The 54,799-nt window shown below is 60.8% G+C and carries 57 protein-coding genes (2 of these 57 running past the window's edge); 28 read left to right on the top strand and 29 right to left on the bottom strand.

Annotated elements, in window-relative coordinates:
• Positions 1 to 32, top strand: partial view of a glutathione peroxidase gene (locus J3P96_RS23565; protein WP_434653661.1) — the end only. 451 nt of this gene lie to the left of the window's left edge; the window shows 32 of its 483 coding nt (coding positions 452-483); its start codon lies off the left edge, out of view; it ends in the stop codon at positions 30 to 32.
• Between the two features lie 309 nt (positions 33 to 341).
• Positions 342 to 1,445 (top strand): NADH:flavin oxidoreductase, encoded by a 1,104-nt coding sequence (locus tag J3P96_RS23560; RefSeq protein WP_434653660.1) that lies wholly within the window; start codon positions 342 to 344, stop codon positions 1,443 to 1,445.
• Between the two features lie 128 nt (positions 1,446 to 1,573).
• On the opposite strand, the gene J3P96_RS23555 is transcribed toward J3P96_RS23560, so the two are convergent.
• Both J3P96_RS23555 and cysZ read right to left on the bottom strand, forming a co-directional pair.
• Positions 1,574 to 2,773: a glycosyltransferase family 4 protein gene (locus tag J3P96_RS23555; protein WP_434653659.1), complete on the bottom strand. Its 1,200-nt coding sequence runs from the start codon at positions 2,771 to 2,773 to the stop codon at positions 1,574 to 1,576.
• A gap of 39 nt (positions 2,774 to 2,812) precedes the next feature.
• On the bottom strand, positions 2,813 to 3,571 hold the full coding sequence (cysZ, locus tag J3P96_RS23550) for a sulfate transporter CysZ (protein ID WP_434653658.1): 759 nt from the start codon (positions 3,569 to 3,571) through the stop codon (positions 2,813 to 2,815).
• 311 nt (positions 3,572 to 3,882) lie between these two features.
• Here cysZ and trxB point away from each other — a divergent pair, with 311 nt between their 5' ends.
• On the top strand, positions 3,883 to 4,845 hold the full coding sequence (trxB, locus tag J3P96_RS23545) for a thioredoxin-disulfide reductase (RefSeq protein ID WP_212799028.1): 963 nt from the start codon (positions 3,883 to 3,885) through the stop codon (positions 4,843 to 4,845).
• Between the two features lie 196 nt (positions 4,846 to 5,041).
• Here the strand turns inward: trxB and J3P96_RS23540 are convergent, their stop codons facing one another.
• From J3P96_RS23540 to J3P96_RS23510, 7 genes are all read right to left on the bottom strand, one after another.
• Positions 5,042 to 6,292, bottom strand: a complete 1,251-nt coding sequence (locus J3P96_RS23540) for a 2-aminoadipate transaminase (protein ID WP_434653657.1) — start codon at positions 6,290 to 6,292, stop codon at positions 5,042 to 5,044.
• A 289-nt stretch (positions 6,293 to 6,581) separates the two neighbouring features.
• Positions 6,582 to 6,920 (bottom strand): HopJ type III effector protein, encoded by a 339-nt coding sequence (locus tag J3P96_RS23535; RefSeq protein WP_434653656.1) that lies wholly within the window; start codon positions 6,918 to 6,920, stop codon positions 6,582 to 6,584.
• The gene (locus J3P96_RS23530) at positions 6,913 to 7,209 is read right to left on the bottom strand and encodes a DUF1244 domain-containing protein (RefSeq protein ID WP_434602842.1); all 297 of its coding nucleotides are present in this window, start codon (positions 7,207 to 7,209) and stop codon (positions 6,913 to 6,915) included. Before J3P96_RS23530 ends, J3P96_RS23535 begins: the two co-directional genes overlap by 8 nt.
• A gap of 97 nt (positions 7,210 to 7,306) precedes the next feature.
• Positions 7,307 to 7,687, bottom strand: coding sequence for a dihydroneopterin triphosphate 2'-epimerase (folX, locus tag J3P96_RS23525; RefSeq protein WP_014340149.1), 381 nt, complete (start codon positions 7,685 to 7,687; stop codon positions 7,307 to 7,309).
• Positions 7,688 to 8,245: a GTP cyclohydrolase I FolE gene (gene folE, locus J3P96_RS23520; RefSeq protein WP_434569779.1), complete on the bottom strand. Its 558-nt coding sequence runs from the start codon at positions 8,243 to 8,245 to the stop codon at positions 7,688 to 7,690.
• Between the two features lie 20 nt (positions 8,246 to 8,265).
• A complete protein-coding gene (folM, locus tag J3P96_RS23515) occupies positions 8,266 to 8,970 on the bottom strand; it encodes a dihydromonapterin reductase (RefSeq protein WP_434653655.1) in 705 nt (234 codons plus the stop codon).
• A gap of 201 nt (positions 8,971 to 9,171) precedes the next feature.
• Complete coding sequence (locus J3P96_RS23510) at positions 9,172 to 9,732, bottom strand: antibiotic biosynthesis monooxygenase (RefSeq protein WP_434653654.1); 561 nt, start codon at positions 9,730 to 9,732, stop codon at positions 9,172 to 9,174.
• A 220-nt stretch (positions 9,733 to 9,952) separates the two neighbouring features.
• Here J3P96_RS23510 and J3P96_RS23505 point away from each other — a divergent pair, with 220 nt between their 5' ends.
• The gene (locus J3P96_RS23505) at positions 9,953 to 10,912 is read left to right on the top strand and encodes a MerR family transcriptional regulator (RefSeq protein WP_434653653.1); all 960 of its coding nucleotides are present in this window, start codon (positions 9,953 to 9,955) and stop codon (positions 10,910 to 10,912) included.
• 63 nt (positions 10,913 to 10,975) lie between these two features.
• On the opposite strand, the gene J3P96_RS23500 is transcribed toward J3P96_RS23505, so the two are convergent.
• Entirely contained in the window at positions 10,976 to 11,581 is a 606-nt protein-coding gene (locus J3P96_RS23500) for a hypothetical protein (protein WP_305496748.1), read from the bottom strand.
• A 52-nt stretch (positions 11,582 to 11,633) separates the two neighbouring features.
• Complete coding sequence (locus J3P96_RS23495; RefSeq protein WP_305501358.1) at positions 11,634 to 12,110, bottom strand: PAS domain-containing protein; 477 nt, start codon at positions 12,108 to 12,110, stop codon at positions 11,634 to 11,636.
• Positions 12,111 to 12,265: 155 nt separating this feature from the next.
• On the opposite strand from J3P96_RS23495, the gene J3P96_RS23490 reads away from it, so the two are divergent.
• The 7 genes from J3P96_RS23490 (at position 12,266) to J3P96_RS23460 (ending at position 22,332) form a co-directional block, all read left to right on the top strand.
• Positions 12,266 to 12,721 carry a flavodoxin gene (locus tag J3P96_RS23490; protein WP_434653652.1) on the top strand — a complete coding sequence of 152 codons (456 nt, stop codon included), beginning with the start codon at positions 12,266 to 12,268 and terminating at the stop codon, positions 12,719 to 12,721.
• A gap of 166 nt (positions 12,722 to 12,887) precedes the next feature.
• Positions 12,888 to 13,670 carry a class II aldolase/adducin family protein gene (locus tag J3P96_RS23485; RefSeq protein WP_434569773.1) on the top strand — a complete coding sequence of 261 codons (783 nt, stop codon included), beginning with the start codon at positions 12,888 to 12,890 and terminating at the stop codon, positions 13,668 to 13,670.
• Entirely contained in the window at positions 13,670 to 14,572 is a 903-nt protein-coding gene (locus J3P96_RS23480) for an alpha/beta fold hydrolase (RefSeq protein ID WP_434653651.1), read from the top strand. Before J3P96_RS23485 ends, J3P96_RS23480 begins: the two co-directional genes overlap by 1 nt.
• A gap of 126 nt (positions 14,573 to 14,698) precedes the next feature.
• Positions 14,699 to 15,610 carry an SDR family oxidoreductase gene (locus J3P96_RS23475; RefSeq protein ID WP_434569771.1) on the top strand — a complete coding sequence of 304 codons (912 nt, stop codon included), beginning with the start codon at positions 14,699 to 14,701 and terminating at the stop codon, positions 15,608 to 15,610.
• 772 nt (positions 15,611 to 16,382) lie between these two features.
• Positions 16,383 to 18,176, top strand: a complete 1,794-nt coding sequence (locus J3P96_RS23470; RefSeq protein WP_305496736.1) for a DUF1302 domain-containing protein — start codon at positions 16,383 to 16,385, stop codon at positions 18,174 to 18,176.
• 22 nt (positions 18,177 to 18,198) lie between these two features.
• Positions 18,199 to 19,566, top strand: coding sequence for a DUF1329 domain-containing protein (locus tag J3P96_RS23465; protein ID WP_434653650.1), 1,368 nt, complete (start codon positions 18,199 to 18,201; stop codon positions 19,564 to 19,566).
• 213 nt (positions 19,567 to 19,779) lie between these two features.
• The gene (locus tag J3P96_RS23460) at positions 19,780 to 22,332 is read left to right on the top strand and encodes a LuxR C-terminal-related transcriptional regulator (RefSeq protein WP_434653649.1); all 2,553 of its coding nucleotides are present in this window, start codon (positions 19,780 to 19,782) and stop codon (positions 22,330 to 22,332) included.
• On the opposite strand, the gene J3P96_RS23455 is transcribed toward J3P96_RS23460, so the two are convergent.
• On the bottom strand, positions 22,329 to 23,135 hold the full coding sequence (locus J3P96_RS23455; protein WP_434653648.1) for an IclR family transcriptional regulator: 807 nt from the start codon (positions 23,133 to 23,135) through the stop codon (positions 22,329 to 22,331). The genes J3P96_RS23460 and J3P96_RS23455 overlap by 4 nt on opposite strands.
• 161 nt (positions 23,136 to 23,296) lie before the next feature.
• Here J3P96_RS23455 and hmgA point away from each other — a divergent pair, with 161 nt between their 5' ends.
• Genes hmgA through maiA form a run of 3 tightly spaced genes read left to right on the top strand, consistent with a single transcriptional unit; the run spans position 23,297 to position 26,554 of the window.
• Positions 23,297 to 24,601, top strand: a complete 1,305-nt coding sequence (gene hmgA / locus J3P96_RS23450) for a homogentisate 1,2-dioxygenase (RefSeq protein WP_434653647.1) — start codon at positions 23,297 to 23,299, stop codon at positions 24,599 to 24,601.
• Positions 24,602 to 24,604: 3 nt separating this feature from the next.
• Entirely contained in the window at positions 24,605 to 25,909 is a 1,305-nt protein-coding gene (fahA, locus tag J3P96_RS23445) for a fumarylacetoacetase (protein WP_434653646.1), read from the top strand.
• Between the two features lie 9 nt (positions 25,910 to 25,918).
• Positions 25,919 to 26,554, top strand: a complete 636-nt coding sequence (gene maiA / locus J3P96_RS23440; protein ID WP_434653645.1) for a maleylacetoacetate isomerase — start codon at positions 25,919 to 25,921, stop codon at positions 26,552 to 26,554.
• Between the two features lie 121 nt (positions 26,555 to 26,675).
• Here maiA and J3P96_RS23435 read toward each other — a convergent pair whose 3' ends face one another.
• Positions 26,676 to 27,479, bottom strand: coding sequence for a SirB1 family protein (locus J3P96_RS23435; protein WP_434602853.1), 804 nt, complete (start codon positions 27,477 to 27,479; stop codon positions 26,676 to 26,678).
• Positions 27,480 to 27,666: 187 nt separating this feature from the next.
• Here J3P96_RS23435 and J3P96_RS23430 point away from each other — a divergent pair, with 187 nt between their 5' ends.
• Positions 27,667 to 28,686, top strand: coding sequence for a Glu/Leu/Phe/Val dehydrogenase dimerization domain-containing protein (locus J3P96_RS23430; protein ID WP_434569763.1), 1,020 nt, complete (start codon positions 27,667 to 27,669; stop codon positions 28,684 to 28,686).
• Positions 28,687 to 28,753: 67 nt separating this feature from the next.
• Here the strand turns inward: J3P96_RS23430 and J3P96_RS23425 are convergent, their stop codons facing one another.
• The gene (locus tag J3P96_RS23425) at positions 28,754 to 29,014 is read right to left on the bottom strand and encodes a YebG family protein (protein WP_003205410.1); all 261 of its coding nucleotides are present in this window, start codon (positions 29,012 to 29,014) and stop codon (positions 28,754 to 28,756) included.
• Between the two features lie 293 nt (positions 29,015 to 29,307).
• On the opposite strand from J3P96_RS23425, the gene J3P96_RS23420 reads away from it, so the two are divergent.
• Positions 29,308 to 29,808, top strand: a complete 501-nt coding sequence (locus J3P96_RS23420; protein ID WP_186611035.1) for a phosphate-starvation-inducible protein PsiE — start codon at positions 29,308 to 29,310, stop codon at positions 29,806 to 29,808.
• Here J3P96_RS23420 and J3P96_RS23415 read toward each other — a convergent pair.
• The gene (locus J3P96_RS23415; protein ID WP_434626032.1) at positions 29,805 to 30,122 is read right to left on the bottom strand and encodes a DUF3509 domain-containing protein; all 318 of its coding nucleotides are present in this window, start codon (positions 30,120 to 30,122) and stop codon (positions 29,805 to 29,807) included. The two genes, J3P96_RS23420 and J3P96_RS23415, sit on opposite strands and share 4 nt — an antisense overlap.
• 508 nt (positions 30,123 to 30,630) lie before the next feature.
• Between J3P96_RS23415 and J3P96_RS23410 the strand changes: the two genes are divergently transcribed.
• Entirely contained in the window at positions 30,631 to 31,041 is a 411-nt protein-coding gene (locus J3P96_RS23410; protein WP_434626030.1) for an HPF/RaiA family ribosome-associated protein, read from the top strand.
• A gap of 84 nt (positions 31,042 to 31,125) precedes the next feature.
• On the opposite strand, the gene fecA is transcribed toward J3P96_RS23410, so the two are convergent.
• The 4 genes from fecA to J3P96_RS23390 form a co-directional block, all read right to left on the bottom strand.
• Entirely contained in the window at positions 31,126 to 33,465 is a 2,340-nt protein-coding gene (gene fecA, locus J3P96_RS23405; RefSeq protein WP_434653644.1) for a TonB-dependent Fe(3+) dicitrate receptor FecA, read from the bottom strand.
• A gap of 110 nt (positions 33,466 to 33,575) precedes the next feature.
• The gene (locus J3P96_RS23400) at positions 33,576 to 34,523 is read right to left on the bottom strand and encodes a FecR domain-containing protein (protein WP_434653643.1); all 948 of its coding nucleotides are present in this window, start codon (positions 34,521 to 34,523) and stop codon (positions 33,576 to 33,578) included.
• A gap of 8 nt (positions 34,524 to 34,531) precedes the next feature.
• Positions 34,532 to 35,020, bottom strand: a complete 489-nt coding sequence (locus J3P96_RS23395; RefSeq protein WP_434569758.1) for a sigma-70 family RNA polymerase sigma factor — start codon at positions 35,018 to 35,020, stop codon at positions 34,532 to 34,534.
• 156 nt (positions 35,021 to 35,176) lie between these two features.
• Positions 35,177 to 36,052, bottom strand: a complete 876-nt coding sequence (locus J3P96_RS23390) for a helix-turn-helix domain-containing protein (protein WP_434653642.1) — start codon at positions 36,050 to 36,052, stop codon at positions 35,177 to 35,179.
• Between the two features lie 135 nt (positions 36,053 to 36,187).
• Between J3P96_RS23390 and J3P96_RS23385 the strand changes: the two genes are divergently transcribed.
• Positions 36,188 to 37,087, top strand: a complete 900-nt coding sequence (locus tag J3P96_RS23385) for a DMT family transporter (protein ID WP_434653641.1) — start codon at positions 36,188 to 36,190, stop codon at positions 37,085 to 37,087.
• A 70-nt stretch (positions 37,088 to 37,157) separates the two neighbouring features.
• Here J3P96_RS23385 and J3P96_RS23380 read toward each other — a convergent pair whose 3' ends face one another.
• The 5 genes from J3P96_RS23380 to norR all read right to left on the bottom strand — a co-directional run bounded on the left by J3P96_RS23380 (position 37,158) and on the right by norR (position 42,370).
• Positions 37,158 to 38,129, bottom strand: a complete 972-nt coding sequence (locus tag J3P96_RS23380) for a 2-hydroxyacid dehydrogenase (RefSeq protein ID WP_434653640.1) — start codon at positions 38,127 to 38,129, stop codon at positions 37,158 to 37,160.
• Between the two features lie 236 nt (positions 38,130 to 38,365).
• Entirely contained in the window at positions 38,366 to 39,115 is a 750-nt protein-coding gene (locus J3P96_RS23375) for a YkgJ family cysteine cluster protein (protein WP_434626017.1), read from the bottom strand.
• A gap of 78 nt (positions 39,116 to 39,193) precedes the next feature.
• Positions 39,194 to 39,520 carry a hypothetical protein gene (locus tag J3P96_RS23370; protein WP_434653639.1) on the bottom strand — a complete coding sequence of 109 codons (327 nt, stop codon included), beginning with the start codon at positions 39,518 to 39,520 and terminating at the stop codon, positions 39,194 to 39,196.
• Positions 39,521 to 39,636: 116 nt separating this feature from the next.
• Positions 39,637 to 40,539 carry a chemotaxis protein CheV gene (locus J3P96_RS23365; protein ID WP_030139917.1) on the bottom strand — a complete coding sequence of 301 codons (903 nt, stop codon included), beginning with the start codon at positions 40,537 to 40,539 and terminating at the stop codon, positions 39,637 to 39,639.
• Between the two features lie 277 nt (positions 40,540 to 40,816).
• Entirely contained in the window at positions 40,817 to 42,370 is a 1,554-nt protein-coding gene (norR, locus tag J3P96_RS23360) for a nitric oxide reductase transcriptional regulator NorR (RefSeq protein WP_434653638.1), read from the bottom strand.
• 143 nt (positions 42,371 to 42,513) lie between these two features.
• Here norR and hmpA point away from each other — a divergent pair, with 143 nt between their 5' ends.
• The 10 genes from hmpA (at position 42,514) to J3P96_RS23310 (ending at position 50,965) form a co-directional block, all read left to right on the top strand.
• The gene (hmpA, locus tag J3P96_RS23355) at positions 42,514 to 43,695 is read left to right on the top strand and encodes an NO-inducible flavohemoprotein (RefSeq protein ID WP_434653637.1); all 1,182 of its coding nucleotides are present in this window, start codon (positions 42,514 to 42,516) and stop codon (positions 43,693 to 43,695) included.
• Positions 43,696 to 44,028: 333 nt separating this feature from the next.
• Entirely contained in the window at positions 44,029 to 44,538 is a 510-nt protein-coding gene (locus J3P96_RS23350) for a disulfide bond formation protein B (RefSeq protein WP_434653636.1), read from the top strand.
• Between the two features lie 115 nt (positions 44,539 to 44,653).
• Positions 44,654 to 44,989, top strand: coding sequence for a hypothetical protein (locus J3P96_RS23345; protein ID WP_434653635.1), 336 nt, complete (start codon positions 44,654 to 44,656; stop codon positions 44,987 to 44,989).
• A gap of 332 nt (positions 44,990 to 45,321) precedes the next feature.
• A complete protein-coding gene (gene cyoA / locus J3P96_RS23340) occupies positions 45,322 to 46,269 on the top strand; it encodes a ubiquinol oxidase subunit II (RefSeq protein WP_305496696.1) in 948 nt (315 codons plus the stop codon).
• A 3-nt stretch (positions 46,270 to 46,272) separates the two neighbouring features.
• Positions 46,273 to 48,303, top strand: a complete 2,031-nt coding sequence (gene cyoB / locus J3P96_RS23335; RefSeq protein ID WP_434626009.1) for a cytochrome o ubiquinol oxidase subunit I — start codon at positions 46,273 to 46,275, stop codon at positions 48,301 to 48,303.
• A 3-nt stretch (positions 48,304 to 48,306) separates the two neighbouring features.
• The gene (locus J3P96_RS23330) at positions 48,307 to 48,933 is read left to right on the top strand and encodes a cytochrome o ubiquinol oxidase subunit III (RefSeq protein ID WP_053125033.1); all 627 of its coding nucleotides are present in this window, start codon (positions 48,307 to 48,309) and stop codon (positions 48,931 to 48,933) included.
• Positions 48,934 to 49,269, top strand: a complete 336-nt coding sequence (cyoD, locus tag J3P96_RS23325; protein ID WP_249876093.1) for a cytochrome o ubiquinol oxidase subunit IV — start codon at positions 48,934 to 48,936, stop codon at positions 49,267 to 49,269.
• 11 nt (positions 49,270 to 49,280) lie between these two features.
• The gene (cyoE, locus tag J3P96_RS23320; RefSeq protein WP_039591595.1) at positions 49,281 to 50,168 is read left to right on the top strand and encodes a heme o synthase; all 888 of its coding nucleotides are present in this window, start codon (positions 49,281 to 49,283) and stop codon (positions 50,166 to 50,168) included.
• A gap of 141 nt (positions 50,169 to 50,309) precedes the next feature.
• Positions 50,310 to 50,654 carry a toxin gene (locus J3P96_RS23315; RefSeq protein WP_434658309.1) on the top strand — a complete coding sequence of 115 codons (345 nt, stop codon included), beginning with the start codon at positions 50,310 to 50,312 and terminating at the stop codon, positions 50,652 to 50,654.
• Entirely contained in the window at positions 50,651 to 50,965 is a 315-nt protein-coding gene (locus J3P96_RS23310; protein ID WP_305496690.1) for a helix-turn-helix domain-containing protein, read from the top strand. Before J3P96_RS23315 ends, J3P96_RS23310 begins: the two co-directional genes overlap by 4 nt.
• Before the next feature lie 192 nt (positions 50,966 to 51,157).
• Here J3P96_RS23310 and J3P96_RS23305 read toward each other — a convergent pair whose 3' ends face one another.
• From J3P96_RS23305 to J3P96_RS23285, 5 genes are all read right to left on the bottom strand, one after another.
• Entirely contained in the window at positions 51,158 to 51,862 is a 705-nt protein-coding gene (locus tag J3P96_RS23305; protein ID WP_434626004.1) for a hypothetical protein, read from the bottom strand.
• Between the two features lie 121 nt (positions 51,863 to 51,983).
• Positions 51,984 to 52,727 carry a DUF72 domain-containing protein gene (locus tag J3P96_RS23300; RefSeq protein ID WP_434653634.1) on the bottom strand — a complete coding sequence of 248 codons (744 nt, stop codon included), beginning with the start codon at positions 52,725 to 52,727 and terminating at the stop codon, positions 51,984 to 51,986.
• A gap of 76 nt (positions 52,728 to 52,803) precedes the next feature.
• The gene (locus J3P96_RS23295) at positions 52,804 to 53,817 is read right to left on the bottom strand and encodes a sensor domain-containing diguanylate cyclase (RefSeq protein ID WP_434653633.1); all 1,014 of its coding nucleotides are present in this window, start codon (positions 53,815 to 53,817) and stop codon (positions 52,804 to 52,806) included.
• Between the two features lie 160 nt (positions 53,818 to 53,977).
• The gene (locus tag J3P96_RS23290; RefSeq protein WP_434653632.1) at positions 53,978 to 54,712 is read right to left on the bottom strand and encodes a hypothetical protein; all 735 of its coding nucleotides are present in this window, start codon (positions 54,710 to 54,712) and stop codon (positions 53,978 to 53,980) included.
• Positions 54,705 to 54,799, bottom strand: partial view of a hypothetical protein gene (locus J3P96_RS23285; protein WP_434653631.1) — the 3' end only. 523 nt of this gene lie beyond the right edge of the window; only the last 95 of its 618 coding nucleotides appear in the window; the start codon falls outside the window, past its right edge; it ends in the stop codon at positions 54,705 to 54,707. Before J3P96_RS23285 ends, J3P96_RS23290 begins: the two co-directional genes overlap by 8 nt.

Here is a 54,799-nt window from a genome sequence, read left to right as displayed (position 1 = left end):
TGATCCAGGCGATTGAAAAAGCGCTGAGCTAAACCATCCGCTGAACTTTTGTGGCGAGGGGATTTATCCCCGTTGGGCTGCGGAGCAGCCCTAAAATCTGATGCCTCGGTGTGTCAGCTTATCAAGTCGCTTGCCCTTGGGGCTGCTGCGCAGTCCAGCGGGGATAAATCCCCTCGCCACAGGTTATGCGCTCGGCTTGCATCAGGTTGAGCTCTCCAATGTCGATCTTCGCGGCCTTCTGATCCTTAATCACTCCAATCAATAGTGCTACCCAGCGCTGTGCATGCCCCATATTATCGTCGTCATATCCGATCTGTGACCTCGTTTTCATGGAGTGCCCCATGCCTGTAAAAGCCCTGTTCAAACCCTTTCATCTCGGCGCGCTGGAACTGCCGACCCGGGTCGTGATGGCGCCGATGACGCGCTCCTTTTCGCCAGGCGGAGTGCCGAACTCCAAGGTGATCGAGTATTACCGTCGTCGCGCGGCGGCCGGGGTCGGCCTGATCATCACCGAGGGCACCACGGTTGGCCACCGGGCGTCCAATGGCTATCCGAACGTACCGCACTTCTACGGCGACGCCGCGCTGGCCGGCTGGAAAAAAGTGGTCGATGCCGTGCACGCCGAAGGCGGCAAGATTGTTCCGCAACTGTGGCATGTGGGCAACGTGCGGCGCCTCGGCACCGAGCCGGATGGCGCCGTGCCGGGCTACGGCCCGACTGAAAAACTCAAGGACGGCCAGGTCGTGGTCCATGGCATGACCCAGACGGACATCGACGAGGTCATTGCGGCATTCGCCCAAGCGGCAAAAGACGCCCAGAGCATTGGCATGGACGGGGTGGAAATCCACGGTGCCCACGGCTACCTGGTGGACCAGTTTTTCTGGGAAGGCAGTAACCAGCGCACCGACGGTTATGGCGGCAGCCTGGCCAACCGTTCGCGCTTCGCGATCGAGCTGATTCGCGCGGTGCGGGCTGCGGTAGGTGAGGGCTTCCCGATCATTTTCCGTTTTTCCCAATGGAAACAGCAGGACTACACCGCGCGTCTGGTGCAGACGCCCGAAGCGCTGGGAGAATTCCTCAAGCCCCTGGCGGATGCCGGCGTGGATATCTTCCACTGTTCTACGCGTCGCTTCTGGGAGCCGGAATTCGAAGGCTCGGACCTGAACCTGGCCGGCTGGACCCGCAAGCTCACGGGCAAGCCCACCATTACCGTCGGCAGCGTCGGCCTTGATGGTGAGTTCCTGCAATTTATGGTGAACACCGACAAGGTTGCGCAACCGGCCAGCCTGGAAAATCTGCTCGAGCGCCTGAACAAGGAGGAGTTCGATCTGGTGGCGGTGGGGCGCGCGCTGCTGGTGGATCCGGACTGGGCGCAAAAAGTGCGGGAAGGGCGCGAACAGGAGATTCTGCCGTTCAGCCGCGAGGCGTTGATGACCTTGGTTTGAGTGGCGCCTGCCTTCGCGAGCAGGCTCGCTCCCACATCCGATCCTCAGTGAACATACATCTTATGTTTGCCCGAGATCCAATGTGGGAGCGAGCCTGCTCGCGAAGGCGATTTCAAAATCACCGAAGCTCAACGCACCGTCGGCGCCGCAGGCAGCACCTGCTCACCCACACAAACCCCGCGTAACTGCGCCTCGAACTGCTCGATCACCGATGCCCAGCCCTGGCGACTGGCATGCTGGCGCGCATTGAGCCGCACACAACGCAAGGCCTCGCGCTCTTCCAGCAGCCAGCGGGCCGCGTCGCAAAAAGCCTCTTCATCCCCTGGCATCGCCAGCACGCCGTTATAGCCGTGACGGATGTGCTGCGCCGCCGCAGCTTGATCGTAGGCCACCACGCCCAGCCCCGAGGCAAGTGCTTCGAGCACGACGTTGCCAAAGGTTTCGGTCAGGCTCGGAAAGACAAACACGTCCCCGGACGCATAATGCGCAGCCAGCGCTTCGCCACGCTGTGCGCCGCAAAAGATCGCCTCGGGCAATAGCTGTTCGAGGGCGGGCCGCTGCGGGCCGTCGCCGACTATCACCAGTCTGATTCGCCGTGCCGGGAAGGCGCTACTCAGCGTGTCGAAACTGCGCTTGAGCAGCCCGAGGTTTTTCTCCGGCGCCAGGCGTCCGACATGGATGACTGCAATGTCGTCCTCGCCCAGGCCCCACGTTTCACGAAGGTCTGTGGAGCGTTTGGCTGGATGGAACAATTGGCTGTCCACGCCGCGGGACAGCAACGCCACGCGTTCGAAATGCCGGCGTTCCAGCTCCAGGCGCTGGCTGAGGCTGGGCACCAGCGTCAGGCTGGAGCGGTTGTGGAACCAGCGCAGGTAATGGGTCAGCCCGCGGCTTAGCAAGCCGAGGCCATATTGCTGGGTGTACTGCTGGAAATTGGTATGGAAGCCGCTGACCACCGAAATTCCCAGGCGCCGTGCTGCTCGTAGCGCGGACAAGCCCAGCGGGCCTTCCGTGGCGATATACAGCACGTCCGGGCGATGACGTTTCCAGCGCCTGAGCAACTTGTGCATCGACGCCTGCCCCCATTGCAGCCCCGGATACCCGGGCAAAGGCCAGCCCCGGCATAGCAGCAACTGCTCGTCACTGGCCAGGCCGTGGTCCCCGGCCTGGCGGGGGCGGATCAGTTCCACCCGGTGCCCGCGGGCACGCAAGCCGTCGTAGAGACGACCCAGGGTGTTGGCTACGCCATTGATTTCCGGCGCAAAGGTTTCGGTGACGAGGGTAACGTGCAGGAGTGTGGTCATGACCCCAGTGTCGACCGGGGCCATTTCGTCATTGTGACGCCAGGATGATGGATTTGTGACGGCTCAGCCCTGACGGGCCAAAGCGGTCTCGGCACCTTGTTCGCGCACCCAGAACAGCGTCGCCCCGGCCACCGCCGCCGGCATCATCAAAATGTTCACGAAGGGGATCAGCAACACCAGGTAAACGCTGCCGCCGAAGCCCAGGCTCTGCCAGCGTTTTTCCCGCAGCCAGGCGAGCATCTCTTTCCAACCCAGTTTGTGGTTGTCCGCCGGGTAGTCGATGTACTGGATCGCCATCATCCAGATGCCGAACAGCAGCCACAGCGGTGCGGCGACGATATTGATCACCGGGATGAATGACAGCACGAACAGCCCCAGGGCCCGGGGCAGGAAATAGCCGAGCTTGCGCGCTTCCCGGGCCAGGGTACGCGGGATCATCGCAACCAGCTCGCCCCAACTGAACGCGGGGAAATCATCGGTGCCGCGAACCACTACCTCGACTTTCTCGGCGAGAAAGCCATTGAAGGGCGCCGCAATGATATTGGCGAGCATGGTGAAGCTGAAAAACACCATCAGTACGACAAGGACGACGAACAATGGCCAGAGCACGTAACTGAGAAAGCTCAGCCAATCGGGCAACGACGGCATCAGTGTGTCGACCCACAGGCTGAACTGGTGACCGGCGAGGTAGATCAGCCCGACGAACAACACCAGATTGATCGCCAGCGGCAACAAGACAAACAGGCGCAGGCTTGGGCTCAGGACCAGTTTGAGTCCTTCTCGCAAATATTGCGGGCCGGACAGGACAGGGGCGGCGGGCATAGGTGGCTCCGAGGGTAGGTGGACGCGCCGACCTTACCGGCTTTGCCCGATGCGCGAAAGCCACGACACTGTGTGTAACAAAGGTTTAGCGCAGGATCGCAGCTATCGGGAGCGCTGCCGCGGATAGAGCTCACCTATGAGCTGGATTGTTAAACCGTATTTCCTTAATCTTCGCTCCCTCGATACGCTGCACCCAATCTTTTTCAGGACTGTCGAACCCAAGCCTTCCCCAAGTGCATCCGCAGTCCTTTTTTATTCCCGCCGCATAGCCGGCGTTCCGGGCCGCAGGGTCCGGTCAACAGGAGCAGGTCATGTCTGAAGTCCGTCATTCGCGAGTGATTATCCTCGGTTCCGGCCCTGCCGGTTACAGCGCCGCGGTCTATGCGGCACGTGCCAACCTCAAGCCGTTGCTGATCACCGGCATGCAGGCCGGCGGTCAGTTGACCACCACCACTGAAGTCGACAACTGGCCGGGTGATGTCCATGGCCTGACCGGTCCGGCCTTGATGGAACGCATGAAGGAACACGCCGAGCGCTTCGAGACCGAGATCGTTTTCGACCACATCAACGCCGTGGATTTCGCCGCCAAGCCCTACACCCTGACCGGCGACAGCGCGACCTACACCTGTGACGCCCTGATCATCGCCACCGGCGCCAGCGCCCGCTACCTGGGCCTGCCATCGGAGGAAGCTTTCATGGGCAAAGGCGTGTCCGCCTGCGCCACCTGCGATGGTTTCTTCTACCGCAACAAGCCGGTCGCCGTGGTCGGTGGCGGCAACACCGCAGTCGAGGAAGCGCTGTACCTGGCCAACATCGCCAGCACGGTCACGCTGATCCACCGTCGCGAAACCTTCCGCGCCGAGAAGATCCTGATCGACAAGCTCAACGCCCGCGTCGCCGAAGGCAAGATCATCCTCAAGCTCAACGCGACCCTGGACGAAGTGCTGGGCGACAACATGGGCGTGACCGGTGCCCGCCTGAAGAACAACGACGGCAGCTTTGACGAGATCAAGGTCGACGGCGTCTTCATCGCCATCGGCCACACGCCGAACACCTCGTTGTTCGAAGGCCAGCTGGAGCTCAAGGACGGCTACCTGGTGGTCAAGGGCGGTCGCGACGGCAACGCCACGGCCACCAGCGTCGAAGGTATCTTCGCGGCCGGCGATGTGGCCGACCACGTCTACCGCCAGGCGATCACCTCGGCCGGCGCCGGTTGCATGGCGGCCCTGGACACCGAGCGTTACCTGGATGGCTTGCAGAACGTTTCGTTCTGATCCATCGGGCAATAAAAAACCGGCTTCGGCCGGTTTTTTTATGCCTGTCACATGACCAACGGGTGGATGCCGAGCCCTTGTGGGAGCGAGCTTGCTCGCGATGACGGTGTGTCAGTCAACATAGATGTTGGCTGACCTGACGCTATCGCGAGCAAGCTCGCTCCCACAGGTTTTTTTGTGGTCAGCGCATTGCATTTCAGGCCAGTTTTGCCAGGCACGCCTCGAGAATATCCAATCCCTCTTCCAGCACCGCCGGCTCGGTCGTCAACGGCGCCAGCAGCCGAATGATGTGCCGGGATTTGCCGCTGGGCATCAGTAGCAAGCCCGAGTCCCGTGCCGCCGCCAACAATTGCGTCAATTGAGCCGACGCCGGGGTGCCATCGGCGTGGGCCAGTTCGATGCCGCGCATGGCGCCGACTCCGGTCAACCGCCCCAGATAGGGGGACAACCCGCGACGGCGCCAGGATTCGTAGCGGCTTACTATGGCCTCCTCCTGGCGTGCGCCCCAGGCCCGCAGGTTCGTGTCGGTCATCTCGTCCAGGGTCGCCAGCGCGGCGGCGCAGGCGATAGGGTTGCCCGAGTAGGTGCCGCCGAGGCCGCCCTTGGGCAGGTTGTCCATCAGGGCCTTGCGTCCCATCACCGCCCCCAGCGGGACACCGCCGGCGATGCTCTTGCCCAGCAGGATCAGGTCCGGTTCGATGCCCAGCCGCGAAAACGCAAAACGTTGGCCGGTACGGCCGAAACCGGACTGGATCTCATCGATGACCAACACGATGCCCTTATCGTCACAGAACTGGCGCAGCGCCTGGGCGAAGGTCACGTCCATCGCCAGGAAACCGGCTTCGCCCTGCACCGGCTCGACGATGAAACAGGCTACGTCGTTTACATCGATCTCGACGCTGAACAGCCGGTCCATGGCTTTCAAGGCTTCGGCACAGGTCACGCCGTTGTCCTGGCTGGGATAGGGCAGGTGATAGACCGGTCCGGGCAGGACCCCGACCTTCTGTTTGTAGGGCGCAACCTTGCCGTTGAGGTTGAGGGTGGCCAGGGTCCGGCCGTGGAAGCCGCCATCAAACGCGATCACGGCGGTGCGCCCCGTGGCGCCGCGGACGATTTTCAAGGCGTTCTCCGCTGCCTCGGCGCCGCTGTTGGTAAGCATGCCGCTAACCGGATAGTCCACCGGGATGAATCTTGCCAGGCGCTCCATCAATTCGAGATAAGGCCGGTGCGGCGCGGCGTTGAACGCATAGTGGGTCAACCGGGTGGCTTGCTCGCGAATCGCCTCGACGACACGCGGATGACAGTGGCCGAGATTCAGCACGCCGATGCCGCCGACAAAATCAATGTAGCGCTTGCCATCCGTGTCCCAGACTTCGGCATTTTTTCCATGGTCGAGGCTGATGGGGTGAACGAAGGAAATCGATTGGCTGATGCTTTCGCGGCTCATGGATGACGGCTCGGAGGAAAAAATATTGCCTTTATCTAAGCCGCGGGGAGAGGTGCCCGGCAAACGAAATAAAGTTGCCGGGTCAATCATAAAAGTCGGGATGTGGATAGTGCGAAGCTTGCCAGAACCGCTTTTGTGGCGAGGGAGCTTGCTCCCGCTGGACTGCGAAGCAGTCCCAAATCAGCAAGTGCGGTGTATCAGTTGCAGCGGGGCGGGGCCAGGGGGCTACTTCGTAGCCCAGCGGGAGCAAGCTCCCTCGCCACGAGAGCTGTTTTCCAGAGTCTTTGAATCAGCGCCGTTGCAGCGGCTGCGCCTCGAACTTCACGCCAGCGAGACCATGGACTATCAACGCGCGGATATTGCCGTGATCGCTGCCCTCGGGCGTGGCCAGCACCGAACGGTAATGCTCGCCAAACGCCAGGAGTGCTTCTTCATCGCTCAAGCCTTCAAGCAACGCCAGACCCAGGGTCTTGCACGAACCTTCGTTCTGCCCGGCGGCGTTCTCGACGCCGCCGTTGTTGAAAGCCCGGTGCTGGTAGTCGTAGCCAGCGGCGACAAAGGCCAGGGTATCGGCGAAAACATGTTCGCCACTGTTGAGGCTGGCGCGGAAGGTGTTCAGGTCAGGCATCGGGAGTTCCTTTGGCAAACGCCGCTTGCTGTTCGGCGCTGGCTTCTTTCTGGTATTGAGCTTTCCATTCGGCATAGGGCATGCCGTAGACGACTTCGCGGGCATCGTCGAGGCTGACCTCGATCTGACGCTCATCGGCGGCAGCCTTGTACCACTTCGACAGGCAGTTGCGGCAGAAACCGGCGAGGTTCATCAGGTCGATGTTCTGCACATCCTTGCGGCTGTCCAGATGGGCAACCAGCCGGCGGAAAGCGGCGGCTTCGAGTTCGAGGCGTTGTTGATCGTTCATGAGGATCTCTGCGAGACAGCTTCAAGCGGCGAGCTTCAAGCTGCAAGTGGGTTTGCGGTGTTCAGGCTTGAAGCTTACCGCTTGAAACTTTTGGCTGCTACGAAGCAGCACGGCTTGCCGCGAGGGTAATCGACACTGACTCGGCGAAGCGCAAGGCGTGCGGCTTGTCGACTTCGACTTCAGCGTACAGCACTGATTCGTTGGCCATGACCAGGTCGAGCAGTTCCTGGGTCAGGCGTTCGAGCAAGGCGAAACGGTTGCCCTCCACATGGGCGATGATTGCCTTGGTGATGGTGCGGTAGTTCAGGGCGTGGTCGATGTCGTTATCGCGCACTGCCTCTTGGGCCGCGTAGAGGATGGTCAGGTTGATCAACACATCCTGCTTGTTGAGGATCTCGTCCTCGTTGATGCCAATGAACGTACGCAGGCGCAGGTCCTTGACCTTGATGCGCGCCATGGCGGGCTGAAGTTGTGGCATTTATTGGCTCCGTCGAATCAATTGCAGGAACTCCTGGCGCGTGGTGCTGGACTCGCGAAAGGCGCCGAGCATCACCGAGGTGTTCATCGTCGAGTTCTGTTTTTCGACACCGCGCATCATCATGCACATGTGCTGGGCTTCTATCACCACCGCAACGCCGGCGGCCTGGGTGACCTGCTGCACCGCGTCAGCGATTTGCCGGGTGAGGTTTTCCTGGATCTGCAGGCGACGGGCGAACATATCCACCAGCCGGGCGATCTTCGACAGCCCCAGGACCTTGCCCGTAGGAATATAAGCCACATGGGCCTTGCCGATGAAGGGCAGCAGGTGATGTTCGCACAATGAATAGAGTTCGATGTCGGCAACGATCACCATTTCATCGCTGTCGGAGGCGAACAGGGCGCCGTTGACGATCTGTTCGATGCTCTGTTCATAGCCATGGCAAAGGTACTGCATGGCCTTCGCGGCCCGCACCGGTGTATCAAGCAGGCCTTCGCGTTCCGGGTCTTCGCCCAGGCCGATCAGGATCTCGCGGTAATGCTCGGGCGACAGGGCCATTGCGCTTCCTCGGAACAGGATTATTTGATGTGCCGCCCACCGTTGACGGTCAGGGTCGTGCCGGTGACGTAGGGGTTGTCCAGCAGATAACGCAGGCTCTGGTAGATCACTTCACTGCCCGGCTCGAAACCCAGCGCGGATTTGGCCAGGGCCTTGGCCCGATAGGCTGCATCGTCGTCGGGATTGAACAGTAGCAGGGCCGGGGCGATACCGTTGACCTTGATGGCGGGTGCGTACTTTGCCGCAAACGACAAGGTCAGGCTCTCGAGCCCGGCCTTGGTGGCGCAATAGGCGATGTGCCGGCTGCTGCCCTTGCGGGTCACGTCATCACTGATGTGCACGATATCGGCCGGCACCGAGCGTTGCAGCAGCTCGGCGCACTGCAGGTTGATCAGGTAAGGCGCGAGCATGTGCACGCCAAACATCGCGCCGAAGGCGGCCGCCTCATCGCCTGGGGTTTCGGCCAGCCAGGCCGAGGCGTTATGCACAATGGCGCGTAGCTGGTCGGTGTGCTGCTTGAGTTGTTCGATGAAGGCGAGGATTCCCGCTTCACTGGAAAAGTCGGCAAACAGCATCGTGGCCCCTGAGTCCCGTAGCGTCTGCACGCCCGGGCGTTCGGTGCGATAGGTGGCGATGACCGGTTGCCCGTCTTCCAGCAACCGACGGGCGCAGTGCAGGCCGACACGCTGGGCTGCGCCGGTGATGAGGATCGGAGCGGTAGGCATGGAGCGGCTCGGTTTGCGGCGGAAGCAAAACTATAACAGTGCCGGATGCCGTGTACCTATTGGCGACCAATTCGGTGGAAGCATTGCTGGATTCCACTGTGGGAGCGAGCCTGCTCGCGAAGGCGTTGGTCCAGCTGGATTCAATCTGGCTGGCAGGCCGCTTTCGCGAGCAGGCTCGCTCCCACACGAAGTCCTGCTGCATTAATGGTTCTGCGTCGCCGGCACTGGTCGTTGCGGTGCGCCGGCGAGCCAGTTCGCCAGCAAGTGGGTCGATAACGGGATAAACAGATAAACCATCAGCGGCGTCAGGATGAGCGTGCTGATCAGCACCCGGCTCAACATGCCCAGTTCAACCAGTAATGGCCCCAGCAGGAAATTGAACAACAACGAAACCGGAAAAAACGCCAGCCAGATAGCCACCGCCTGTTTCCAGCGCGGTGGGCGTTGGTTGACGGCGCCGAACCAGCCGTCGATGCCGCGCACACGGTGTTCTGAGGGATGGGCAAACAGCTCGCTGCCGCGTCCCAGCCAAGCCGTACGCGAGGCCGAATGTTCCCATGCATGCAGGGTCTGCTCATCGGCGAAACGGAAGATGATCTGGAATTCGTCGTCTTCGGGCGGCGGCGCAAGTACGCCTGAGCCCAGGTAGCCGGGGAAGTCGGTCGCCAGTTGCTCGCCTTCGCGCAACCAGGCGATCAGGTCCTGATAGCGGCCATTGGCGACGCGGCGGGCAACCATCAACGTGACGGGTGAGGCAGACATTTTGTATCTCCATGTTACGGTTGCGGCACTCCGGGTAGGAGATTCGCTTGAAGAACGGCCCGAGGGTAAGGGGGCGGCGTTCGATGCCTGAAGGCAAGCAAGGATTATTCCTTGTAGGATAAAAAACTACAAATTCGAATATGGTTCGCCATCTCCCTTGTAAAGACATCCCCGGTGAGGAGTAAACTGGGATCCAATTCGAGCCGGGTAAGCCTTCGGAATGAGCGTGATCATCGAAGAGAACCTTGCGTTTCAGGCCTCCGTGGCTTTGAAAAGCGAGGACTTGTTTCCCATCCGCGAAGTGGCGCGGGTGACTGGCGTGAATCCGGTGACCTTGCGCGCGTGGGAGCGGCGCTACGGCCTCATCCAGCCCACACGCACCGAAAGCGGGCACCGCCTGTATTCATTGGGCGATATCGAAAAGGTTCGCAGCATTCTCGCCTGGATCGAACGCGGGGTAGCGGTGAGCAAGGTGGGGAAAATTCTCGCCAGGACCGAGTCGGTCCAGCCAGCCTCCAGGTTCATTTCGCCCGATCTGGTGCGCGCTGATTACGCCCAGTGGCAACAGCTCGTGGCTGAAGCAGTCGGCAACTTTGACGATGTGGAGCTGGATCGGGTCTATGGACAGATTTTTTCCAGCTATACGGCACCGGTCGTCTTCCAGGACATCCTGATGCCGCTCTGGCGAGCATTGCTCCAACGCCAGCATGAGTTCGGGCAGACCAGTGAGTGGCTGTTTTTCGACGGTTTCTTGCGCTCGCGTGTCATGCAACGACTCTTGCTGAAGCGCGAAACTTCGTCGCGCCGGGTCCTGGTCAGCGCCATAGCTGGCCAATGCCGGGAATTGGAGTTGCTGGTCACGACGCTATTCATCTCCAGGGCGGAGGTGGATGTCAGGGTCATGGCTGTCGGCCAACCCTTTGACGAATTGACCCTGATTTGCCAGAAGATCAAGCCATTGGCGCTCGTGCTGGTTTCCAATCATGCGCCGGCCGCGGAGCTGCCCAAGCGGCTGAACAGGCTGGCGATGAGCCTCGATTGCCCGGTCATGCTCGCCGGCGATGCGTCCGACCTGGCGCAGGAAAGCCTGGCGGGCTCTTCCATCGCTTGCCTGGGAAATGAAGGCATGCTGATGCGCCAACGCTTGCGTCAATTTCTGGCGGGTAACCTGGACACTTGAATGGCTTGCTAGGATTTGTACGAAAAGTCGCCGATCGTCGCGCAGGCACTTTTCGTACAAAGCCTAGAGGTGCATCGCCGGATGGGTCAGACGATGTTGCTGGAGGATGTACTGACGCAGGCGCTCGGTTTCGTCCTGGTCATGCTGATTCAGATGGTAGGCGTACAGGCCCTGATCGGTTTCCCGTTCGAACGTACCGCGAAGCGAAATTCTCTCGTAGCCTGAAGGGCTGAACCACAACGCGAACTGTTTTGGCGGTTTGGTGCGGTTGCGAATTTCCAGCAGAACGCCCTTGCAAGATACCTCGTGCACCCATAAAGGACCTGGCTGACCCTTGGCATTTTCCAGCGCAACCGGTGCCTCGAGCGTCAGGCGCCATGGGCGCACCTTTGGTCCATCCTCATAGATGCTCGGCACACCCAGGCGCAGGTGCATGGCATGGAATTCGTCTTCCACCAGATGCAACGGAAAGGTCATCTGCTGGTTTTCGAAATTGGCTTGTAACGTGACCTGCTCGTTTGCCGCCAGGCGCGTCAAAAGGTCACGGATCTGCGACCCACCGTTTACCAGCAAGCTCGACGTGACATCCCGCTCGTTCAACTGCGGGCTATGCTGCATGGTCCGGATGAAATCCAGCTCATCCTGGGTAAGAAGGGCGTCGCGCTGCATACAGTGCTCGAAAAATATGTGCGAGTTCACGGGTGATTGTAGTGACTGACCATTAATTCGCCGTTTTGTTTGCGCCGTTCGTCGCATCCAGGCGCGCAATCGTCTCCCGTGCTTCAGCCAACTCCTTTTCGAGCTGGGCGATTCGCTGTTGAGCTTTCACCTGGATTGTCACGTCCTTCTGCACACCGACGAAATAAGTGTGCCCGTCAGCCTGGTTTTTCACGGTCGACAACGACAGCTCATTCCAGAACGGCGTGCCGTCCTTGCGATAGTTGCGAAGGACCTGTCGGCATGATCCGCCTTGCTTCAAGGCCATGCGGATGTGCTCCAGGGCCGGTTGATCGCGATCGCCGGACTGCAGGAAACGGCAGTCCTGGTAGAGGATCTCGTCGCGGCTGTAGCCGGTCAGCCGTTCAAACGCCGGGTTTACATAAATCAGGATATTGTCTTCGTCGCCTTCCTTTTCGGCGATGACGATCCCGTCGTTCGAAGCGCTGATCACCAACTGCATCAAGTGAGCATTAATCATGAGGCCTCCAGCCATCGTCATCCCTGCGTGCGCTGCATTCTAGAAGAACTCTGGGTGATGTCTACTTGCCATTATCGGTTGTTGAGAATCAATCCCGGCATCACTGTTCAGCCTGCTACCATTGCGGCTCTTTATTCCGCTTCAGGATCAGATTGATGAAAGTCGCCATCCTTTCCGGCTCCGTATACGGCACTGCCGAAGAAGTCGCCCGGCATGCCGCCAAATTGCTTGATGACGCCGGTTTCCAGACATTCCACAATCCGCGGGCAACCCTGGCGGATATCCAGACGTTTGGCCCACAGGCGTTGCTGGCCATAACGTCCACTACCGGCATGGGCGAGCTGCCGGACAACCTGATGCCATTGTATTCGACGATTCGCGACCAATTGCCCGCGTCGTTTCGCGGCCTGCCCGGTGCGGTGATCGGCCTCGGGGATGCCAGCTATGGCGATACGTTCTGCGGTGGTGGCGAGCAGATGCGCGAATTGTTCGCCGAGCTGGGCGTGCATGAGGTGCTGGCCATGTTACGCCTGGATGCCAGTGAGAGTGTGACGCCGGAAAGCGATGCCGAGCCCTGGCTGGGCGAATTGATCGCTGCATTGCGCCATTGATGGAGGAGCGGCCGGCACTGATCGCGGATGTTCGCCTGATGACCCGCTAGGTCAGTAAGCTGGCTGCCAATGCAACTACCGGCCCTGGCGGAGCTGACTAGACTGGTTTTCTGTTCATGGAGGTTGGATAGGCCTCCGCCATAACAAGAAGCCAGAGGTCATAACCGTGAGCGTGACGCCCATTCAATCGACACCCGGCATCAAGGACCAGGTCAGCGCCGCGGAATGGCAAACCCGCGTCGATCTTGCCGCCTGTTACAGGCTGGTCGCGCTGCACGGCTGGGACGATCTGATCTTTACCCATATCTCCGCCAAGGTCCCCGGCACCGAAGATTTCCTGATCAACCCGTTCGGGTTGATGTTCCATGAAATCACCGCGTCGAGCCTGGTCAAGGTCGACCAGGCCGGCAACAAGCTGATGCCCAGCCCCTACGAGATAAACCCGGCGGGTTACACCATTCACAGTGCGGTGCACGAGGTGCGGCACGATGTGATGTGTGTGCTGCACACCCACACGGCCGCCGGTGTCGCGGTATCGGCGCAAAAACAGGGCGTCCTGCCGATCAGCCAGCAATCGCTCTTCGTGCTGTCGAGCCTGGCGTATCACCCTTACGAAGGAGTCGCCCTCAATCCTGAAGAGAAGGCCCGGCTGCAAGCGGACCTGGGCGACAGTAATTTCCTGATGCTTCACAACCACGGTCTGCTGACCTGTGGCGGCACCATCGCCGATACCTTCCTGATGATGTTCATTTTCCAGCGAGCCTGTGACATCCAGGTTCTGGCGCAGACCGGCGGCGCCGAGTTGATCGCCATCGAGCCCCAGGTGCTGGCCGGTGCCCGGGCGATGGTTGCCGGGGTGACCCGAAGCGCCCAAGGCATGGGGGGCGCGCTGGCCTGGCCGGCATTGCTGCGCAAACTCGATCAGCAAGATCCGGGTTATAAAAGCTGATGCCCATGGTCCAGATTCCGCTGCGTATCTGGCGCCAGCGCGGACAGACCTTCATGTTTCGGGGGCACGCTATCCGCTATTGGGTGGCGGGCCACGGCGAGCCTCTGCTGTTGATCCACGGGTTCCCTACCGCCAGTTGGGACTGGCATTACCTGTGGCAGCCGCTGGCGCAGCGTTACCGGGTGATCGCCTGCGACATGCTCGGTTTCGGTGACTCCGATAAACCCGTGGACCACACCTATAGCCTGTTGGAGCAGGCCGATCTGCAGCAAGCGTTGCTGACGCATTTGAATGTGACGCAGGGAGTTCATGTGCTGGCCCACGATTATGGCGACAGCGTGGCCCAGGAGTTGATTGCCCGGCACAGCGAGGCGCGCGCCGACGTCGCCAGTTGTGTCTTTCTCAATGGTGGACTGTTCCCCGAGACCCATCGTCCGGTGCTGATGCAGAAGTTGCTGCTCAGCCCCTTGGGGTGGCTGATAGGCCGGGCCTTCTCCAGGGACGGGCTGGTGAAGAGTTTCCAACGGATTTTCGGCACCAGGACCTGCCCGACCGAAAGCGAGATGGATGATTACTGGAGCCTGGTCGAAACCCATCACGGGCCGCGGATCATGCACAAACTCATCGCCTATATTCCCGAACGACGGGTGCAACGCGACCGTTGGGTGCAGGCGATGCAGCGCGGAGAAGTACCGTTGCGGGTCATCGACGGGGCAATCGATCCGATTTCCGGTGCGCATATGGTGGCGCGTTACCGAGCCTTGATTCCGAACGCCGACACGGTGCTGTTGCCTGACATTGGCCACTATCCACACACCGAGGCACCTGTTCAGGTACTCAAGCATTACCTGGCATTTCGCGAAATCATCGCGGCGCCGATCAGGCAAATGGCCTGTTCATGACCGATTGCCTGGCATCATCCCCTCACCTTATCGCCCACCATTCACTCTGAGCCCAGTTGATTGTGGCCTGCCGACTTGTGCCGGACACTCGTGGCAATGTCCTATCGGCCTGCTGGAGTTCTGCCCATGAGTGAGTCTGTGCGCTTCGAAGATAAAGTCGTGATCGTCACGGGAGCCGGCGGCGGCCTTGGCCGCGCTCATGCGCTGCTGTTTGCCCGGCAGGGCGCACGCGTGCTGGTGAACGATCTCGGCGGCTCAGCGCAGGGGGAGGGCGCCAACGCCTCGGCAGCGGATCGGGTGGTGGCTGAAATCCGTGCCGCCGGTGGTATTGCCGAAGCCAATCATGACTCGGTCACTGACGGCGACAAGCTTGTGCAAAACGCCCTCGACGCGTTCGGCAGGGTGGATGTGGTCGTCAATAATGCCGGTATCCTGCGCGACAAGACCTTCCATAAAATGGACGATGCCGACTGGGACCTGGTTTACCGTGTCCATGTCGAAGGTGCCTATAAAGTCACCCGCGCCGCCTGGCCGCACCTGCGCGAGCAGAACTATGGACGAGTGATCTTCACCGCCTCCACGTCCGGCATCTATGGCAACTTCGGCCAGTCCAACTACGGCATGGCCAAGCTTGGCCTGTACGGCCTCACTCGCACCCTGGCTATCGAAGGTCGCAAGAACAACATCCTCGTCAACGCCATCGCCCCCACCGGCGGCACCCGTATGACTGAAGGCCTGATCCCGCCGCAGGTATTCGAGCAGCTCAAGCCCGAGCTGGTCAGCCCGCTGGTCGTGTACCTGGCCAGCGAAGCCTGCCAGGAAACTTCCGGATTGTTCGAAGTAGGCGGCGGCTGGATGGGCAAGGTGCGCTGGGAGCGCAGCCTCGGTGCCGGCTTCGATCCGCGCGAGGGGTTTTCACCCGAGGACGTCGCCGCTCACTGGCAGCAGATTTGCGACTTTGAGAACGCAGTCCACCCGAACGACAACCTGGAAGCTTTGAAAGAGATGATGGCGAACCTGCAGCGCCACGCCATTTGAATCGCGTCCCTGGGCACGTTGTCGCCAGGCGCGGCACCGCGCTCAGGGGAAGTACTTCTGCACCAGGACCGCGAGATTCGCAGCGGTCTCCCTGTCTATCACACCGTCATGTTTCGCCGGGCGAAAATGCAGCTGGAAGGCTCGAACCAGGCGCCGATAGATACAACGCATGCCTCGCAAACATCGGGCCTGGATAACCTCTTGCGCCCGCGGCGATGTCCGAATGCCCGAGCACGTTTACCGGACCGATTTACGGGTAGCGTTTGAGAATATTCTGAATAGTGCTCGAGTTATCCAGGAAACAAGAAGCTCCCCCGCGGAAATAACCCGGAAATAAAAAAGGCCGCTGCAAAACGCAGCGGCCTGAACGTGACGTTGTAAAGGAGCTACAAATCAACGTCAGTGGACACGGGGACGATGGATTGATGCGCAATCCATCCGAATGACGGTGCGCCAGGCGCGAGGGACGCCTGGCGGCTTGCGCTTGCAGGCCCGTTGTCCCGCAAGCCTGGCCAGCATAGGGATGGGACGTTTTCGGAAACAGCCCGGATCCGGACATGCACTGTTGCAGTGCATGTAACAGTGCAGGCGCAGCGATGAAAATGCACGCCGTTGATAACCTCTCATCCAGTCCATTCATGCGCCACGCAAAGGCCCGGCCCGCAAGGCCTGTCATCCTTTGGAGGTACATCGCGAATACCCCCTTGGTGCGCTTATCGCCCATGACGTGGGGCAGTAGGGTGGAGGCTCTGTCACTCACCGGGGAAGACGCATGACAACAATAACAATGCGCGCCATCTTCAAGCCGCAGGCGCTGGCCGTTGCGGTGGCCTTGGGTTGCTGTGCCCAGGCGCAGGCCGTTTCATTCAACATTGGCGAAATCGAGGGGCAGTTCGACTCCTCGCTGTCGGTTGGCGCGAGCTGGGGCATGCGCGATGCCGACAGGGATCTGGTCGGTACCGTCAATGGCGGTACGGGCCAGTCTTCCACCGGTGACGACGGCCGATTGAATTTCAGGAAAGGCGAGACCTTCTCGAAAATCTTCAAGGGCCTCCACGACCTCGAACTCAAGTACGGCGACACCGGCGTGTTTGTCCGTGGCAAGTATTGGTACGACTTCGAGCTCAAGGACGAAAACCGCGAGTTCAAGGACATCAGCGACAGTAACCGCAAGGAGGGCGCCAAGTCGTCGGGGGCGCAGATCCTCGATGCCTTCGTCTATCACAATTATTCCATCGCCGACCTGCCGGGCACGGTACGCGCCGGCAAGCAGGTGGTCAGTTGGGGCGAAAGTACCTTCATCGGCAACTCCATCAACAGCATCAACCCGGTGGACGTGTCTGCGTTCCGTCGCCCGGGAGCGGAGATCAAGGAAGGCCTGATCCCGGTCAACATGCTGTTCGCCTCCCAGGGCTTGACCGACAAGCTTACCGTCGAAGGTTTCTACCAACTGGAGTGGGACCAGACGGTTGTGGACAACTGCGGCACCTTCTTCGGTAACGATGTGGTCGCCGATGGTTGCACCGATGGCTATACCGTAGGCAGCCCGGCGATTGCACCGTTCGTGCCGTTGACCAACGCGTTCGGCCAGGGCATCCAGGTGACCAGCGAAGGCGTGGTCATTCCCCGTGGCGGTGACCGCGATGCGCGGGACTCCGGCCAGTGGGGCACGGCGTTGCGCTGGCTCGGCGATGACACCGAGTACGGCCTGTACTTCATGAATTACCACAGCCGCACGCCGACCGTTGGTACCACTACGGCGGGGCTCTCTACGCTGGCTGCGCTGCCGGGGATGGTCGCGACTGCAAACGCCATCGCCCCTGGCAGCGGCGCCGGCTTGGCGCAAAGCGTGATGTTGGGGCGCGGTGGGTATTACCTCGAATACCCTGAAGACATCCGCCTGTACGGTGCCAGTTTCTCCACCACATTGCCGACGGGCACGGCGTGGACCGGCGAAATCAGTTACCGCCCCAATGCACCGGTACAGGTCAATACCAACGACCTGACCCTGGCCTTGGTTAACCCGATCGCCGGGGGCGCCGCGTCACCGATCGCCACTTCGCCGGGCGCGGACAACACCGGTTACCGCCGCAAGGAAGTGACCCAGGTCCAGAGCACCCTGACGCACTTCTTCGACCAGGTGCTGGGTGCCGATCGCCTGACCGTGGTCGGTGAGGCCGCGGTCGTGCATGTCGGCGGTCTCGAATCGAAGGACGAGCTGCGTTATGGACGCGATTCGGTCTACGGCCAGTACGGCTTCAACGGCGACACCGACGGTTTTGTCACCTCGACCTCCTGGGGTTATCGCGCCCGGGCGATTCTCGACTATTCCAACGTTATCGGCGGGGTGAACTTCAAGCCCAACCTGTCCTGGTCCCATGACGTGGCCGGCTATGGACCCAACGGTTTGTTCAACGAAGGCGCCAAGGCGGTCAGCGTGGGCGTCGATGCCGATTACCGCAACACGTACACCGCCAGCCTGAGCTACACCGATTTCTTCGGCGGCGATTACAACGTTCTCGAAGACCGCGACTTCCTCGCGCTGAGCTTCGGCGTGAACTTCTGATCTGGCTGACAAGGAAAACCCAATGCGCAAGATGATCCTGCAATGCGGTGCCCTGGCCCTGAGCCTGCTGGCCGCGAACGTAATGGCGGCGGTCTCGCCGGAGGAAGCGAACAAACTGGGCACCAGCCTCACCCCGCTGGGCGCGGAAAAGGCTGGCAACGCCGATGGCTCGATCCCGGCCTGGACCGGCGGTATCCCGAAGAATGCCGGTGCGGTGGACAGCAAAGGCTTCCTCGCCGACCCGTTCGCCAGTGAAAAACCGCTGTTCACCATCACCGCCGCGACCGTGGACAAGTACAAGGACAAACTCTCCGAAGGCCAGGTCGCGATGTTCAAGCGTTACCCGGAAACCTACCGGATTCCGGTCTACCCGACCCACCGCAGCGTTGGCCTGCCGCCGGAGGTCTATGAGGCGGCCAAGCGTAGCGCACTGAACGTGAACGCCATCAACGACGGCAACGGCCTGGCCAATTTCACCGGCAACCGCTACTACGCGTTCCCGATTCCCAAGACCGGCGTGGAGGTGCTGTGGAACCACATCACCCGCTACCACGGCGGCAACCTGCGGCGCGTCATCACCCAGGCCACACCGCAAACCAACGGCAGCTTCACGCCGATCCGCTTCGAAGAAGAGATCGCCGTGCCGTTCCTGATCAAGGACGCCGATCCGGAAAAAGCCAGCAACGTACTGACTTATTTCAAGCAAGAGGTGACGGCCCCGGCGCGCCTGGCCGGTAACGTGTTGCTGGTGCATGAAACGCTCGACCAGGTGACGGAGCCGCGTCTGGCATGGATCTACAACGCCGGCCAGCGTCGCGTGCGTCGTGCCCCACAAGTGGCCTATGACGGCCCGGGCACCGCTGCCGACGGCTTGCGTACTTCCGACAACTTCGACTTGTTTTCCGGCGCCCCGGATCGCTACGACTGGAAGCTGGTGGGCAAGAAGGAAATGTACATCCCGTACAACAGCTACAAACTCGACTCACCGAGCCTCAAATACGATGACGTGATCAAGGCCGGGCACATCAACCAGGACCTGACGCGTTACGAGTTGCACCGGGTCTGGGAAGTAGTGGGTACGGTCAAGCCCAGCGAGCGGCACATCTACGCCAAGCGCCACATGTATATCGATGAGGACAGCTGGCAAGCGGCACTGGTGGACCACTATGACGGGCGCGGCCAGTTGTGGCGCGTGGCCGAAGGGCATGCCCAGTTCTATTACGACCATCAGAACCCGGGCTACACACTCGAAGCGCTCTACGACATCATCGCTGGCCGCTACATTGCCCTGGGGATGAAAAACGAAGAGAAGCACGCCTACGTCTACGGGTTCGAGGCTCGGGCAGCCGACTACACGCCGGCAGCGTTGCGGTCGAGCGGGGTTCGCTAGATCGTCTTGGCAAAATACCCGTGGCGAGGGAGCTTGCTCCCGCTGGGCCGCGAAGCGGCCCCAAAGCCCTCCAGACCCTGAGCAAAACCAATGACCGACAGCTGAGCTGCCGGTCATTTTTTTATGAGCCGCAATCAGCGCGCTGAATATTTCTCCTAAGGTGCTCGACACAGGTCTAGGGTGATGGAACAACAATAAAAGGGACCTTGCACAATGACCGCCATGACCCCGTGTCCGGACCGTCCCGGGCTGCTGCCGCGCCTGTCTTCGACGCATGTGCCACGCCGGTCCTTGAGCGAGTCGTTGCTGGCTTCCGAGGCGCGGGTAAAGCTGCTTTACGCACCGGCGGGCAGCGGCAAGAGCGCGTTGTTCGCTGAATGTTTCCTGCAAGCACCCCCGGGCTGCCGGCTGCATTGGCTGCCGCTGGGGGGCGCGGCGATGGATGTCGCGCAATTCTGTGAATGCCTGGCCCAGGCCCTCGGATTGCCGGTGGTCGATGAGGCGAGCCTGTTGGCTCACCTGGCACGGTTGCAAACCCCGACATGGTTGTTCTTGGATGATTATTGCCGGGTGCCCAATCCGGCACTCGACCAATTGCTCGACCGCTTGCTGAACACCAGCAGTCCGGCGCTGCATCTGTGGCTCAATGGCCGTCGCCGCCCGCATTGCAACTGGCCGCGCTTGTTGCTGGACGACGAGCTGCACGAGTTCGACGCGCAAGCCCTGGTTTTTACCGCCGAGGATGTTCAGCAATTGCTCGGGCATTTGCCCGGCCCACTGGCAGCACGCACCGCCCGCGAGGTGGTTCAGCGCAGTGGTGGCTGGTGTGCCGGGGTGCGCTTTGCCTTGCTCGAACGTTGCGAGTGGGCGCGAAGCAACGCTTCGTCGGGGCGTGCCGGAACTTTGCCCGACTACCTCGAATATGAATTGTTTGGCGCCTTGTCCCCGGAGCTGGCGCAGGCCTGGCGCGTGCTGGCGCATTTGCCGCGCTTCAATGCCCGGCTTTGCGAACATCTGTTCGGCGATACGGTGGGGGCCGAATGCCTTCCCTTGCTGCTGGACCTGGGATGCTTCATCGAACCGTGGGCGCAGTCTTCGGAATGGATGCAGATTTTCCCTCCGCTGGCCCGCCTCGTGCGTGACGAGCCCTGGCCCCAGGCGCGCTCCTGGCACCGGCGGGCCTGCCAATGGTTCGCCGCCGAGCAGGATTGGCCGATGGCATTCGAACAGGCCATGCAAGCGGGGGAGTTCGAGACCGCCGTGAGTGTCCTCCAGCATCTGAATTTCGAGCATGTCTTGCAGGGCAACAACGTCCAGCTGTTGTTGAGCCTGCATGACCAGCAGGACGAGGCATTGTCCCTCGGTACGCCGCAATCGGTGGGGCTGGTTACCGCAGCCTTGCTGTGCGCCGGACGTTTCGCCGAGGCCGAGCGGTGCATCGAGCAATTGGGCAGGTTCGCGCCACAGCCGCTGGCCTGCCGGCAGCGAGAACTGATTGCCCGCTGGCAGGTCTTGCGTGGCTGGCTGCTACATCTGGACGGCGAGGGCGAACCGGCGCGTGAGCATTTCCTTCAGGCCGAAGCCGGCCTCGAACCGCACGCCTGGGCCCTCAAGGTGCTGTGCCTGATCGGCCAGACGCAGCAGGCACTGCTCAAAGGTGAGCTGGCGTCCGCGCAATGGATCAACCGTCAGGCGCTGTGCCTGGCCCGGGCTCATGGCTCGCTGGTGTTCGAAGGATTGCTGGAACTGGATCACGCCCAAGTGCTTGAGCAACGCGGCGCGCCCCATCGGGCGGATCATTTGTTGAGCGCCGTCCAGGTGCTGCTCGACAGGCCAGGCCAGGATTTTTCCGCGCTGCTGGGACGTATCGCCCTGCGACGTGGGCGCCTGGCGTTACGCATGGGATCTGACGAGCAGGCTGCCGAACACTTTCAAGCCGGCCTGGAGGCGGGCCTGCGCAGCCAGGACAAACAAGTGCTCTACGGCTTTCTCGGCAAGGCTTGCCTGGCGGCCAACCGGGGTGACTATGGCGAAGCCTTCATGCAGCTGCGCGACGCCGAGCGGATCATGCAGCAGCGACACATCCCCGACACGGTCTATCGCGGCGTGCTGCTGCAAACCAGCTGTCAATTCTGGTTGCAGCAGGGGCGCCCGGAACTTGCCCATGAGGTCTTGACCCGGGTCTTGCGGCATTTCCACGGGCCGCAGGCCAAGCAGGCGCCGCCAGCGACCCTGGAACTGATTCCGCGCCTCGAGTATCTGCTGGTGCTGGCCGAGGTCTACCTGCATCGGGCGCATGAGCCGCAGGCTCGCCTGCAAGCGATGATCGCCCAGGCACGACAGCGCGAAATGCACGCATTGGAAACTGAGTTGCAGTTGGCGCTGGCCGAGGTCGTCTGGTTGTCCGTCGATCGCACTTCTCTTGGATTGATCGCGCCGGAGGCGCTCAAGCAAGTGGCCTGTTGGCGGGCGCAGCAAGCCTTGGGTGAGCTGCGTATGCGCCAGCCTGAACTGGTGCACTGGATGCAATCTCAGGAGCGGATCGAGCTGCCGGGACGCGCGGCGGAAGAAACGCTGCTCAGCCAGCGCGAACTGGAAGTACTGGAGCTCATTGCCCAGGGCCATTCAAACCAGCAGATCGCCGAGCGCCTGTTCATCTCGCTGCATACGGTGAAAACCCATGCGCGGCGGATCCATAGCAAGCTGGGCGTACAGCGGCGGACACAAGCGGTCGCAAAAGCGAAAAACATGGGCGTGATGAGTTAGCCAATATCTTGCTGGGCTGATGACCCTGAGTCATACCCCATTCGCCGGCTCACGGCCCGGGTCGCGGTCAACAGGCGCTGCGCCGCCGGGCCGTTTTCGTCGGCGTGGAACAGCGATGTCGGACCCACAATGGTCATGACTGCCGCCACCTGGCCCATGGCGTTGAATACCGGCGCGGACAAGGCATCAATGCCGGGCATCAACAAGCCATGCACATGGTGCAGGCCGCGACTGCGGATCTGCCCCTGCAAGGCGGCATAGACATTGTCATCGGCCAACGCGTGGTCGGTGGCGTCGCGCACCTCCTGTTCGCGCAGCTCGATGGTCTCGCGCTCCGGCAGGTAGGCACTGAAAACCAATCCCGTGGATGAGCTGAGCAACGGCAGGACCGAGCCCAGTTGCGTCACCACGGTCACGGCCCGCACGGCGGGTTCGATCCTCACCACGGTCGCGCCGTGATTGCCCCACACCGCGAGAAAACAGGTTTCGTTCAAGTCGTCGCGCAGTTCGGCCAAGGGCAGGGCGGCCACTTGCAGCACATCCATGCCGTTGAGCGCCGCCAGCCCTACGCGTAAGGCTTCGCGGCCCAAACCGTAGTGGTTGGTTGCGCTGTTCTGTTCGGCGAAGCCACTCGCGATCAGGGCTTGCAGGTAACGATGAACCTTGCTGGCCGGCATCTGCACATGTTCGGCCAGGCGTGACAGCGAGGTGGAAGGGGACAACTCGGCCAAGGCCTTGAGGATGTCGGTGCCGACCTCAGCGGAGCGGACTTTCTGTTTACCGTTGCTGGGCGGGTTTTCCATGGAGGTTCTGGTCCGGAAGCGAATGGGCGTCTTTATAGCTTGACGGTGGTCGTCGAGCAAATTACGTTATGCGTAATCGAATTACGATAAAAATAACCCGGTGCGCCCAGGCTGTTCCACAGAGCGACGGGACGCATCCAGTCCTGTATTCAGGAGGCTCCATGAACCTCGATTCCACGGCGTCGGACCTGGCTTACCAGTCTGGCTTCGGTAACGAATTCGCCAGCGAGGCGCTGCCCGGCGCACTGCCCGTTGGCCAGAACTCTCCGCAGAAAGCCCCGTACGGCCTGTACGCCGAACTGTTTTCCGGCACCGCCTTCACCATGGCCCGCAGCGAAGCGCGGCGAACCTGGATGTACCGCATCCGTCCTTCGGCCAACCATCCGGCCTTCGCCAGGTTGGAACGGCAATTGGCCGCAGGCCCGCTGGGCGAGGTGACACCCAATCGCCTGCGCTGGAGCCCGTTGCAGATCCCTGCGGAGCCCACCGATCTGATCGACGGCCTGGTGCGCATGGCGGCCAATGCCGGTGCGGACAAACCCGCCGGTATCAGCATCTATCATTACTGCGCCACCCGCTCCATGGAGCGCGTGTTCTTCAATGCCGATGGTGAGTGGCTGATCGTGCCGCAATTGGGACGGCTGCGCATCGCCACTGAGCTGGGTGTGCTGGAAGTGGCTCCGCTGGAAATCGCCGTGCTGCCTCGGGGGCTGAAATTTCGCATCGAACTGCTCGACGCGCAAGCCCGCGGCTACATCGCCGAGAACCACGGGGCGCCGTTGCGCCTGCCAGACCTCGGGCCGATCGGCAGCAATGGCCTGGCCAATCCAAGGGATTTCCTGGCCCCCGTCGCCCATTACGAAAACCTCGTGCAACCGACCACGCTGGTACAGAAGTTCCTCGGTGAACTGTGGGCCTGCGAGCTGGACCATTCGCCGTTCGACGTGGTGGCCTGGCACGGCAACAACGTGCCGTACAAATACGATCTGCGACGATTCAACACGATCGGTACGGTCAGCTTCGACCACCCCGATCCGTCGATTTTCACCGTGTTGACGTCGCCGACCAGTGTCCATGGCCTGGCGAATCTCGATTTCGTGATTTTCCCGCCGCGCTGGATGGTGGCGGAAAATACCTTCCGTCCGCCGTGGTTCCATCGCAACCTGATGAATGAATTCATGGGCCTGATCCAGGGCGCCTACGATGCCAAGGCCGAGGGCTTCCTGCCGGGCGGCGCGTCGCTGCACAGTTGCATGAGCGCCCACGGCCCGGATGGCGAGACCTGCACCAAGGCGATCAATGCCGAGCTCAAGCCAACAAAAATCGACAACACCATGGCCTTCATGTTCGAGACCAGCCAAGTGCTGCGTCCCAGCCGTTTCGCCCTGGACTGCGCACAATTGCAAACTGACTACGACGCCTGCTGGGCCTCGCTGCCGGTCACTTTCGACCCGACCCGGAGATAACCCATGACCCAAGTTTCCCCTACCCTCAGCTGGGTTGTTTGCGCTAATGGTCATCCCGACTTCCCGCTGCAGAACCTGCCGCTGGGCATCTTCAGTGTCGCTGGCGAAGCTCCCCGTAGCGGCGTGGCGATTGGTGAGCGGATCTTCGACCTGCAGGCCGCGTTGCAGGCGGGCCTGTTTGACGGCAAGGCGGCTGAAGCCGTCGAGGCCATGCAGGGCGGCCAGTTGAACGCCTTCTTCGACCTGGGGCGCGAGGCCCGGGTTGCCCTGCGCGAAAGATTGCTCGAACTGTTGCGCGAGGACAGCCCCCAGCGGGACGCGATCCAGGCCCAGGGCGCGCGGTTGCTGCCGCTGGCGGCGGACTGCCAGATGCACCTGCCGGCGAAAATCAATGACTACACCGATTTCTACGTAGGCATCGAGCACGCGCAGAATGTCGGCAAGCTGTTTCGGCCGGACAATCCGCTGCTCCCCAACTACAAGTACGTTCCCATCGGTTATCACGGTCGCGCTTCGACGGTTCGCCCCTCCGGTACCGATGTGCGCCGTCCGCAAGGCCAGACGCTGCCGCCCGGCCAGGCCGAGCCGATCTTCGGCCCGTGCGCGCGGCTGGACTATGAACTGGAGCTGGGTATCTGGATCGGCAAGGGCAACGCCTTGGGCGAGCCCATTGCCATCGGCGATGCGGCCGAGCACATCGGCGGTTTCTGCTTGCTCAACGATTGGTCGGCCCGGGATATCCAGGCCTGGGAGTACCAGCCGCTGGGGCCTTTCCTGTCGAAAAGTTTCCTCACCAGCGTATCGCCGTGGGTGGTGACGGCCGAGGCTCTTGAGCCGTTCCGTCGCCCGCAGCCGGCACGCCCGGAAGGCGACCCCCAGCCGCTGCCGTATCTGCTGGACAAGCGTGACCAGGCTGGCGGAGCCTTTGATATCGAACTGGAAGTCCTGCTGCTGACCGAATCCATGCGCGAGCAGGGCCTGGCGCCTCATCGCCTGACCTTGAGCAACACCCGGCACATGTATTGGACCGTGGCGCAGATGGTCGCGCACCACAGCGTCAACGGTTGCCAATTACAGGCCGGCGACCTGTTTGGCTCGGGCACATTGTCAGGACCTGAAAATGGTCAGTTCGGCAGCCTGCTGGAGATCACCGAGGGCGGTAAAAAGCCGATCGAACTGGCGTCCGGCGAAATCCGCAAATTTCTCGAAGACGGTGACGAAATCATCCTGCGCGCCCGTTGCGGCCGCGAAGGTGCCGCCTCCATCGGTTTCGGCGAATGCCGCGGCAAAGTCTTGCCGGCGCATTGAGGGGGCGGCATGGAGCTTTACACCTACTACCGTTCCACGTCGTCTTACCGGGTGCGCATCGCGCTGGCGCTCAAGGGCCTGGATTACCGGGCCCTGCCGGTCAGCCTGATCGCGCCGCCCGGGGGCGAACATCGCCAGCCGGCCTACCTGGGGATCAATCCCCAGGGGCGGGTACCCGCGCTGCGTACCGATGAGGGCGCTTTGCTGGTCCAGTCTCCGGCGATCATCGAGTACCTGGAAGAACGTTATCCACAGGTGCCGTTGCTCAGCCGTGACCCCGTGCTTCGCGCACATGAGCGTGGCGTGGCCGCACTGATCGGCTGCGACATCCATCCACTGCACAATGTCAGCGTGCTCAACAAACTCAGGCAGTGGGGCCACGACGAAGCGCAGGTGACGGAGTGGATCGGGCACTGGATCAGCCAAGGGCTGGCAGCGGTGGAGCAGCTGATTGGCGAAGACGGCTATTGTTTCGGCGCGGCGCCAGGCCTGGCGGACGTTTACCTGATCCCGCAGCTGTATGCGGCCGAGCGCTTCAATGTGTCGTTGCAGGGGTATCCACGAATCCGCCGGGTGGCGGCGTTGGCGGCAGCCCATGCGGCGTTCCAGCAAGCGCATCCGGCGAGTCAGCCTGATACTCCCTGAGTCGCTCCTGTGGGAGCGAGCCTGCTCGCGAAGGCGGTGGGCCAGACGCTCTGATAGTGGGGCCGCCTGCTTCATCGCGAGCAGGCTCGCTCCCACAGGGTGTGTAATGGGCCGCCGGGGCTCAATGCACAATCGTATTTGGCGGAAGATGCCCCAATCGCTCGGTCAGCCGGATCCGCTGGATCGGGTCATCACTGAGCATCAATGCATGTTCGAGATCGAAACGTTCGGCGTTGGGGCAATCGAGTCGCTGGTAGAGGCTGGCGCGGGCCAGGTAGTCGGCGGCGCTGGCGTTACCCAGTTCCAGCACCCGTTCGGCATCGACCAGCGCGGCGATGTAGTCGTCGTTGGCCAGATGTAATTGCCTGAGATTACGCGACAGCCGCTGGAGCATCTGCATCGGCTCGGCGCAGACCATGTGCTCGGCCTTGAGCGGCAGGTTGGCGCCGTATTGGCGATGCAGCAAGTCCCGGCAGTCATTGGGGTACAAGCGGCGACCGCCGCAGGGGTCGAGCAGGTGGTCCGCGCCAGGTACGCGCAGCAGGAAATGGCCGGGGAAATTGACGCCGGTCATCGGGATTTCCAGGCCCTTGGCCAGTTCCAGGGCTATCAGGCCCAAGGCCAGCGGTTGCCCTCGCTTGCGGACCAGAACCTTGTCCAGCAGCGCCGCGCCAGGCCGTAGCGGCGTAGCGTCGTCCTGGGCGAAACCCAGATCATTCAGGCGCCGAAGCAGGGGCTGGCCCAATTCGCTGACAGGCAGCATCGGCAGGCCGTGGCTGACTTTCTGCTGCAGCTCCCTGAAATCCTTCAATAACGCTGGCACGTCCACTTCACGATCATGCTCGGCTGCGATCCACAGGGCTGCTTCGAGCAGTGCGGGTGGCGAGCGGTGCAGACAGTCAAAAAAGGCTTGGCGCGGTTTCATCACAGTCTCCGGACTATGCCTCGTTTTAGCTCTGCCGCGAGGTTTCGTCCAGTCTCGCAAAGAGGGGGTAGCCGGTTATGCCGAAAAGACTGACGATCATGCGGCGTTATTCCGGCGTGCTCCTGCAATTTTCGATTGCGCGCCTATACTGGCGAGACAGACAAAAAAGTGATTCGGGAGCCTGTCGATGTTTGCTCTCATGCAAAGCTCCCGCCTTGAATCGCTGCACTTGAGCGTAGACCCGGCAACCGGGTTGAAGGCGGTGATTGCCATTCATTGCAGCCGTCCTGGGCCTGCACTGGGTGGCTGTCGTTATCTTTCCTACCCCGACGACGAAAGTGCCGTGGCCGACGCCGTGCGCCTGGCCCAGGGCATGAGCTACAAGGCCGCGCTGGCCGGCCTGCCCGTGGGCGGGGGCGTGGCGGTCATCATGCGCCCGGCACACGTCGAGAGCCGTGCGGCGCTGTTCGAAGCTTTCGGCCGCTGCATCGAGCAGCTGGATGGTCGCTACATTACCGCCATCGACAGCGGCACATCGGTGGCGGACATGGACTGTATCGCCCAGCAGACTCGTCATGTCACCAGCACCACTGCCGCGGGAGACCCGGCGCCCCACGCGGCAATGGGGGTGTTCGCCGGGATCCGCGCCACGGCCATGGCTCGCCTGGGCAGCGACAACCTGGAAAGCCTGCGGGTGGCCATCCAGGGCTTGGGCAATGTCGGTTATGCGCTGGCCGAGCAACTGCATGCGGCGGGCGCCGAACTGCTGGTCAGCGATATCGACCCCGGTAAAGTGCAACTGGCGATGGAGCAGCTGGGCGCCCATCCCATCGCCAACGACGCACTGCTCAGTACTCCATGCGACATCCTGGCTCCCTGCGGCCTCGGCGGGGTACTCAACAGCCAGAGCGTGGCGCAACTGCGCTGCTCGGCCGTTGCCGGCTCGGCGCATAATCAGTTGAGCAACCTGCAAGTCGCCGACCAGTTGGAAAGACGCGGGATCCTCTATGCACCGGACTACGTGATCAATTCCGGCGGCCTGATCTATGTTGCCTTGAAACACCGCGGCGAAGAGCTGCCGACCATCACGGCGCATCTCGCCAAGATCGGTGCCCGGCTCACGGAAGTCTTCGCCCATGCCCAGGCCGAAAAACGCTCACCGGCCAGGGTGGCTGACGAGCTCGCGGAGCGTTTGTTGTACCGATAAAAAAAGATCGCAGCCTTCGGCAGCACCTACACCGTGTAGGAGCTGCCGAAGGCTGCGATCTTTTTGATCATTCGTCCGACGGATTGAGCAGTTCGGACAACGCGTCTGGCTGGCTCTTGAATGCCTTGGCGAACACATCACGATTCTTCGCCATGTAGATGCCGGCTTCCTCCACCTGTTGTTCGCTCAGCGATGGAACGGCTTTTTGCAACACTTCGGCGAGCAATTCAGCGAGTTCCAGCATTTTGTCATGACGGTCAGCTTCGGCTTTATCCATGAACAATCGCTCCAGATCTCGGCTGCTGCGGTATACCACTTCGACGGCCATTCACCACCTCACATGCCTTCACATTTGGTTTTGTCTGTGACTACTGTATTTATATACAGGCCAAAGGATAAGCGAATCCTGACGCTTTGAATAGTGGCTTTTTAATGTAGACCGGTTTCGAGGTTTGTCGCCCAAGACAAACGTGCCCGCGACGGGACCGCTTGATGTCGCCAACGTGTCGAATGCCAGCCCGGTGCCATCTCATTGCGGTCGCTGGCCTTTTTTCTGCATGCAGAACAACCGTCACGTCCAACCCGCATCATCCGGTCGAGTCGACCTAAGGAAACTACACCGTGAAAATCAACTGGGCCGAGAACCTGCGCCAGAATGTCCACCAACTGGCCGAATCCCTGGGCAACCTGTTCGTCGAGACCTTCCACTACCTGGCGCTGTTCGCCATCGGGGCGGTGACGGCATGGGCCGCCGTGATGGAGTTCCTGCAGATGATCGAGGAGGGTCATATCAAGATCGATGACATCCTCCTGCTGTTCATCTACCTGGAGCTGGGGGCGATGGTCGGGATTTACTTCAAGACCAATCACATGCCGGTGCGATTTCTCATCTACGTGGCGATCACCGCGTTGACGCGCCTGCTGATTTCCAACGTCTCGCATCACAGCCCGCCGGACCTGGGCATCATCTACTTGTGCGGCGGCATCCTGCTGCTGGCGTTCGCGATCCTGGTGGTGCGCTACGCCTCGTCGCAGTTTCCCTCGGTGAAGATCGAACACCCGCACCGTAAGGTCGGCGCGGGTTCGAGCGAGCATGCCGAAGTGGAGAAGGGCGAAATCTAGAGGCCTGCGGCGCTGGATGCCTGGCCCTGTACCTGCGGTGGCGGCACTTTGATGTTGTCGCCGCCGGTCATGGCTTCGAGGATGGCCACGGCGCTGTGGCCCTGCTCGATGGCAATGCCGAATTGAATACTTTGCACCAGGCGCTTGAGCCGTTCCGGGTCGTTGCGTTGCTGCGCGCTGATCATGCGCTTGGCAACGACGCGCCCGGCCTTGGACAAGGTCAGCATGATGCTGCCGTCCAGGCCCTGGATGCTCAGGTTGATCTGGTATTGCGGCGCGAAGGCGTCCGTAATGATCTGAAAAGGGTTGTCCATGATGCGTCACCGCCTGATTGAACGTGCAGTTGTTGACCGGCCATGATCGGGATTAGTTCGCAACACCGGACCACCGGCCATTCCATGATCGTATCCATCGCCAGATTCCCGGGGCGGGCAGGCGGCTGACCCACTGATCGCAGCCCGCGGCGCCTCCTGCAAGGGAGGTAGCAAGGGGCATGCCGGAAAAACTGTCGGACAATGATCACGGCGCCTGGACGCGCAATGCTCTGGAATGCGGTTATGGCGGCAGCCCGTTTCGGGGCACTGGCGGGACGATGTTCGCTGACGGTGCAGGGCACGCAGGCGGATTGGAATGAACAAGCGGGGCGAGACAACTCCCGACATTAACAGCGCTGTTGCTCGTTGTCCGGCTTTATTTGCAAATGAATATTTATCTTTTTTCGGGGGTTGAATTGTTCTTCCGCCAGCCCGACTCTGTACTCAAGGGGCCGTTGCGCTAACGTCGATTGGCCCCTGGCGAGCTAGCCGAAATAAGGGATGAACTATGCAAATCCAAGTCAACAGCGATAACCATATTCAAAGCAGCATCCGACTGGAGGAGTGGGTACGTACTACCATTGAAAGCACGCTCGAACGTTACGAAGAAGACCTGACACGGATCGAGGTTCATTTGGGGGATGAGAACGGCGACAAGCCCGGTCCCCACGATTTGCGTTGCCAACTTGAGGCTCGGCCAAAAGGCCACCAGCCAATTTCCGTAACGCACAAGGCCGAGTCGCTGGAGCTTGCGATCGAAGGCGCAGCCACCAAGCTGGAACATAAACTGGAGCATCTGTTCGGCAAACTGCGCGGCAAGCGCGCCGCCACCAACGGCCAGACCGAGTCGATTGCACTGGCTGATGCCATGCTGGAAGAAGAATTCCTCGAGAACGAACGGGCTGCGCTTAACGGCTGAACCCGGTCACTGAAAGTACCCACCAAACAGACGGGCCTGCAATTGCAGGCCCGTCTTGTTTCAGCCATTCACCGCGGCCCCGAATCAGAACGCCACGGACGTCTGCACATACAACGTGCGCGGTTCCCCTACGTACTTGCCCCGATTGTTGTCGTCAAACGAGCGGGTAAAGTATTGGGTATTGAAGATGTTCTTCACGCCCACCGCGACGTTCAGGTCCGACAGTTGCGGGCCGAAGTCATAAGCGGCGCGGCTGCTGAACAGCATGTAGCCAGGGATATTGCCGGTGCTGCCATCGGCGCTTTCCGCGCGGGTATTGGCGTTGTCGGCAAACTGCGCGCTCTGGTAGGTGCTGTCCAGGTTCAGCTTCCACGGCCCATCCGTGTAACCCACGCCCAGCGTACCTTTGTGCCTGGAGGAGAAGGGCACGCGGTTGCCCTTGTTCGGTCCGTCTTCGCGGATGGTGGCGTCGACGTAGGCGTAAGTGGCGTACACGTCAAAACCGGCCAGCGCCGGGCTCAGGCCGTCGAGGGCATAGTTGACGCTGGTTTCGATGCCCTGGTGGCGGGTCTCGCCCCGGGCGATCACCGAATCGTTGGTCTGGTTGCTTTCGTACTGGTTGTCGAAGTTGATCAGGAAGGCGCCGATCTCTGCCCGCAGGTTGCCATTGTCATAGCGGGTGCCAAGCTCCCACGTGCGGGCCTTCTCCGGCTTCACTTCACCGCTGCTGACGCGGTTGGGCATCTGGCTGTACTGCACGCTGCCGAAGGAGCCTTCGGTGTTGGCATACAGATTCCATTCGTCGGTCAGGTGGTACAGCACATTCAGCGCTGGCAGGGCGGTGTTGTAGTCGCCCTTGTACTTCACGTTGGTCAGGTTGTTGGTTTGCTGCGACTCGATCATTTCGTAGCGAATGCCGGGCGTGATCGTCCATTTGCCGATATCGATCCGGTCATCGATGAAAAATGCATTGGCTTCGGTTCCGCCGCGGGTATCGCGGTCGTTGCGGCTGGAGGTGGTCGGCAGCTCGTTGCTGGCGATCGGTGTGCGATAACGCAGTTCATGACCGGCTTCGTTGATATAGCGATAGCCGACGCCGACCTCGTGGCTGGTCGGGCCGAGATCGAAGCCTTGGGCGAAACGGGTTTCCAGGCCGCGTACCCAATATTCACGAGGCGACAGGGACAGGAAGGAGCCCTGGTCCAGATAGCCGCTGCGCAAGGTCTTGGTGAAAAACGTGTTGGCGGTGAATTCGCGCCGGTCCTGCTGGTAGCGGTAGCCGAAATTGACCAGGGTACGACGACCCCAGAACCGGTCTTTCTGGCGGGTGGACTGATACGGGTTGGCGTTGTAGTCGGCCACGTTCAGGCCGCCGGGCATGTCGGCCTCGCCTTCGTAATACTGGGCCATGGCGTTGAAGCTGTTGGCCTCGTCCAGTTGATAGTTGCCCTTGAGGATCAGGTCGTCGATCTGCGTGTCGCTGTGCTCACGCCAGTCGCCGCCGCGGGTGCCGGAATACAGCAGGGCGCCGCCCAGGCCGTTATCGGCGGTGCCGCCGGCCAGGAGATTGGCGGACGTCTTGAAGCCATCGTGGCTGGAGGACGGGCTCGCCTCGGTCTGGAAACCGCCTTTGACGGTCGGTGCATCGGGTATTGCCCGGGTCACGAAGTTGACCACGCCGCCGACGTTTTGCGGGCCGTAGCGCACCGCGCCGCCGCCGCGCACGACATCCACCGCGTCCATGTTGCCCATGCTCACGGGAGCAAAGGACAGCTGCGGTTGGCCATACGGCGCGAAAGGCACTGGAATGCCGTCCATCAGTACCGTCGAGCGGGAAGCCAGGCGCGGATTGAGGCCACGGATACCGAAATTCAGCGCCATGTCATGGCTGCCGGTGCCGTTGTTTTCCGGTGCGTTGACGCCGGGAATGCGATTGAGCACGTCCCGGGCCTGGGTCGCGCCCTGGCGTTCGAATTCTTCGCGGCGGATAACGTCCCGAGCGCCCGGGTGTTCGAAGACGTTGGTCGGCGCTGCGTCGCCGAGCCAGTCACCGACCACGGTCGTGGTGCCGATGTCCAGTGCAGTGCTGCTGACCGGTTGCAGGCTGAAAGCATTGTCTCCCTCGGGCCGGGCTTGCAGGCCTGTGCCTTCAAGCAGCGCGTTCAAGCCTTGCTCGGGGCTGTAGCTGCCTTCCAGGCCGCGACTCTGCAGGCCGCCGGTCAGTTGCGAGCCGAAGGAAATCAACACGCCGGCTTCGCGGCCGAATTGATTGAGAGCGTTTTCCAGCGACGACGGCGCAATGTGATAGGCCTTGGCCTCTGCAGCCAGCACGGCGGGTAGTGCAACGAAACTCAAGCTGGCCCCCAGGAACAGTTGACGCGCGGCGCGAGCGAGCGGGGTGAGACGGGTGGGTTGCTGCGACATGGATGGGAGTCCCGAGAAGGTTATATCGAAGTGGCTTTCCTTCTCTGTCACCCGAGGTGTGGAAAACGGCTCACAGGCAAATCATTTTTTTGGGGTGGCCCGCCATGGGCTCAAGCGCGAGCTTCGACCGTGACCCAATAGCGGGTGAAACGCCGCACTTTTACCGGCAGGCTGATTTCCAGCAGATCAAGGATTCGCTCGCCGTTGTCCAGCGGATAAGTTCCGGAGACCAGAAGGTTGGCGACCGCCTCGTCGCAGTGCAGCTGGCCGCGTCGGTAGCGACCCAGTTCCTCAAGGAAATCCGCCAGGCGCATGTGCGCGGCGACCAGCATGCCCTCCGTCCAGGCACCGCTGTTGGCGTCCAGCGCCGTGGCGGGACCGGTGCCGTTGATGCCAAGGGACGCTTGTCGGGAAGCCCCCAGCAGAAAAGCCGGGCCGTGCCTGCCGCGAATGTCCACCTGGCCGGCAAACACTGCGACCTGGGTGTGGTCTGCATACTCACGCACATTGAAGCGGGCGTCGTGGCTTTCCAGCAGGCCATGGGCGGTCAGCACCTGCAGGGGGCGTGGGTCCTGGGCTGCGGTCAACAGCAGTTCCCCTTCCAGCAGGCGGATCAGGCGGCGCTGAGTGTCGAAGCGAATATCGATCGCGCTGCCGCTGTTGAGCTGCAGCTGGCTGCCGTCATCCAGCGCCAGGCGACGCCGCTCGCCCACCGGGCTGCGGTAATCGGCGAGCAATGGCGGCAACAACTGGCGTTCACGCAGGCCCCAGGTCGCGGCCGAGCCGGCACCCAGCAGCAACAACATCTTGAGGGCCCGGCGCCGCGTTGCCGACTTCGGTGTGTTGAGCGTCGCATGGGCCAACGGAGAAGACACAGTGCGCAGCCGCTGGTTGACCCGCTGGATATGCTCCCAGGCGCGGCGATGTTCGCTGTGTGCATTGAGCCACTGTTCCCAGGCTTGCTGCTGGCGCGTATCGAGTGGCCCTTGCTGCATTTCCAGCAGCCAATGCACCGCCTGCTCGGCGACTTGCGCGCTGACGTTCGGCGCGCTGGGCATCGGCGGGTTCACAGGGCGAAGTAGCAGCGCATCGCTGCCTTGTTCAGGTGGCGCTTGACCGTCGCCAGGGAAATACCCAGTTCACGGGCGATTTCGTTGTAGGTCAGGCCATCGATCTGCGCCAGCAGGAACGCCTTTTTGACCGCACGTGGCAGTCCATCGAGCAGTTGGTCCAGCTCCAGCAGGGTCTGCAGGATGATCGCTCGCTCCTCTTCCGACGGTGCCACTTGCTCCGGCATCTGGGCGAGGGTGTCGAGGTAGGCGCGTTCCAGGTCCTGGCGTCGGTAATGGTTGAACAATACGCGCTTGGCGATGGTGGTGAGAAATGCACGGGGCTCCAGGACCGGCTGCGGATCGCGCGCGGTCAGCACGCGCATGAACGTGTCCTGGGCCAGATCGGCGGCACTGTCGGGACACCCGAGTTTTCTTCGCAACCAGCCGTTGAGCCAACTGTGGTGGGCGTTGTAGAGCACTTCGACGGTGTGTGCAGGCGGCAACGAGGAACATCCCGACAGCGGTAAGCTGTGCTAGAGAACAAGAATTGTTCGCATTGTAGAGGCGCGCAGAGGGAAACGGCAATCGGGATGAGTGTTTCGTTTCGGTTATGGACCGGATCGGGCTTTCGCGAGCAGGCTCGCTCGCACATGGACGCGCTAGCGCAAGAATGCCTGCCGATACTCCCCGGGAGCTGCCCCCATGGCCTGGCGAAAACGGTTGGTGAAATGGCTGGCGCTGGCAAATCCGCAGGCCAGAGCTACCTCGCCCAACGGTTGTAGGGTATGGCGCAGTAAGTGCCGCGCCCGGGCGAGACGCCGCGCCAGGACGTACTGGTGCGGTGGCAGGCCGAAGGTTTCGCGGAACATCCGGGCGAAATGGTATTCGGACAGGGCACACAGCGCGGCGAGTTGACCAAGGCTGATGGCTTCGGCCAATTGAGCGTCGATGTAATCCACCAGCAAGCGTCGCTGGTGCGCGGCCAACCCACCCTTCAGGCGCAGGCCCTGGCGCTGGCCAACCTGATTGAGCAGCAGGTGACTGAGCAGCTCATGGGCCAGGCTGGTGCCGAGCAGGCGCTCAGCCGGCTCGGCCCAGTCCAGCTCGATCAACTGTCGAAAGCGCTGTGCCTGCCGCGGGTCATCGAGAAAGGTTGCCTCGTGCAATTGCACTTGCCGCGGTTCGCGATCCAGCAGCGTGACGCAACCCAGGGCGAATTGCTCGGGGCTGAAATACAGGTGGGCGAGGCGAATGTCGCCGTTGATGACCCAGGCCGATTCATGTCCGGCCGGCAACACGCAGAGTTTGCCGGGCGCCCCCGTGGTGTCGGGACGCTCGCGGCGAAACGTGCCGGTGCCGCCCGCGATGTAGCACGACAGCGTATGGTGGGTTGGCGCCTCGTAGTCGCGGGCGTCGTGATGGTTGCTCCACAAAGCCGCCGCCATGCCGTCACCGAGCTCGGCGCTGTGCTCCAGGCGAGCATTGGGCGAGCTGTTGAGAGCTTGGAAGACTTGCAGGGTTTGCAGACTGGTCATGATCGGTTTCTCCAGCTCGAATCCTACTCCCTCGAGGCGCCCATGCCAGCCTGTCGCTGATAAAAACCGCAAGTTTACGCAAGCGTCGGGCAGGTATCGGCGTGAGACTGGCCGTCATTGCCAGGAGTCGTCGCCATGAACCTTTCGTTGTACCTGCTTACCGTGCTCATCTGGGGGACCACCTGGATCGCCCTGAAACTGCAGTTGGGCGTCGTCGCCATTCCCGTGTCGATTGTCTATCGCTTCGGCCTCGCCGCGCTGATTCTTTTCGTGATGCTCCTGCTCAGCCGACGCCTGCAGGTCATGAACCGGCGCGGTCATTTGATCTGCGTCGCCCAGGGCTTGTGCCTGTTCTGCATCAATTTCATGTGTTTCCTGACCGCCAGCCAATGGATTCCCAGCGGCCTTGTCGCCGTGGTGTTTTCCACCGCGACGCTCTGGAACGCCTTGAATGCGCGGGTGTTCTTCGGTCAGCGGATCGCCCGCAACGTCTTGCTCGGCGGTGCCCTTGGGCTGCTCGGGCTGGCGTTGTTGTTCTGGCCGCAGCTGGCCGGGCACCGCGCAAGTCCGCAAACGCTGCTCGGATTGGCGCTGGCGCTGTTGGGCACCTTGTGTTTCTCGGCGGGCAACATGCTGTCGAGCCTGCAACAGAAGGCCGGCCTCAAGCCGTTGACCACCAACGCCTGGGGCATGGCCTACGGGGCCGCGATGTTGTCGGTGTGGTGCTTGTTCCAGGGCATCCCGTTCGAGATGGAATGGAATATGCGCTACGTCGGCTCGCTGTTGTACCTGGTGGTCCCGGGTTCGGTCATCGGCTTTACTGCATACCTGACGCTGGTAGGGCGCATGGGGCCGGAGCGGGCGGCGTATTGCACCGTGCTGTTCCCGGTGGTGGCCTTGAATGTCTCGGCTTTCGTCGAGGGTTATCAATGGACGACACCGGCGCTGGTCGGACTGGTGCTGGTGATGCTGGGCAATGTGCTGGTGTTTCGCAAGCCGCGCCCCGTGGCTGCGCAAGTCGCGCTGGCTCGTTAAGCCACAACGTCCGGTATGAATCCCGTGGCGAGGGAGCTTGCTCCCTCGCCACGGTGAGTACTCGGCCCGCTTATTTCCAGACTTGCGGGTTGACCAGGTTCTTCGGTCGTTCGCCCAGCAAGGCGCTGCGCAGGTTTTCCACGGCCAGATTGGCCATGGCCTCACGGGTTTCATGGGTAGCCGAACCGATATGCGGCAAGGTGACGGCGTTTTTAAGCTGGAACAGCGGCGACTCGGCCAGCGGTTCCTTTTCGTAGACATCCAGCCCGGCGCCGCGGATGCGGTTGTTCTGCAAGGCTTCGATCAACGCCGGCTCATCCACCACCGGGCCGCGGGAAATATTCACCAGGATGGCGCTCGGTTTCATCAAGGCCAGCTCGCGTTGGCTGATCAGGTGGCGGGTCTTCTCGCTCAACGGCACCACCAGGCAGACGAAGTCCGCTTCGGCCAGCAACTGGTCCAGCTCGCGAAACTGTGCGCCCAACTGGTTTTCCAGCTCGGGCTTGCGACTGTTGCCGCTGTAGAGGATCGGCATGTTGAACCCCAGCCGACCACGCCGGGCAACAGCCGCGCCGATGTTGCCCATGCCGATGATGCCCAGGGTCTTGCCATGTACATCGCTGCCGAACAGCTGTGGCCCGACAGACGCCTGCCACTGTCCGGCCTTGGTCCAGGCGTCCAGTTCGGCGACGCGCCGGGCACTGCTCATCACCAGGGCGAACGCCAGGTCGGCGGTGCTTTCGGTGAGCACGTCGGGAGTATTGGTGAGCATGATCCCGCGTTCATTGAAGTACGCCAGGTCGTAATTGTCATAGCCCACCGACACGCTGGAGACCACTTGCAGCTTCGTGGCGTGCTGCAGTTGCTCGCGGCCGAGCTTGCGGCCAACGCCAATCAGCCCGTGGACATGGGGCAAGGCTTCGTTGAACTGCGCATTGATGTCGCCGTTCGACGGGTTGGGCACGATCACGTCGAAGTCCTGGCGCAGGCGCTCGATCATGGGGGGTGTGATACGGCTGAAGGCGAGTACGGTTTTTTTCATCGTGCAAGGCTCATCTGCGGAGAATACCAAGCACGCTAACATTCCTGGCGCGGGTTAGGCGAGAGGGACAGTGCATCCCCGCGCCACACTTTTCTTTTTGGTAGTGAGCTTATGTGGGAGTGAGCCTGCTCGCGATCGCGGTGTGTCAGTCACCGGATAGGCCGGCAGATAAATCGCCATCGCGAGCAGGCTCGCTCCCACAGGGACCTTTCTTCCACAGGGGCCTTTCTACACAGTCAGGCGGCCCGCAGCGAAATAAACGCGTAGTTGACCGGCTCCTCGGTGACAACACTTGCGCCGCTGTCGGTGACTTGGCGAGCAATGTCATCACCGGACAAGTGGAACTGCCATTCACCTGCCTCTTGGCCCATCGGCTGCGCGCGAGCCTGATCAATGGCGGCGGCAAACGCCGCCATGTTCGGCAGGTACGCGGTAAATCCGTCGCCCTTCAGCGCGGTGGTGTGGATGCCCAGGGACACGCAGATGCGTTCCTTGATGGCGATCTCTTCACGGTCGGCCTGGCGGGAGCGCTCGATCAATCGGGCCAGTTCCTGATCCACCAATTGACCGCCGACGATCAGTTGCGGCCCCGTTTCCCACGACTCCGGCGGGCAATCCTTGGCGGCGGTATCGAGAGGAATATGCGGGTTGATTTCCATGGGATAGATGCGGCACACCAGGGGGCGACGCTCATAGATGCGGCACAGGTTGTCGGCGTCCAGATTATGGCAAGGACCGGGATTATAGGCGGCGAAGGTGATCGCCACGCGGGCCTCGCTGGCGCCACTGCGCACTACTGCCGAGCGCCGTTCGGCGTGCTCGCGTTGCGCCACCGGCAGGCCGAGGCCATTGGGCAGGAAGGCCTCGACCAGGACAATCACCTGGCCGCCATCATTCGCCCACATCCTGGCTTCATCGAGCGTCAGGGGAACGTGATGGCCCGTGCAGCATTTACCGCACCCTACGCAGGAAAACGTTGTGTTCATTGATTGACCGAAGGCAATTGGCTAAAGCGGCGACAGAAAAACGCCGGGATAAGCCATGCGAAGCAATTTATGCGCCATTCATCGGGAGGTTTCGGTCGGGCGGATCGAGTCCCATTCGGTCACGAACGCGCTCTTGGTTTTCTTGCGGTAGAGGCACAGCTCGGTGCCGGTCGCGCCGTTCATGTGCTTTTGCGGGTATTGGCCTTGCAGCAACAGCGCCGTGTAGCCCACCCGGTCGTCGAATTGCGCGGGGCTGCCGACCGGTTCGGCATTTTTCAAACCACTGGCCTTGATGCAACTGGCGAGGACCTTCTTGTCATAGGCAGCCCAGGCATCGGAGCTGGAGGCATGGGCCTGTGCAGCCAGGGCGCTGAGGGCGAAGAAAATCAGGCAGGGTACTTTCATCGGCAAGATCCTTGTTCTGGGAGGCCAGCGCAAGAGTATGCCTGAGGTTGGGACGGTATCGAGGCCGCGAACTCGCAGCCTCGTGCACTCGGCGCACCATCGGAATGCGGACGGGTTCAGCGACCTTGTTCGGCGACGGCCTTGGCCGCCGTGATCAGGCATTTGGTCAGTTCCGGCGAGGAGAACTTGGTCAGCACCCCGTTGGCGCCCGCCAGCCGCGCTTTCTCACTGTTCATCGCGCTGTCGAGCGAGGTGTGCAACAACACGTAGAGGTGAGCGAAGTCGGGTGTTTCGCGCAGGGTCCGGGTGAGGGCGTAACCGTCCATCTCGGACATTTCGATGTCGGAAACGATCAGGTTGATCTCCTGCGCCGTGCCTTGCAGCTCAAGCAGGCAGTCGATGGCTTCCTTGGCGCTGCGGGCAGTGTGGCATTGCAGGCCCAGGTTGCGCAGGGTATGCACCGATTGCTGGAGCGCCACCTGGCTGTCATCGACCACCAGGATTCGGGCGTTGCCGAGGACTTCGGCGTCTTCCATGCTCAGTTCGGTGGGCGCCGTCTCGATCTGCGCCGGGGCGATGCCATGGATGACTTTTTCGATGTCCAGCACCTGCACTAGCGTGCCGTCCACCGAGGTCACGCCAGTGATGAACGCACGCACACCGCCAGAGCCGTAGGGCGGCGGCTTGATGTCGGTAGTCAGGCAATGCACGATCTTGCTCACCGCCTGCACGTGCAGGCCCTGCTTGGAGCGGCTGACGTCGGTGACGATCAGGCACCCGCCGTCCGGGTCTTCCAGCGGCCGCTCGCCAATGGCGCGGCTGAGGTCGATCACCGACAACGACGTTCCGCGCAACGTGGCGATGCCTTTTACGTGTGGGTGCGACTCCGGCAGTTTGGTCAGCGGCGGGCAGGGAATGATTTCGCTGACCTTGAGCAGGTTGATTGCCATCAGCTTGCCGCTGCGCAAGGTAAACAGCAGAAGCGAAAGGGAATCTGCGCGGGCTTTGTTGGAAGACATAAAAACCTTCTGTGGAAAAAGGTGGGGCGAGCATGAAGATCGCCAAGACAGCTTTTGATAACGGGTTATCGACTTGTCGGGGGCAGGCTTTAGGGCGAAAAACTGTCAATGGCAAGGATCGCTGCAGCACTGTCCACATAACGCTGCTTTTGTGGCGAGGGAGCTTGCTCCCGCTCGGCCGCGCAGCGGTCGCAAAATTCGAAACCGCGCTGCAGGTGAGGGCTGCTTCGCAACCCAGCGGGAGCAAGCTCCCTCGCCACAGAATCTCCTCGGCAAACTATTTGAGGCCCAGCCGCCTGGCCATCCGCCCGAGGTTGGCCCGATCCAGGCCCAGTTCCCGGGCAGCGCTGGCCCAGTTGTGCTGATGGCGTTCCAGGCAGGCGCTGATCATTTGCCGTTGATAATTTTCCGTGGCCTGGCGCAAGTCACCGGAAACCTTCACCGTGGAGGCTGGCGCGAGGCTGTTGTTCGGAGCATTTTCCGGGAGTTCGTGAGGCAGATCCAGATCATCGGCGCTCAAGCTGAGAATCTTCGGCCGAACCGGATGCTTGCCCAATGCCTTCAACGCGCTGCGACCGATCAGGTGTTCCAGTTCGCGCACGTTGCCCGGCCAATCGTAGGCCAGCAACGCAGCCTGGGCGTCGCTGGTCAGGCGCAGGCTGCCAAGGCCCATGCGCGAGCGGTTCTGTTCCAGGAAGAAGCCGGCGAGCAGCAGCACATCGCGCCCGCGATCACGCAGCGCAGGCACTTGCAGCGGGTAGACACTCAACCGGTGGTAGAAGTCGGCCCGATAACGGCCATTGCGCACTTCCTCGGCGAGGTCGCGGTTGGTCGCCGCAATCAGGCGCACATCGACGCGGTGCTCCTTGTCCGAGCCCAGGCGTTGCAGCTGGCCGCTTTGCAATACGCGAAGCAATTTGGCCTGGACGGTCAGGGACAGTTCGCCCACCTCGTCGAGGAACAGCGTGCCGCCATCCGCCAGCTCGAATTTGCCGCGCCGGTCATGGGTGGCACCGGTGAACGCGCCTCGAACATGGCCGAAGAGTTCACTTTCCACCAGCGTGTCAGGCAGCGCCGCGCAATTGAGGCTGATCAGCGGCTGGTCGGCACGGTGGGAGGCGGCGTGAATGGCCTGGGCGACCAATTCCTTGCCGACGCCGGTTTCGCCAGTGATCAGTACCGTCAGGTCACTGCCCCCGACCAGCTTGATCTCTTCCACCAGGCGTTTATGGGGCTTGCTCTGGCCGACCATGTCGCGCTGCTGCTGGCCGCTGGCCTGACGGTAAACCTCGGCGCGGCGATGCTCGTCCTCGGCCCTCAACGCCAGGCGCTCGATGCGTTCGGCGGCGCTGACGGTGGCGGCGGCGAGGCTGGCGAAGGCTTGCAGGGCGCTCAGGTCAATAGGTTCGAAGCGTTCCGGGTCCAGCGAGTCCAGGGTCAGCAAGCCCCAGGGCTGCTCATCGACAAACAGCGGGCAACCCATGCAATCGTGAACCTCCAGATGTTCATCCAGCCCTTCCACCAATCCGTCGTACGGATCGGGCAGGTCACTGTCGGTGGCGAAGCGAGTGGGCTGCGGATTGGCCAGCAAAGCTTCGAAACGCGGATGCTCACTGACCCGGAATCGCCGGCCCAGGGTGTCGGTGCTCAAGCCATCCACGGCCAGCGGGACGAGGCAGTCGCCGTCCAGGCGCAACAGTGCAGCGGCGTCGCAAGGCAACAGGCTGCGCAGGGCTCCGAGCAGGCGCCGATAGCGCTCGCCTTCAGGCAGTTCGCGGGACAGGTCGGCCACCAGCGGCAATAGCGAGGTCAGCAAGGAAGTTGCGGTCATAATGACTCCATCTAGTCATATGGACTATAAACGCTGTCTTGTCGATATGACTACATCGTCTTCAACTGACTGAAATACAAGGTAAAAATTTGTGGCATGAAAACTGATAGGCATAGGTAACTGTACCACGCGAGGAGTCACCCATGCTGAGTCGAGAACAACGCGCCATCATCCGTTCCACTGTCCCCTTGCTTGAAAGCGGTGGGGAAGCGCTGATCACTCACTTCTACCGCATGATGCTGTCGGAATACCCGCAAGTGCGCCCGCTGTTCAACCAGGCTCACCAGGCCAGCGGCGATCAGCCGCGTGCGCTGGCCAACGGTGTACTGATGTATGCGCGGCACATCGATCAGCTCGACCAGTTGGGCGACCTGGTGGCGAAGATCGTCAACAAGCACGTGGCCTTGCAGATCCAGCCACAGCATTACCCGATCGTCGGCTCCTGCTTGCTGCGGGCAATCGCCGAGGTACTGGGCGAAGAGATCGCTACACCTGAAGTGATTTCGGCGTGGGGCGCTGCCTATAACCAGTTGGCCGATATCCTGATCGGCGCCGAAACCAGCTTGTATGACCGCAAAGCCGCGGCACCCGGCGGCTGGCGCGGTGAACGTGAGTTCATCCTGACGGCCAAGGTGCAGGAAAGCGCGGAAATCACTTCGTTCTACTTCGAACCGGCGGACAAGGGGCCTATCCTGCAAGCCGAGCCCGGCCAGTACATCGGTATGAAGCTGGTGCTGGACGGTGAAGAAGTGCGCCGCAACTATTCATTGTCGGCCTTGGCGAACAATGGCCAGTACCGCATCAGCGTCAAGCGCGAGGCGGGCGGACGGGTGTCCAATTACCTGCACGACCATTTCCAGGTCGGCAATAGCATCCAGCTGTTTCCGCCGTCGGGAGATTTCTATCTCACCGCCAGCGACAAGCCGTTGGTGCTGATCAGTGGCGGCGTCGGCATCACTCCGACCTTGGCGATGTTGCAGGCGGCGCTGCAAACCGAGCGCCCCGTGCATTTCATTCACTGCGCGCGCAATGGGCAGGTCCATGCCTTTCGCGAGTGGATCGACGAGCTGGCCAGGCGGCACCCGCAACTCAAGCGCTTCTACTGCTATGACGAGCACGACGGCACGGGGCCTGCGGCTGACAAGGTAGGGCTGTTGAGCGAGGAACAACTGGCGCAGTGGTTGCCCAAGCAACGCGACCTGGATGCTTACTTCCTCGGGCCGAAGGGCTTCATGGCGGCCATCAAGCGTCATCTCACGGCCTTGGGCGTTCCGCCGGGACAAAGCCGCTATGAATTCTTCGGGCCGGCGGCTGCCTTGGAATAACCTGTGGGGGCGAGCTTGCTCGCGATGGCGGCGTTTCAGGCGCGAGGATGCTGAATGTGCTGGCCTCTTCGCGAGCAAGCTCGCTCCCACAGTGGATCTGCGTCATCCGGAACGTCCATGCATGACCCATGATCTGTGGGAGCCTGCTCGCGAAAGCGGCGGCATGACCGGCGCTGTCCTGAAATTAATCCCCGCTTAACCTCCTTCCTGTCTATTCCCTCCACATTGCCGACTGCGCTCGTTCACGATCTGCGTGTAGACTTCGGCCATCCGAAAAGCGCGCCGAGTGCCGCAAGGCCGCGCGTCGATCCATGCCTATCAAAGGGAAACGCAATGAGTGAGGAAATGCTGCGGCTGGGCCGTGAGCGGCGCTATCTGGTGCTGCTGGGGTTGATCTGCCTGGGGTTGATCGGCGGTGCTTTATATATGCAGGTAGTGCTTGGTGAAGCGCCTTGCCCGCTGTGCATCCTGCAACGTTATGCATTGTTGCTGATTGCCGTTTTCGCGTTCATCGGTGCGGCCATGCGCACGCGTCGCAGCCTGACGGTGTTCGAAGGCCTTGTCGTGCTTTGCGCGCTGGCAGGAGCGGGTGTGGCCGGGCACCATGTGTACACCCAGTTTTTCCCCGCAGTCAGTTGCGGCGTGGATGTGTTGCAGCCAATTGTCGATAGCCTGCCGCTGGCGAAGATCTTCCCGCTGGGCTTCCAGGTTGATGGTTTCTGTTCCACCCCGTACCCGCCGATCCTCGGCCTGTCACTGGCGCAATGGGCACTGGTGGCGTTTGTCCTGACCGTCGTGCTGGTGCCATTGCTGGTGTCGCGCAATCGCAAGGCGCTTCGCTAAGGCAGCTTGGAAAAAAACGCCCCGGTCCTTCTTCGGAACCGGGGCGTTTTACGTTTCAGGGTCGATGAGGCACCGTCTTGATCAGCGGCAGGAACACCCTGCGACAGTGTGCGACATGTTGTCACATATCTGCTGTCTCGCAGCCGTCCCGGGGCCGAATTGTCGCCTCATTCTGCAACAAAAAAAACGCCTGATTACCCTTCGCTTTCAATTGGGAGTCGCTCTGCAGCAGGCATTTTTAACAGCGCAGCGGGTTGCCTTCAAGGCCCCGGAAAATGGGCGCCTAAAGCGGGTCAAAGCTCGCCGTAAATTGCCCGAGCTGTCTAAATCGGGCGTAGTAGCCTTACGTTTTTTGGGGTTCTTGTTGAGAATTAATTTCGATAACATGCTGGCCCGTTGCAATATCGGCGGCAGATTATTGCCGGATCGGAGAAAAATTATTTCGGGTTAAGACATGGTCTCGAACGCCGCAGCTCACTACAATCGCCCGCACCGATTTTCCGACCCGGCTCAGGCTTGAGCACGAGAGTGGTCGAAGGGCGCCAGCGCCCCATGCGACCCCAGGTGTCGGTGCCTCCAACTACCCGCACCAAACGGAATTGGGCTTGAACAGGCCTTTGACCAACGAATAAGAACTCACTGCTGGCCCAGGATGTGTCGAACAGCGTCTGACGTTCGACGGGCAGCCCTTATTCAATCCAAGAAAATGCCAACCCTTGGCAGGGTGAAGTGTTGGCGATCAAAACCCAACTGCATTGCGCAAGCTGCTTTAGAGGTCGTGAGATGAGTAAAAACAGGTACCCCCGATTACTAGGCTTGTTGCCGCTGCTCGGCACGTTGCTGCTGGGAGGCTGCAACATGACCCTGCTCGATCCCAAGGGCCAGGTCGGCCTGGATGAACGAAACCTGATCATCACCGCCACGCTGCTGATGTTGCTGGTCGTCGTGCCGGTTATCGTCATGACGTTCCTGTTCGCCTGGAAATATCGCGCGTCCAACACCAGTGCCACCTACACGCCGAAATGGTCCCACTCGACCAAGATCGAAATCGCGGTGTGGACCATTCCGGTACTGATCATCATTGCCCTGGGTTACATCACCTACAAGTCGACCCACGCCCTGGACCCGTACCGTCCGCTGGATTCCGACGTCAAGCCGATCACCATCGAAGTGGTCTCGATGGACTGGAAGTGGCTGTTCATCTATCCGGAACAAGGCATCGCCACGGTCAACAAGATCGTGTTCCCGGCCCACACGCCGATCAACTTCAAGGTCACCTCCGACACCGTGATGAACTCGTTCTTCATCCCGGGCCTGGGCGGCCAGATCTACGCGATGGCCGGCATGCAGACCAAGCTGCACCTGATCGCCAACCAGAACACCGAACTTGAAGGTATCTCCGCCAACTACAGCGGCGCGGGTTTCACCGGCATGAAGTTCAAAGCGACCGCCACCACCCAGGAAGAGTTCGACGCCTGGGTAAACGAAGTGAAGAAGGCACCTAAACAGCTTGAAAAAGCTGAATACGAAGCCCTTTCCAAGCCGAGCCAGAACAACCCTGTCGAACTCTACTCGTCGGTCACGCCGAACCTGTTCCAGACCATCATCGATAAGTATGAAGGGATGAATCCGGGCAAGCCGATGCATCACGAGAAGAAAGACAAGGAAGTGGCCCACAACATGGAAGGGATGGACATGAGCTCGCATTCAGCTGCCGGGGCAGAGGAGTAAACGATGTTTGGTAAATTAAGTTGGGAAGCGATCCCGTTCCACGAGCCGATTGTCATGGTGACCCTCGCCATCATCGCGCTCGGTGGTCTGGCGTTGTTCGCGGGTATCACTTATTTCAAGAAGTGGACTTATCTGTGGACTGAATGGTTGACCTCGGTCGACCACAAGAAGATCGGCGTGATGTACATCATCGTCGCCATGGTCATGCTGCTGCGCGGTTTTGCCGACGCGATCATGATGCGTACCCAGTTGGCCATGGCCACCGAGGGTTCGCCCGGCTACCTGCCGCCTGAACACTATGACCAGATCTTCACCGCCCACGGTGTGATCATGATCATCTTCATGGCGATGCCATTCTTCACCGGCCTGATGAACCTTGCAGTGCCGCTGCAGATCGGCGCGCGTGACGTTGCCTATCCATTCCTGAACTCCCTCAGCTTCTGGCTGCTGGTGTCCGGCGTCGTGCTGATCAACCTTTCCCTGGGTGTCGGCGAATTCGCCAAGACCGGTTGGGTTGCCTATCCGCCGCTGTCGGGGCTGCAATACAGTCCGGGCGTCGGGGTGGATTACTACATCTGGGCGCTACAGCTATCCGGGCTCGGGACAACGCTGACGGGGGTCAACTTCCTGGCCACCGTGCTGAAAATGCGTACCCCTGGCATGAAGCTGATGGACATGCCGATCTTCACCTGGACCTGCACCTGGGCCAACGTGCTGATCGTCGCTTCGTTCCCGATCCTGACCGCTACACTCGCTCTGCTGACGCTTGACCGCTACATGGATTTCCACATTTTCACCAATGAACTGGGTGGAAATCCGATGATGTACGTCAACCTGTTCTGGGCCTGGGGTCACCCTGAGGTGTACATCCTTATCCTGCCGGCGTTCGGTATTTTCTCCGAAGTCATCTCGACCTTCTCCGGCAAGAAACTGTTTGGCCACCACTCGATGATCTACGCTTCCGGCGCGATCTCGGTACTGGGCTTCATGGTCTGGCTGCACCACTTCTTCACCATGGGTTCGGGTGCCAGCGTCAACGCCTTCTTCGGCCTGGCGACGATGCTGATCTCGATTCCGACGGGTGTGAAGCTGTTCAACTGGCTGTTCACCATCTACCAGGGCCGCCTGCGTTTCACCAGCCATGTGCTGTGGACCCTGGGCTTCATGGTGACCTTCGCCATCGGCGGCATGACCGGCGTACTGCTGGCCATCCCGGGTGCGGACTTCGTGCTGCACAACAGCCTGTTCGTGATCGCGCACTTCCATAACGTGATCATCGGCGGCGCCGTGTTCGGCTACATCGCGGGCTTTGCGTTCTACTTCCCGAAAGCGTTCGGCTTCAAGCTGCACGAAGGTTGGGGCAAGGCAGCGTTCTGGTTCTGGATCTCGGGCTTCTTCGTCGCGTTCATGCCGCTCTATGCACTGGGCTTCATGGGCATGACCCGTCGCCTGAACGCCACCACCAACCCTGAGTGGGTGCCGTACCTGTATGTCGCCATGTTCGGTGCGGTGATGATCGCTGTCGGTATCGCCTGCCAGCTGATCCAGCTGTACGTCAGTGTGCGTGACCGCAAGAAGCCGGAAAACATGTGCGAACACGGTGACCCGTGGAATGCCCATACCCTGGAATGGTCGACTTCTTCGCCACCACCGTTCTACAACTTTGCCGTGCTGCCGAAAGCGGAAACCATCGACCCGTTCACCGAAGCCAAGGAAAACGGTACTGCGTACCAGACTCCGGCCAGGTACGCGCCGATCCACATGCCCAACAACACCGCTACCGGTGTGGTCATGGGGGCTCTGTTGACCGTGTTCGGTTTCGCGATGATCTGGCACATCTGGTGGCTGGCCATCGCCAGCCTGGTCGGCACCGTGGTGTATTTCGCCATCCATGCCGCCCGTGATGATCAGGGCTACATGGTGCCGGTGGATGTCATCGAGCGCATCGAAGCCGAGCAGCACAAGCGCCTGGTCGCGGCCGGGAAAGTCCCAGCCTCCGCCACCCGTGTTGAAACCTCGTTGGAACAGGCTTAAACCATGTCGAACTTAGTGACCAATGTTGGACACGCCCATGGTCATGACCATGGGCACGATGACCATCACCACGACTCGGGCGAGATGACCGTATTCGGTTTCTGGCTCTACCTGATGACCGACTGCATTCTGTTTGCGTCGATCTTCGCGGTATACGCGGTGCTGGTTAACAACGTCGCCGGTGGCCCGTCGGGCCACGACATCTTCGAACTGCCTTATGTACTGGGCGAAACCGCGCTGCTGCTGTTCAGTTCGATCACCTACGGCTTCGCCATGCTGGCGTTGTTCAAGGGTAAGAAAACCCAGGTACTGGGCTGGTTGGCAATGACCTTCCTGCTGGGCGCCGGCTTTATCGCCATGGAGATCAACGAGTTCCACATCCTGATCGCCGAAGGCTACGGCCCTAGCCGCAGCGGCTTCCTGTCCGGGTTCTTCACCCTGGTCGGCACCCACGGTCTGCACGTGACCAGCGGTCTGATCTGGATGGCGATCATGATGTACCAGGTCCAGAAAAACGGCCTGACCGCCACCAACAAGACGCGCCTGAGCTGCCTGAGCCTGTTCTGGCACTTCCTGGACGTGGTGTGGATCTGCGTATTCACCGTTGTTTATCTGATGGGGACCCTGTAAATGGCTAACGCACATTCCCATGATGGCCATGACGCCGGCCACGGCAGCGTCAAGTCCTACGCCATCGGTTTCATCCTGTCGGTGATCCTGACCGTCATTCCGTTCGGCCTGGTGATGTATCCAACGCTGCCGAAGAGCCTGACGCTCTGGATCATTCTGATCTTCGCCGTGGTCCAAGTATTGGTCCACCTGGTGTACTTCCTGCACCTGGACCGCTCGGCCGCCCAGCGTAACAACGTGATTGCGTTTGTCTTCGCTGCGCTGGTGATCGTACTGCTGGTCGGCTTGTCGTTGTGGATCATGTTCAGCATCCACTCCAACATGATGGCGCACTGAGGAAAGTCCGGATGTCACTGAAGCACTTTATCCAAATCACCAAGCCGGGGATCATTTTCGGTAACGTGCTTTCTGTGGCAGGCGGGTTTTTCCTGGCCTCGAAAGGGCATGTCGATCTGGCCATCTTCCTGGCAGCGATGATCGGCACTTCCCTGGTGGTGGCGTCCGGTTGCGTGTTCAACAACTGCATCGACCGCGACATCGACATCAAGATGGAACGCACCAAGAACCGGGCGCTGGTCCAAGGCCTGATTCCAGTGCAACTGGCCCTGGCATTCGCCACGGTGCTGGGCGTGGCCGGCGTGGCGCTGCTGTATTGGGTGGCCAATCCGTTGGCGGCGTTGTTCGCGGTGATCGGTTTTGTCATCTACGTCGGTCTCTACAGCCTGTACCTCAAGCGCAAGTCGGTCCACGGCACGCTGGTGGGCAGCCTGTCGGGGGCCATGCCGCCGGTGATCGGTTATGTCGCGGTCAGCAACAGCTTCGACATGGCTGCGCTGACGCTGCTGGTGATGTTCAGCCTGTGGCAGATGCCGCATTCCTATGCCATCGCGATCTTCCGCTTCAACGACTACCTGGCGGCCTCGATTCCGGTGCTGCCGGTCAAGCGGGGCATCCAGGTGGCCAAGAAGCACATCCTGCTCTACATCCTGGCCTTCCTCGTGGCGACCTTGATGTTGACGTTCAGCGGTTACGCCGGCATGAGCTACCTCGCCGTCGCCGCCGCCATGGGCATGTACTGGCTGTACATGGCCTGGACCGGTTACAAGGCAGTGGATGATACGGTCTGGGCACGCAAGCTGTTCGTATTCTCGATCTTCACCATCACCGCCCTGAGCGTCATGATGTCCCTGGACTTCAAAGTGCCGAGTGAGCTGCTGCTGACGTACGCACCTTAAGCTTCAGACGCTGCACAAAAAGCCCCGCCTTCGAGAGAAGCGCGGGGCTTTTTTGTCGCTGCGCGGCATCGAAGCATGTTGTCATTCGTCGCAATAGATTATCGGTTGTTGAACTATGCGCAAATTGCCTATAGTTTTGCCATGCGAACCCTATTTTTTGAAACGACTTCATTTACCGCCACGGTCGGCCATTACCTGACCGACGATGAGTATCGCGTCCTTCAGTCCTTTATGTTGCTGCATCCGGAGGTCGGTGACGTCATGCCACGAACCGGCGGCTTCCGTAAGCTGCGTTGGTTCGATGGGCGTCGTGGCAAAGGGAAGCGAGGTGGGTTGCGAGTCATTTACTATTGGCTTATGCACGACTGTCAGTTCTGGATGTTCGCAATTTATGACAAGGACGAGTTGGAAAACCTCACCTCCGAGCAAGAGAAGACGCTCAAACGCGCCATAGAAGCAGAGTTGAAAGTACGAGGTGCCTTATGAAAAAGCGCGATCTGTTTGCCGAGATGATGCAAGGCGTCGAAGAGATGGCCGCTCACCGCGAGGGCAAGATTACCCTTCGCCAGATAACGGTTGAAGACAAACCAGTTCCCGAGGTGTCAGCCCAGGAAATAGTAGCTTTGCGCGACCGGCTCCATATGTCTCAAGCTGTTTTTGCCAAGAGCATCAGGACTAGCCCTGGCACTCTCCGGAACTGGGAGCAGGAAAAATCCAAGCCTAATGCCCAGGCGGCTTTGTTGATCAAGCTGGTCGAGAAGTTTCCGGACATGGTCGAACGGCTTGGCGCTGTTTGAAAAGCTGATAGCTATGAAAAAGCCCCGCCTTCGAGAGAAGTGCGGGGCTTTTTCATAGGTAATATTCAGGGCGTTGTTGACCTTCCTGTGGGAGCGAGCCTGCTCGCGAAGCGGTGGGTCAGTTGAGCTGAGGCTGACTGACACGGCGCATTCGCGAGCAGGCTCGCTCCCACAAGGGCCCGGAGTCGGGGGTTATTGCTGGGCGATGCTGTAGCCGTCGAAGGCTTTTTGCTGCTGCAAGGCGGTGACGATGCTTTTGCGGGTGACCGGCTGTTCGGTGCCGTCGTTGTCCAGGAAGGTTTCGCTTTCCAGCTCTGCTTCGTCGCCTTCGCCGATGAAGTTGAAGCCGAGGAATTCGAAGGCCTCGCGGTCGACGTTCGGCTTGGAGCGTGGTGTGCGCAAGGGCAGGGTGACGCTGATGCCGTCCTTGCTGATGACAAACACCTCGGCTTCCTTCTTGGCGCGCGCGGCCTTGCCCTTGCCGCCGCTCGGGTTGCTGATGGCCTGATGGGTCTGGTTCAGCACCTTCAGGGCCAGGCCGTAGACCAGTTCCTGGAAGGCCGGGTCATCCTTGTAGCTGGAAAGGATACGGCTGATCGGGAAGCGGCTGCTGAGGTCTTCCAGCGCGGCGAAATCGGCGGCTTCGGCGTCCTTGAGTTGCTTGAGCTGGCCCATCAGTGCGTAGGCCTTGTCGTCGTCGAACGCATCGTGAGCCTGGCGAATGGCGGTGCGCAGTTCGCGGATCTGGTCGCTTTCGCGGTTCGACTGGAAGGCATCGAGGACCATTTCGCTGATGCTTTTGGCCTGGGGCAGATGCTGTGAAAGATTGATGGAGTTTTCGTATTCCGCTTTGGACGACAGGGAGACTACAGATTCAGCGGTATTGGAATCGGACATTGAAATTTCACTACTTCTGTTAGCGGGATATGGCGAGAAAACGCACGGGGCTTTTTTCGGTCGCCTAATCTATTGGACCCGGGCGGTGTTGTCACGGTCGGACCGGCCACCGGTGACTATTTCAATCGCCCAGCAGCTCCAGCAATCGCAACGCATCGGGCGTCGCGGCGCCGCTGGCGGTGTTGTCGAAGATGCACCAGGTCGGCGTGTCCGGGGCAGCCTTCAGTAGGACTGTCAGTCGCTGCAGCCAGGCGTCTTCGTAGGCGGAGTAATAAATGCGCGGCGAGCCATGCAGCCGGTAATAACGCACGCCCGCCCAGCCCGCCGGTTGATCGCCGCCCGGCACAGGCGACGGGTCGGCGGCGACGCGAGCGATGCGCTCTCCCTCAAGCAGTGCCATGGCCTGTGGCGCGAGCCAGCTCGGGTGCCGGGGTTCGAGTACCGCGTGGCCCTGATAACGGTCACGCAAGGCTTTGAAAAAGCCCTCGGCCTGGGTGTTATCGAAGGCCAGCGACGGCGGCAACTGGATCAACAGGCAACCAAGTTTCTCCCTCAATTGCGAGCATTGCCCGAGGAACTCATCCACCAGCCCCTCGCAATCATGCAAGCGCCGCTCATGGGTGATCTGCTTGGGCATCTTGACTGAGAAGCGAAAGCCCGCCGGCACACTGTCGGCCCATTTTGCATAGGTGGCGGGACGGTGCGGGCGGTAGAACGAACTGTTGATTTCCACCGCCGGGAAGCGGGCGCTGTAGCGCTGCAAATGGGTGCCTTCAAGGGGAAAAGCGGGCCATTGCTCTCTTGGCAATGACCAGCCCGCGCAGCCCACCAACACGGGCGAAGAGGAGAGGGGTCGAGTCGGCAATGGCGAGGACCTGATTGCAAGAGTTACAGCCTATGACCACCGTAGCGCCCTGAGGATCCAATCGGGCACTGCCCGTTCAATCACAAATCACATTCTTGCCGGCCATCTTGGAGCGATACAGTGCCTGGTCAGCCCGATCCAGTAGCGCCGCTTGCGGTTCGTCTTCGCGGCGTTGCACCACGCCAAAACTCATGGTGATCTGGAAATCGCCCACCGGCAGCAGGTCGGACAAGCCTCGGCGAATGGTTTCGGCCAACAGGACTGCGTCGGCCTTGGATGTGTTGGGCAAGATCATGATGAATTCATCGCCGCCCCAGCGCACCAGCAGGTCGCCGTCGCGCTCGCAGCGCTTGACCGCCTGTACCACTTGCACCAGCGCTGCATCGCCGAAGGCATGGCCGTAGCGATCGTTGATGTCCTTGAAGTCGTCGACGTCCATGGCAATCAGCGACAACGGCTCGCGAAAGCGCTGCGCACGTTCACAGGCCAATGGCAGCGCCTGCTCCAGGCGATAGCGGTTGGCGACCAGCGTGAGGGCGTCGGTTTCGGCGAGCCTGCGGTTTTCCTCGAGCTGGATTTGCAACTGCTCGTTGACCCGGGACAGTTCGCGGGTGCGTTCTTCGATGATGGCTTCGAGGGACTTGTTGCGCCGTTCAAGTTGTTCGAACAGACGCTTCTTGTCATCAATGCTGCGATGGGCACCGATCATGCGGGCGACGCTGCCATCGGGGTTGCGGGCGATCACGTAGCCGCGGTCTTCGATCCAGATATAGGATCCGTCATAGGCGCGGCAGCGGTATTCGGCCTGGTACTTAGGGGCGCGTTGTTCGAGGTAATCGTCGAATAACGCCATAACGTGGGGATAATCTTCCGGGTGGATCACACTCTCCCAGGTCAGCACGGTATTGCTCAGGGAGTGAGGCGTGTAGCCGAGCATCGTGTACCAGCCGGGATTTCGATAGACGAAGCCGGTGTTGGCGTTCCAGTCCCAGATGCCATCGCTGACCAGTTCCATGATGGTGTGCAGCACGTTTTCGTCCAGATCGGACAAATCGAACCGCAGCAAATCGATCTTCGAGGCGTCGTCCATATCGTTCCCTCAATCAGCCCTGATATCAAAATGCTTTCCAGGGTTGAAGAGTAGCCGATGGACTCTAGGGTCACTAGTGGCACATAACGGCGTAGAAGTAGCCTATTTAGGCTACAAAGCGGAAAGTGCCTTTTTAAGGCTACTGAAGAAAGATGCGTTTCTATTTCGTGATGTACGCAACGAGCAGCCCCGTTCCAATGCTCAAAGTGAAGCTCAGCAGCGTTCCCAGCAGCACGTACTCACTGATGGAGCGTACCTTGGCGTTCTGGATTTCGTTGAAGCGAAGGATGCTTTTCGCTGTCAAGAGGAAGCCGACGGCCTCCCATTGTTCCAGTAAAACAAATGTCAAAATAAGTATCCGCTCCAGATACCCGATCAATGTTCCAGCGTTGGTCAGTGAGCCGACAGTGTCGATCTCTTTGATCCACGGGTTGAGTATTGTGCCGATCAATGCTGAAGCAGGACGTAGCATCAATACATAAGCTAGGCCAATCGTGATATTCGCCGTGGTAATCAGTTCTGCCAGATAGCCTTGAATATGCGCGGCATTGCTTTCGGAAAGCAGCCAGATCGTGACCAGGCAGGCAATCAGAACAGTTTGTCTGGCCAGTAAAGCCCATATCGGCGATTTGAATGAGGTTGGAGTTTGGATCAGGGTTAACAGCTTGGCGGTTGCCACCGTGAGCCCGGCCTTCCAAGCGAAAGCGCCGTTTTCACGCGACAAGATCATCAGCAGCGAAAAAACTACGAAATAAACGCCGAAGGTCACCAAGTGGAAGACGACCTTTCGCTTGCGGCTGGCAGAGGTTTCAATAGTCCAATAGCTAGATACCCAGAAGTCCAGAAGCACGTGTGCCAGTAATAAAATAACGAGTAACGTTGACGCTTCAATCACTGGTCAGCTCCTTGATCCACCGGTTTGTGCTTGCCAGGTATTTATCCAGTAGGCGTGCCTGGGCGCGTTGCAGCGCTTTGTTTACAG

This window comes from Pseudomonas sp. R3-56, assembly GCF_051132075.1.
In the GTDB taxonomy this organism is placed as follows: domain Bacteria; phylum Pseudomonadota; class Gammaproteobacteria; order Pseudomonadales; family Pseudomonadaceae; genus Aquipseudomonas.
This window is presented reverse-complemented; position numbering and strand designations above follow the sequence as displayed.

What these genes read in the sequence shown, in the direction of transcription:
- folE (WP_434569779.1), bottom strand. Translation starts at nt 8,245, where the DNA reads ATGGCCCTGTCGCCCGAGCATTACCGCGAGATCCTGATCGGCCTGGGC.
- fecA (WP_434653644.1), bottom strand. Translation starts at nt 33,465, where the DNA reads ATGTCGCAGCAACCCACCCGTCTCACCCCGCTCGCTCGCGCCGCGCGT.
- cyoA (WP_305496696.1), top strand. Translation starts at nt 45,322, where the DNA reads ATGAGTAAAAACAGGTACCCCCGATTACTAGGCTTGTTGCCGCTGCTC.
- J3P96_RS23540 (WP_434653657.1), bottom strand. Translation starts at nt 6,292, where the DNA reads ATGAGCCGCGAAAGCATCAGCCAATCGATTTCCTTCGTTCACCCCATC.
- J3P96_RS23480 (WP_434653651.1), top strand. Translation starts at nt 13,670, where the DNA reads ATGCCCATGGTCCAGATTCCGCTGCGTATCTGGCGCCAGCGCGGACAG.
- J3P96_RS23500 (WP_305496748.1), bottom strand. Translation starts at nt 11,581, where the DNA reads ATGCAGCGCGACGCCCTTCTTACCCAGGATGAGCTGGATTTCATCCGG.
- hmpA (WP_434653637.1), top strand. Translation starts at nt 42,514, where the DNA reads ATGCTGAGTCGAGAACAACGCGCCATCATCCGTTCCACTGTCCCCTTG.
- J3P96_RS23475 (WP_434569771.1), top strand. Translation starts at nt 14,699, where the DNA reads ATGAGTGAGTCTGTGCGCTTCGAAGATAAAGTCGTGATCGTCACGGGA.
- cyoB (WP_434626009.1), top strand. Translation starts at nt 46,273, where the DNA reads ATGTTTGGTAAATTAAGTTGGGAAGCGATCCCGTTCCACGAGCCGATT.
- J3P96_RS23535 (WP_434653656.1), bottom strand. Translation starts at nt 6,920, where the DNA reads ATGCCTGACCTGAACACCTTCCGCGCCAGCCTCAACAGTGGCGAACAT.
- J3P96_RS23425 (WP_003205410.1), bottom strand. Translation starts at nt 29,014, where the DNA reads ATGGCCGTCGAAGTGGTATACCGCAGCAGCCGAGATCTGGAGCGATTG.
- J3P96_RS23415 (WP_434626032.1), bottom strand. Translation starts at nt 30,122, where the DNA reads ATGGACAACCCTTTTCAGATCATTACGGACGCCTTCGCGCCGCAATAC.
- folM (WP_434653655.1), bottom strand. Translation starts at nt 8,970, where the DNA reads ATGCCTACCGCTCCGATCCTCATCACCGGCGCAGCCCAGCGTGTCGGC.
- J3P96_RS23385 (WP_434653641.1), top strand. Translation starts at nt 36,188, where the DNA reads ATGAACCTTTCGTTGTACCTGCTTACCGTGCTCATCTGGGGGACCACC.
- J3P96_RS23350 (WP_434653636.1), top strand. Translation starts at nt 44,029, where the DNA reads ATGAGTGAGGAAATGCTGCGGCTGGGCCGTGAGCGGCGCTATCTGGTG.
- cysZ (WP_434653658.1), bottom strand. Translation starts at nt 3,571, where the DNA reads ATGCCCGCCGCCCCTGTCCTGTCCGGCCCGCAATATTTGCGAGAAGGA.
- J3P96_RS23495 (WP_305501358.1), bottom strand. Translation starts at nt 12,110, where the DNA reads ATGATTAATGCTCACTTGATGCAGTTGGTGATCAGCGCTTCGAACGAC.
- cyoD (WP_249876093.1), top strand. Translation starts at nt 48,934, where the DNA reads ATGGCTAACGCACATTCCCATGATGGCCATGACGCCGGCCACGGCAGC.
- J3P96_RS23560 (WP_434653660.1), top strand. Translation starts at nt 342, where the DNA reads ATGCCTGTAAAAGCCCTGTTCAAACCCTTTCATCTCGGCGCGCTGGAA.
- norR (WP_434653638.1), bottom strand. Translation starts at nt 42,370, where the DNA reads ATGACCGCAACTTCCTTGCTGACCTCGCTATTGCCGCTGGTGGCCGAC.
- J3P96_RS23315 (WP_434658309.1), top strand. Translation starts at nt 50,310, where the DNA reads ATGCGAACCCTATTTTTTGAAACGACTTCATTTACCGCCACGGTCGGC.
- J3P96_RS23510 (WP_434653654.1), bottom strand. Translation starts at nt 9,732, where the DNA reads ATGTCTGCCTCACCCGTCACGTTGATGGTTGCCCGCCGCGTCGCCAAT.
- folX (WP_014340149.1), bottom strand. Translation starts at nt 7,687, where the DNA reads ATGCCACAACTTCAGCCCGCCATGGCGCGCATCAAGGTCAAGGACCTG.
- J3P96_RS23330 (WP_053125033.1), top strand. Translation starts at nt 48,307, where the DNA reads ATGTCGAACTTAGTGACCAATGTTGGACACGCCCATGGTCATGACCAT.
- J3P96_RS23465 (WP_434653650.1), top strand. Translation starts at nt 18,199, where the DNA reads ATGCGCAAGATGATCCTGCAATGCGGTGCCCTGGCCCTGAGCCTGCTG.
- J3P96_RS23490 (WP_434653652.1), top strand. Translation starts at nt 12,266, where the DNA reads ATGAAAGTCGCCATCCTTTCCGGCTCCGTATACGGCACTGCCGAAGAA.
- J3P96_RS23430 (WP_434569763.1), top strand. Translation starts at nt 27,667, where the DNA reads ATGTTTGCTCTCATGCAAAGCTCCCGCCTTGAATCGCTGCACTTGAGC.
- hmgA (WP_434653647.1), top strand. Translation starts at nt 23,297, where the DNA reads ATGAACCTCGATTCCACGGCGTCGGACCTGGCTTACCAGTCTGGCTTC.
- J3P96_RS23345 (WP_434653635.1), top strand. Translation starts at nt 44,654, where the DNA reads ATGTTGTCACATATCTGCTGTCTCGCAGCCGTCCCGGGGCCGAATTGT.
- J3P96_RS23375 (WP_434626017.1), bottom strand. Translation starts at nt 39,115, where the DNA reads ATGAACACAACGTTTTCCTGCGTAGGGTGCGGTAAATGCTGCACGGGC.
- J3P96_RS23390 (WP_434653642.1), bottom strand. Translation starts at nt 36,052, where the DNA reads ATGACCAGTCTGCAAACCCTGCAAGTCTTCCAAGCTCTCAACAGCTCG.
- J3P96_RS23295 (WP_434653633.1), bottom strand. Translation starts at nt 53,817, where the DNA reads ATGGACGACGCCTCGAAGATCGATTTGCTGCGGTTCGATTTGTCCGAT.
- J3P96_RS23505 (WP_434653653.1), top strand. Translation starts at nt 9,953, where the DNA reads ATGAGCGTGATCATCGAAGAGAACCTTGCGTTTCAGGCCTCCGTGGCT.
- J3P96_RS23370 (WP_434653639.1), bottom strand. Translation starts at nt 39,520, where the DNA reads ATGAAAGTACCCTGCCTGATTTTCTTCGCCCTCAGCGCCCTGGCTGCA.
- J3P96_RS23470 (WP_305496736.1), top strand. Translation starts at nt 16,383, where the DNA reads ATGACAACAATAACAATGCGCGCCATCTTCAAGCCGCAGGCGCTGGCC.
- J3P96_RS23305 (WP_434626004.1), bottom strand. Translation starts at nt 51,862, where the DNA reads ATGTCCGATTCCAATACCGCTGAATCTGTAGTCTCCCTGTCGTCCAAA.
- J3P96_RS23435 (WP_434602853.1), bottom strand. Translation starts at nt 27,479, where the DNA reads ATGAAACCGCGCCAAGCCTTTTTTGACTGTCTGCACCGCTCGCCACCC.
- J3P96_RS23460 (WP_434653649.1), top strand. Translation starts at nt 19,780, where the DNA reads ATGACCGCCATGACCCCGTGTCCGGACCGTCCCGGGCTGCTGCCGCGC.
- J3P96_RS23380 (WP_434653640.1), bottom strand. Translation starts at nt 38,129, where the DNA reads ATGAAAAAAACCGTACTCGCCTTCAGCCGTATCACACCCCCCATGATC.
- J3P96_RS23455 (WP_434653648.1), bottom strand. Translation starts at nt 23,135, where the DNA reads ATGGAAAACCCGCCCAGCAACGGTAAACAGAAAGTCCGCTCCGCTGAG.
- J3P96_RS23410 (WP_434626030.1), top strand. Translation starts at nt 30,631, where the DNA reads ATGCAAATCCAAGTCAACAGCGATAACCATATTCAAAGCAGCATCCGA.
- J3P96_RS23555 (WP_434653659.1), bottom strand. Translation starts at nt 2,773, where the DNA reads ATGGCCCCGGTCGACACTGGGGTCATGACCACACTCCTGCACGTTACC.
- J3P96_RS23530 (WP_434602842.1), bottom strand. Translation starts at nt 7,209, where the DNA reads ATGAACGATCAACAACGCCTCGAACTCGAAGCCGCCGCTTTCCGCCGG.
- J3P96_RS23400 (WP_434653643.1), bottom strand. Translation starts at nt 34,523, where the DNA reads ATGCCCAGCGCGCCGAACGTCAGCGCGCAAGTCGCCGAGCAGGCGGTG.
- trxB (WP_212799028.1), top strand. Translation starts at nt 3,883, where the DNA reads ATGTCTGAAGTCCGTCATTCGCGAGTGATTATCCTCGGTTCCGGCCCT.
- fahA (WP_434653646.1), top strand. Translation starts at nt 24,605, where the DNA reads ATGACCCAAGTTTCCCCTACCCTCAGCTGGGTTGTTTGCGCTAATGGT.
- maiA (WP_434653645.1), top strand. Translation starts at nt 25,919, where the DNA reads ATGGAGCTTTACACCTACTACCGTTCCACGTCGTCTTACCGGGTGCGC.
- J3P96_RS23365 (WP_030139917.1), bottom strand. Translation starts at nt 40,539, where the DNA reads ATGTCTTCCAACAAAGCCCGCGCAGATTCCCTTTCGCTTCTGCTGTTT.
- J3P96_RS23310 (WP_305496690.1), top strand. Translation starts at nt 50,651, where the DNA reads ATGAAAAAGCGCGATCTGTTTGCCGAGATGATGCAAGGCGTCGAAGAG.
- cyoE (WP_039591595.1), top strand. Translation starts at nt 49,281, where the DNA reads ATGTCACTGAAGCACTTTATCCAAATCACCAAGCCGGGGATCATTTTC.